The organism is Parapedobacter sp., assembly GCF_035556095.1.
In the GTDB taxonomy this organism is placed as follows: domain Bacteria; phylum Bacteroidota; class Bacteroidia; order Sphingobacteriales; family Sphingobacteriaceae; genus Parapedobacter.
Genome location: NZ_DATMFT010000016.1, coordinates 1 through 57,671, shown reverse-complemented (window position 1 = coordinate 57,671; position 57,671 = coordinate 1). Strand labels below are relative to the sequence as shown.

Here is a 57,671-nt window from a genome sequence, read left to right as displayed (position 1 = left end):
CATACCTTTGTTTCACCAAAGAGGACCAAATTATACAAGATCGTGAAAAAGCAACCAGACTACACATCAAGAACGCACCGTCACTTCCGGAGCCTGTTGGCCACCGTAAAGTGCTCGCCCGAATAGCATCCGCCCACGCCAACATCCCACGTTCTCCCAGAGACAGCGGATAGCCTAAGTCCCTAAATAGCGACTCATTGTTGTTAGGGAGATATCTATTTCAAAATTTTTAAACCAAGAACCGGATTATGTTGAAAACCAATCGCCAAACACGAAAAAATGCGACCGAGGCATTCCATCGGTTCAAGACGGGCGACGAAACCGGACTGAATTATTTCTATCGCGCCCATTACGACCACTACGCATGGCGGGCCGAGCGGTTCGTTAAGGACGATATGGTGGGCAATACCATTGCGCAGGAGGGATTTCTCCGCCTGTGGCTCATGCGCGACGTCATACGCGATGTAGCCCACCTGCACGAGTTCCTCGGCCAGCAACTCCGCGAAGCGGGCATGGCCTACTACCGGAAGAGCCTCAACCGTTTCCACCGTAGCATGCTGCGGCTGGATGGCATCGAAGATTTCCAGGAATTTATGCTGGGTAACGAACTGGAGGACGAAGCCGAGGAGGACGCCGTATATCTCGAACAACTGGAAGCAGAAAAACAACGGCAGCTGGCGCAGGTCAACCGACTGTTGCCCAACCTGACCGACCAGCAGCAGCTATTTCTTCGGCTGTGCCTGCGGTACAGCTTTAACTACGAACGGATAGCCTACCACCTCGGCGGCATCTCGGATTACGAGGTTGCCCAACGCGTGGAGCAATGCATTGCCAACCTGAAAGCTGCCCTCGCGGACACGACCAAGTTGGATAGCGCCACCCGCACCAAACCACTCATCGCCGAAGGCATGCTCACCGAAGAGCAGGCGCAGGTGCTGGCCATGCGGTACGACCTGCAGTATTCCTTTGAGGAAATCGCCGCGGCGCTGCAACTGGACGACACACGGGTGAAGTCGCTCTTCGTGCAGGCCTATGCGGTCATCAATAAAGCGAAACAATCGGCCTAAACCATGGAAAAGAAAACCATCATCCTGACGCGGAAAATACAGGTGTATGTGGATTGCGAAGACAAAGCGCAAAAAGATGCCCACTACAAGCAGCTGTATGAATGGCAGTTCCTGGCTTTCCAGGCGGCCAACCTCATTTTCACGAACCTGTATGTGCAGGATCGGGTGAAAGATCTGATTTACTTTACCGACGAGGTGAAGGTGAAGCTGGCCGACCGCGCCAAGGATGAGGAGGGCATCCTGAACACCTCGCGGATGAATACCACCTACCGCGTACTGTCCAGTAAGCTGCTTGGTAAGATGCCTTCTGAAATTTTTTCCAACCTGAATAATTCATTGACCAGCGTGTACAATACCGAGCGTACCGCCTACTGGAAGGGGGAGAAATCGCTGCGCAACTACAAGCGCAATATTCCGCTACCCTTTTCGGGCAAGTCGCTGAAATTCGTGGCCGACGAGAAGCACCGCGAATTCCGGTTTACGTTGTTCAAAATCCCGTTCAAGACCTACCTCGGCAAGGACAAAACGGACAAGCGCGTGCTGATACAGCGCAACATCGCGGGTACGTTGAAACTCTGCGCCAGTTCGCTGAAAATCGACAAGGGTAAGCTGTACTTACTGGCGGCCTTTGAGATGGAGCGCGATGCGCATCAGCTGAACGATTCGGTCATCGCCGAGGCATCGCTCTCCATCGAACACCCCATCGTGATGAAGGTGGGCAAGGCACAGTTCCAGATCGGCAACAAGGAGGAGTTCCTGCACCGGCGGCTGGCCATACAGGCCGCACGGCACCGCCTGCAGCGGGGGTCTACGTACAACCGGTCTGGCAAGGGCCGCCAGCGCAAACTGAAAAGCCTGGACGACTGGGATGCGAAGGAAAAGAAATATGTGGACAGCCGGCTGCACCTGTACAGCAGGCGGCTGATCGACCTGTGCCTGAAGTCCGAAGCGGGAACGCTGCTATTGGTGAACCAGCAGCAAAAGGAAGAAGTGGCGAAGGAGGAGGAGTTCCTGCTCCGCAATTGGAGCTACTACGGGTTGAAAGAAAAGATTGCCTACAAGGCGAAGAAGGCGGGGATTAATGTGATTGAGGAGTAAGTGGCGAGTTGACTGTTGACTTACGACTGATGACTTACGACTTACGACTAAAATAGTTCTTTGAAATTTTTGAGGCTGCTTGTACAGCCGTAGGGTGAGACTTAAGAAAGTACTCACTGAATACTTTTTTATTTTAAGATTTATACACAACACGATGTCTCTCGGCTGGAGTATCTACAACCTTTCGGGTATCAAATTGACATTAATCCTGGAAGATATACAGTTGAAAGCGAGTTTTTTATTAAGTCAACGATTGTTCCAAAGCCCTTTTTGAAAGGTATATACAACAGCGATGTTTGTGATATGAATAGCCAAAAGGGTGTCACAGATTTCAATTTGAAGGTATATACAGCTAATCCGACCGCAACATCGTCACGAGCGGAGGTGTTACGGATTCAAATTTGAAAGGTATATACAACATATAAAGTATTTTGGATTTAGTGCATTGTGGTATTACAGACCCCAATTTGAAAGGCATACGCAATTTCTAAAGTAAAAAGATATATACAACCCCGCCAGATTAATTATAAAGCCGTAAGACGGTATCATTGAGCACAAAGGTTATTTAATAATTGAGGCTGCTTGTACAGCCATAGGGTGAGGCCGGGTTGGCACTCACTGAATACTTTTTTATTTGTTACGAGCTTATTGGAATGCGGATGACGTGGATTTTGTTGATGGGCGCGGATTTTTTTGTTGGCTACCGAATTTGAAAGGTATATTGTTTGGAGACATTAGACGTCAGACACTAGACATCAGAAGAAGAGCGGTGTGGACACCCAATTTTGGAAAGGTACATGCAACAAAAACGTCAAGCGTCGCTCTATTTAGGTATTACAGACCCCAATTTGAAAGGTATATAGAACACTAAGAGTCTTGCGGCTACAATTTCTGAGGGTGTTAACTACCCCAATTTGAAAGGTATAGTGTTTTGAGACATCAGACGCCAGACACTAGACATCAGACGCGGCTCGGATCGAGTTATGCCATTTGAAAGGTATATACAACTGGCTACTGGGTAGTGTTCCTATCAGCTGGGTATATACAACTACCTGGAGCGGGATTCTAATTGCCTCGGCGGTGTTACAGACCACATTCTGAAAGGTATATACAACTGATACTTTTGTAGCCTATAAAAAGCTTGGTGTTACAGACCCCATTCTGAAAGGTATAATGTTTTTTAGACATCAGACGCCAGACATCAGACGGGGTACCGTCTTTAACCTTGTTCAGGGTAGGGAAGAGTTGTTCATTAAATGATAGTGAGGTCTTTTAACCGGCTGAAATGTTTGCGATTAAGCGAAGCGCATGGTACTCCCAAAGAAAGCGCTGTTGAGGCTATGAATAGGTCTGCAATGGCAATTTGGTTTTTGGATGCTTTCAATTGATTGTTGAGGCCTACCGCAATTTCGGCAATTGACGAATCAAGGGGAATCACGGGAATCTCTTTTAAAAGACGTGTCCAAAACGGCAATTGGTCATCTTTTGCACCAACGTAAATCTCAAATTCAGTGATAACTGAAATAACAAACCCTTCGTAATGATCGGTTAATTCATATAGACGGATTCTGGTTTTGTCTTTCTTCCGGAAATAATCAATAAGAATAGATGTATCCAAAAGGATTAGGGATTCCGCCTTTGATTGATGGATTTTCGGGCTTCTGCAATAGAGGCAAGTTGTTCCTTTTCAAAAACAGGCCCGCTTAGCAACAGTTCTTTAAGAGCCTTATTTGGCTGAACCGCTAAGGTTACTGGTTTATCCAGTTCCTTTTTCAGTAAAGCCAATTGACTATCCGGCAAACTTCTAATTGCAGACAGTAGTTCATTGAAACCTAATTTTACATTTAATTCCATAGAAACAAATTTATGAATATTGATTCCGATTCACAAATTTTTCAAACCTATTTGGGAGCATTATTTGAGGCTGCTTGTACAGCCATAGGGTGAGGCCGGATTGGCACTCACTGAATACTTTTATACAATCGAGCCTCGCAGTCGAAATCGATTTGGAGGTTTATTGGCCCCATTTTGAAACGTAAATGCAACGGTATTCTTCAAACATTGAAAAAAACCGGATGTTACTAATCCCATTTTGAAAGGTGTATACAACGGTTGGTCACCCTCGGGTCTAAAGTGTGCGGGGAGGTGCTACTAACCCCAATTTGAAAGGTATATGCAACCCAAAACATCATTCGTCTCAGCTCTCGCAACAATTCGATATCATTAGCCCTATTTTGAAAGGTATATACAACTCTTTAACTTATCGGTCAATCCGAACGACAGGGTTTCACTTATCCCAATTTGAAAAGTATATCCAAAGGCTGGGTGTCTATTAACCATCACGTTTCTTTGTTATCCGCCCATTCGAAAGGTGGCCGCAATTCCTTAATCTTTGCTCCTTTCATCATTATTCGGGGCAGAGGGGGGATAGTTTGAAAGGTATATGCAACTCTTTAATCTTCCGGGTTCTTTGCAATATTGGTGTCACTAACCCCAATTGAAAGGTATATACAACTCGCACCGTGTTGTTGTGTCAGGTCAGATCGGTGTTATCAACCCCAATTTGAAAGACATTAAACCACAAAAATAACTGTTTTAATTAGCGCAGTTAATGGCTACAGACCTCAAATTAATAGACGCAGGTACTCGGATGTTCCTATCATAAGTGTGTTGGTAACCACGATTTGAAAAGCGGATGCAACTAAAAATAATACTATTAATATTTGCTCAGCGAAGGCTATTTATCGATTGCTAATTACTAAACCAGCAAAATAGACAAAAATATTTGGCTATATTTGAATACCATTAAGGAGGTTTTAATGAAAACGATAGCCATTAACGTGCCGCCAAACTTAGCCGAAGCATTTGAAAAGGCTGATGCGGAAAGGAAGAGGACTGCTGAACTTTATATCAATGCTTGGCTTGTTGATTTCTTTGGTAATCAATCAGCTAATGAGCGGTTGTTTGACATCATGAAAACAGCAACTGCTGAAGCTAATGCTAAGGGTTTCAATGAGACGGAGCTGCAGGAACTCTTGAAATCGGATGAATAAGTTTTTTGTATTCGACACCAATACGCTAATCAGTGCAGTGTTTAATGAACATTCTCCGCCTGCCTTAGCTTTGAAGAAAGCGAGGACAATTGGAACACTTTTGGTGTCGGATGAAATCATTGCCGAATATTTAATAGTTTTCGCCCGTGACAAATTCAACCGATGGTTGTCTTTGGAGACCCGTATCGCGTTTATTGAAAATATTATAGCCAATGCGTTGCCTATTCAAATAGCCGAAAAGATACAAGCATGTAGAGACCCGAAAGATGATAAATATTTATCTTTGGCTGTTTCAGCGCAGGCTGATGCAATTATAACTGGTGATAGTGATTTGTTGGTTATGAATCCATTTCAACAGATTCCAATTTTAAATGCCTCTGATTTTCTATTACTTTGAGGCTGCTTGTACAGCCGTAGGGTGAGGCCGAGTTGGCACTCACTGAATACTTTTTTATACGGTTTGTTGAAACACGGACGACACAGATTTAGCGGATTGACACGGTTTTTTTGTTGTTGACCGAATGAAAGGGCATATACAACTAAAACGCCGCCCTATTTAGGCTTGCCGAAGGTATTACAGACCCCCTACCCGCCCTTTGCTATTACATATCCCAATTTGAAGGATGGTCGCAATCCTTAATCTTTATTCCTTTCACCCTTGTTCGGGGCAGAAGGGAGTTGGCTTGAAAGGTATATTTTTTTGAGATATGAGACATTACGCTTTACTGTTCAGGCAAATGAAACCATATTTTGAAAAGATGTATTTCATTGGTATCTTTGTTTTAAACGTGGTTCGTATGATACAGGCGACTTTGCATATTGATAGTGAAAAAAAATGGGCAGCAATAAGAGCGGTATTAGAAGCTATGGATGTTGCGTACGACACACAGGAACCCATAAAGGAATTCAGTGACAAAGAACGGGTGCTGTTGGAGCGGGCGGAGGCTGATGTTGCAGCAGGCCGATTGCACAAGTTTAAGTCCCATCGTGAAATATTGGGGCACTAGGACCTATCCGTGATTAGAGAAGTTGAATATACCGAGACCTACAAAGAAACCCTGTTAGCTATTGTTTCGATGGTTGAGCGCGATTGGGATGATCGGCACGTGAATCGCTTTCTAGACCAATTGGATGATGTAATTGATAAAATCCAAGCCCATCCTTATCTGTTTCAGGCCTTACCGGTGAACCCGAGATATCGGAGGTGCGTGATTTCCAAACAAACCTCGTTGGTCTACGAAGTTGCCGATTCGAAGATTGCGCTCCTTTATCTGTTTGACAATCGTCAGGAACCATTTTTTTGAGGCTAGGCATTACTTAGGCTTTCGTATAAATCTAATGCTGGGATGCAATCTTCAACCGGAACGTCGTTTTGCCTTAAAAGGAAGACCTTTTGTTCTTCGGTCAGTTGAAACTCATCTTCTCTAGTTTCATACGTGGCACCTATAAGTTCTAATACCTCAAGAAAAAAGGAGGTTTTATCTTCGGGAACCGATACATTGAACATTGTCATACCCAATGATAATGAAATTCACTTGAATTAGGCAAATGCTCAATAACGTTCTTTGAAAGATTTGAGGCTGCTTGTACAGCCGTAGGGTGGGGCCGGATTGACACTCAATGCACCTCCAAACTTAGCCGAAGCATTTGAACAGCGGCGCATCACGTAAGGGTCAGCTGGCGGTTAGGGTGCGGTCACCTTGCAGTCAAGGTGTGAAAAACAGCAAGTAAACTGCCAACGCACAGCAGGCAGAGCGCCAAGCCACCCGCAGCAGTCTGGGAGCAGGTAGGCAAACATCCAGTAGCCATCACACCTTAATATAAATCTTCTTCTTATCCAACACGTAGCAAATGCCCCAGCAAAGAGCTAAAAACGCCAGCGCGTAACAGAATGATCCCACTTCGGGCGGTCCGGGTACGTGCGCACACACTTCGGTATAGAACCACCGGAGTGGTGTGGTATAACGCGTTCCGCCCGAATCGTCGACACCCATCGGGATACGAATCAATCCCAACAACCGCGGCAACACGCCGCTGAGCACGAAAATGAACAGTGGGTTCTTGCCGAAAACATCGAAAAAGCGGGTCAGCCAGTTCCGCTTGCCAAGCACTTCGATAAACCAGATCATCACCCCGATGGTGAACAGTGCAAGGCCACTGGTGTAAAGCACGTATGAGCTCGTCCATATTTTCTTATTGATGGGGAACTCCAACCCCCAGAATAAGCCCAGCAACGAAAGCAGTGCTGCAACCACAAATAGGCCGGCCAACATTTTATAACGTGGTTCAGCCGAAGCCTGTAATCGCGGCCACAGCCAGCCCACCTGCCCCTGCGCCCGTATGTACCGACCGGTGAGGTACCCCACTACCACCTGCACGATGGCCGGCAGTGTGCTCATCAACCCTTCGGGATCAAACGGGACGCCCTCACCCCGGTACAGATGGGCAACACCCAACACGTCTTTATCAACCGCCGTACCGAACCAGCCTGCCAAACTGTATGGGTCACTGCCACCGAAAACCACACACAGCAACCAATATCCGAGCAACAAAATAGCCGAAACGATGATGACCCACTTTTCCTTGAGGTAATACACCACAATGGAAGCAAAACAGTAGGCTAGCGCAATACGCTGCAACACACCGAAAATGCGGATGCCACGCTCGGGGTCCTCGGGGTCTACCCAATGTTTGAACGCCAGCACATCCCCTTCCCAGCGCACAAATGGCCACCAGTTGAGCAACAGTCCAATACCGAAAATCAATACGGTCCGCTTCAACACTTTCTTCCAAAATACGGCATCACCCGCTTCCCGCAGGCGTGGCATCACAAAGGCCATCGCGTTGCCCACGGCAAACAGGAAAAACGAAAACACCAAATCCGTAGGTGTAAGCCCGTGCCATTCGGCGTGGCCCAGTGGCGAAAAAAGATGGGCCCAGCTACCGGGATTATTCACCAGGATCATCAGTGCCACCGTAGCACCTCGAAACACATCTAAAGAGTAGTATCGCTTGTTCATTTTTAGTTAAATTGATAATGGATGGTTTATCGTCACGTCAGCAAATCATCACATCAACCAGTCGTCACATCAAATCCGCCCCACAAATAACCTCGTCTTATACGACAGCCGCACTTTGCCAGCTCGCTGGTGCGCCTGAAACAGTGCTGCTAAAGTCGCCATCATTTGGGGTAGTGCCGGCGAGGTCTCATCCGGCAGAAACGAATAAGACAACGTGCGGCCCAGCAGTTGTTCATAGGTCAGCGTATCCACATGTCCGAAGATGCGATATTTCGGCCGTGATGGCGTAAAAAAAGAATGGACCTCTACGGTATCCATCTTTCGTTGGCTCACTTGGAGGTAATCTGTTGCATACGTACGGATAAACGCCTCGTAATCCGCTTCGAAAGCACTGCGTGTATTCCGCAGGTTCCACACAATGGCCACATGCGCAGCGTTACGGCCCACCCGTTCAAACTCCGCCCGTGTCCTAACCAAATCGAACCAATGAAAGGCTTGGGCAGAGACGAACAGGTCCACCGAACGATCGGGTAATCCGGTTGCTTCGGCAGTTCCATCCAAAAAGACACATCGCGCGCATCCGGCCAACCGCCGGCGGGCCATGCTACGCATCTGCACGTTGGGCTCTACCGCATATACCTGATTACCCCACATGGCAATCTGCTCTGTAAAGATCCCTGTCCCCGCTGCAATATCAGCAATAACAAGATTAGGAGTAATGGGTACTGATTCGTGGAGGAACTGAAACAGCGTACGGGGATAGCCCGGCCGAAACTTATCGTAGTTCTCGGCTCGATGGGAAAACCGCTGTATACTATCCTGCTGCATAGACATCCGACCTCTAACTGAATGAGTTTTTGATTGGTTATGAGTAATCTAAGGAAAGTAAAAGTAGGTAAATCAGTTGACAAATACCGTGGCTCCCCTATTAATACCGTTACATTTTCCTAGATTAATTCAAATAGCAAAAAATAAAATAACTGATTATCAATAACTAACATTATCTTAATACTTTTTTTTAATAAGTTGTTAAAACTAGACACTTATTTTATTAAGTTTGCATTAATTATTACACGATAGCCAGTTATAGCAGTGAAACTTCATCACGATCATCTGAAGAAAACAATATTCAAATTGCTCTACTACAATGGGGCACTTTCAGTCGCGGAGTTGAGTTTACATACAAATAAAAGCATACCAAACATTACCAGCATCATGAGTGGCCTGCTGAAAGATGGCTACGCCGTCGAACACGGCTTGGCCCCATCAACGGGCGGTCGGCGCGCGGTAACCTACCGGCTCAACAAAAAAGTGAAATCATATATCGTTGCGGTTGCGATGGACCAGTTCATCACGCGGGTGGTCATTTATAACTTAGCGAATGAAGCGGCGTACCCCGAAACGGCTTTCCCTTTACCTCTGCAGGATAATCCAGAAGCATTCCAACAATTATGTTTGGCAATTGAACGTTACATCACGTCAGCCAATATAAAACGTGAAAATATCGTAGGGATTGGTATCGCCATGCCTGGGTTTATCGACGTGGAAAAAGGGGTAAATGCTTCCTTTCTGATCGATGACGACCAAATGGGGTTACGCGACCGCCTGATTCAACGATTGGGGTTACCGATATATATCGAAAATGACTCGAGTGCCATCGCCATCGCCGAACTGCATTTCGGGGCGGCGAAAGGCTTACGGGACGTCATGGTAGTCAACATGGGCTGGGGAATCGGACTGGGGATGATTGTCAATGGAAGTTTATTTCGGGGGCATAATGGCTATGCTGGCGAATTCAGCCACATCCCCCTATCACATAGCAACAAACTCTGTTCGTGTGGCAAACGTGGATGCATGGAAGTGGATGCTTCGCTGCTCGTTGCTGTAGAGAATGCGAAGCGGGCAATAGCCGAGGGCACGACCTCGAGCCTTCAGCAGCTTTTCGCAGTCCCTACCAAGCCCGAAGGGGACCATTTGATCGATGCAGCCCGTAAGGGCGATCAACTGGCTATTACAGCCCTGTCAGACGCGGCATTCATGATGGGCAAGGGCATTGCCACGCTGATTCATATCATGAATCCCGAACGTATCGTGCTGAGCGGTAGGGGCGCGGCAACGGGCAAATTGCTCCTACCACCGGTACAGCGGGCCATCAACGAGTTCTGCATCCCCAAACTTGTAGAGCATACATCTGTGGTCGTATCTGTTCTCGGATACGAAGCCGAATTATTAGGGGCGGCTAGTTTAATCATCGAGAACAGTAAACCGCATCAGCTTATGAAAATTTATTCACAAGGAAAATCACATATCGTACCAAGTTAAGCATCTTGTTTTTCACCGATAAAAAAAATAGAATGAAAATTAACTAAATACCATAGTCCTCTTTTTTGAACCAAATAAACAACACAGAACATGAGAATTTTGTACAGAAAATTATGCATGGCAATTGTGGTCACCCTGAGCACGCTGATCACCGCTCATGCACAGCAAACCGTCACCGGGGTGGTGACGGATGCAAACGGCCCTATACCCGGGGTAACTGTAGCAATACAGGGCAGTACACGGGGAACCCAAACCGATTCGGATGGGCGTTACGCTATCCAAGCATCACAGGGAGAGACCATGGTGTTCTCCATCATCGGGTATCAACGCCAAACAATCACCGTTGGCAATTCGGCTACCATGAATGTGACGCTACAAGAAGATGCCAGCGAGCTGGACGAGGTGGTCGTTACAGCATTGGGTATCCAGCGTGCCCCCAAGGAGCTTGGGTATGCGATGAGCACCGTCAAAGCGGAAGAGCTCACCAAAACCGGTAGTCCCAATTTTGCCGGCGCGTTGTATGGCAAAGCGCCTGGCGTACGGATTTCCGCCGCACCGGGGGGCGCCACGTCGGGAATCAACATCAACATCCGGGGCACCAACTCCATCACGGGCAATTCGCAGCCGTTGGTTATTATCGATGGTGTTCCCATGCGGCAAACCACATTTAACAACTCTGACTATTGGGGCGATCAACGCACACGTGGCAACGGCCTCGAGGACCTGAATCCGGAAGATATCGAATCAATCAGTGTGCTTAAAGGTGCATCCGCAGCGGCATTGTACGGTTCTGAGGCCATGAACGGCGTTGTTTTAGTAACAACGAAGTCCGGGAAAGGCGCTGAAGGATTCAGTATCGACTTCAACGCCACCTATACCAATGACCAAATTGCTTACCTACCCAGGTTCCAAGACGTAAGGGGCCCAGGGTACACCACAGCCTACCAGAATGATGGCCAAGCCGACGACTTATTTTATTATTATGGCAGTGACCGAGCCGTAAACGGTGTCACACGTGGACTACTCGATGCTACCGTCAATTTTGGCCCGAAGTTCGATGGCCAAGACGTCATCTCATGGGATGGGCAGGTAAGGCCATATGTGGCGCAGAAGGCGTACGATAAATTTTTCAACAACCCGAACAACACGATTTTCAACCTCGCAATCGGGAATTCCACAGCAAACTCCAACACCAGATTTTCACTGACGCGCCAGGATAACGAGATGACGTCGTTAGACTCCTACAACAAAAGGAACATCGCAAACCTTAACTCGTCACTGAAGCTGTGGGACAACCTGACGACAGATATCGTGGTCAACTACATCAACCAACACACCCACAACCGGCCATTTATGACCGATCGTTTGATCAATAACTTCACCGGGATGATATCCACGTTTGATAACCCGGAATGGTACCTCAATAAATACCTAACGAGTCTGGGATACAGATATGTAACCGGAACCAATCAAAGCTTGACCCCCGAAGAGAATATCCGCCACAATGGTTTCAAAAATGATGTTGGCGAGTTCATCTGGAACATGAAAGCCAAGCAGAACGACGAATATTCCAACCGTGTGATCGGATCGGTTACCAACACGTGGCAAGTATTCAGCGACCTTTCTGTTCGTGCGCGTTTCTCTGCCGATATCACCTCGCAAAAGACCGAGGATAAGGAGCCTAACCCCCTCCCCTTACAGTTCGGAAATAGTGGGTACTTTGGCTTGGGCACACAAAATGCCAACATTTATTATACTGACCTCTTAGCCAACTACAAGAAACAAATCAACCCCGACATGGCCATAGGCGCCATGGCTGGGTATACAGCCACGAAAAGTCTCGATACCTATGTGCAGCGGGAAACGGCTAGCGGATTAAGTGTCCGGAACTGGTACGACATCAACGCATCGGTGAATACCATCGGCGGCAACTCCCGGTACAATTACCGTAGAAACATGCTCCGGGATGCGGTGTTCGGGACATTGAATTTCAATTTGAAGGAGTTCTGGTTTTTGGAAGGTACGCTGCGCCGCGAACGTATTTCCACGATGCATCCCGACAACAATGTACTTTATTACCCATCTGTCAATTCCAGCTTAATTTTAAGCGATGCGTTCGAATTGCCCGATGCCTTCGATTATGCGAAACTCCGCGGATCATGGGGTATCGTGGGCAACTATCCCGACATTTACAAAAGCGCCCTGAGCTACACCCAGCAAACAATGGGCGTACAAACCGAAGGAGGTGCCGCAGTAATTTACAACACCGTTCCGACATCTGGCTTCGGCAATGAAAACATCCAACCCGAACGCAAGCAAGAAGTCGAGTTTGGCTTAGAAACTAGGTTATTCAGCAACCGCCTAGGTTTCGATATCACGTATTACAACGGCCGTATCGAAAATCAAATCCTCGATTACACCTTACCGATTTCCATGGGCTCACGCTCCATTCTGGCCAATGTGGGCACCCTGCGAAATAAAGGATGGGAATTCGCAATTACTGGTTCACCGATCCGAAACGACAACTTCCAATGGGATGCCGTGCTTAACGTAGGCATGAATCAAAACATTGTCGAAGAGTTGCCTGGGGGTGTCCAAGAATTACTTCACCGTGATTACGACGGGCAGGCTGCCCAGCTCGTATCTAGGGTGGGACAACCCATGGGCGACATCATGGTTCGGCCTGTTGCTACCGATGCGAATGGAAACAAAATTGTCCAAGACAATGGATTGTACCAACTGGATGGAGATAGTTGGATTAAGGCAGGCAATGCCATGCCGAAAGCAACCGGCGGGTTTATTAATACCTTCGCTTACAAAAACTTCACCCTGGATGCCCTCGTAGACTTCCGATGGGGTGGGCACGTCATGCCAACCGGCGTTTATTGGATGATCAGCCGGGGACTACTGGAAGAGAGCCTGAACTACATGGACGCGACAAGTGGTGGCCTGAGTTACTACATCAGTGGCGATCAAGGCATCGCCCATAGTGGCCAGACAGGACCGAACGGTGAAACCGTTTACCATGATGGCATGCTGATGGAAGGTGTACTGGCTGACGGAACTCCGAATGAAAATATCATTTCCCAAGCGGTATATTACAACAGCACATACAATTGGGGCGGACCGCAATACAGCAGTTCCCGTTACGAATTGTATGTTCAGAAAAACAATTACATCAAGATGCGGGAACTCTCAATCGGGTACCGACTACCGACCGACATGGCTGCCAAACTGGGGGCGAAAAACCTTCAGCTGTCCGCTTTCGGACGGAACCTGTTCTTTATCTACCGCAGTATCAAAGATTTGGATCCTGAGCAAATGACGGGCGGATCGAACTGGATCAATCAGGTCTCAAACGCCGGGACAAGCCCAGCAACCAAAACTTATGGTTTAATGCTACGTGCTAGCTTCTAAATTAACAGAAAATGAAAAGATATTTGATATTTATGGGGTTATCAGTTGCCTCAATAATCTACACCACTTCCTGTCAAAAAAGTGCGTTTGACGACTATTACCGTGACCCCTCGAAAGTAACCGAAGCAACTGTTGAACGGCAGTTTTCGGGCATGATTTATAGCTATCGCCAACTCATCGTGCCAGACTATGGAAACCTTTTTGTAACCTTAAGACCAACGATCTTCAGGTACCTCCATATTTCAGGATGGGTTAACGAAGCGAACCACCTTGTACCGGGAGGCGCAGCGATAGAAGACCGTTGGACACGCTATTATGAGGGGCTAGCACAATTTAAGGAGCTTGAAAACATCTATAGGAAGTCTGTAGCTGTGGAGCAAGAAGAGAAACGGATATTTTATCTTGCGGCGAAAGTGCTTTTTTATGACCAAACACAGCAGACCGTTGACTTACACGGTGATATTCCCTGGACGGAAGCAGGCTTACTGAACACGAATAATAGTGACTACCAGTCCTCGTATCCGGCTTATGATCGCGCGCAGGATATCTATACTGTCATGCTCGACGATCTGAAAACCATCAGCGATGAATTGCGCACGATTACGTTAACCCCTGCGATGACAGAACGCTTCAACACTCAAGATGTAATCAATAGCGGCGACATTGAATTATGGGAAAAATACTGCAATTCGCTTCGGGTCAGGATGTTGATGCGCGTGTCAGAAAGTACAGAATTTGCATCCCGGGCTTCACAGGAATTAGCGGAAATCATCAACAACCCATCTACCTATCCGATGATTACCACAAACGAGGAAAACGCACAGTTGGAAATCCATAACATCGACGACAATAGCATCCAAACGAAGGGGATCCGCGGTGCATTTGAAGCCGAAGGGTGGCTCGTCAACCTAGCGAGTAAACGGATGATTGACCATATGGTCGAAAACGAAGACCCGCGTCTGCCTTTTATCTTCGAACCGGGAGCTGAAGCCGATGGAGATTTCATTGGATTGGACCAATCGCTGACCAGTTCCGAACAATCGAACTTAGGAAGGGGTGGCACCATATCCATCTTCAACCGTTCTACCATTTCCCGCAATGAATATTTCATGGGCGTACTGTTTTCTGCAACGGAAGCGAATTTATTGCTAGCCGAGTATTACCAAAAGAACGGTAATCCCACCGCCGCAAAAACTGCATTCGTAAATGCAGTTAATGCATCGGTAGACTTATACCGTGATATCCGTGCCGCAAGTGCCGAAAACACCGTGCCGGCACCCCCCGACCCTACCCAAACCCAAAAGAACACCTACTTGGCAAATTTGGATTGGGACGGCGCGAGCAATAAAATCGAGCTGATTGCTACCCAGAAATGGATTCACTTCGGCATCATCCAAACTGTCCAAGCTTGGTCTGAAATCAGGCGGTATGATTATCCCACGTTTGATTTCCGTGTGCAAAATTCCGACATCCAAAAAACGGTGCCGGTAAAATTCAACTTACCGCCGTCTGAAAGCACATACAACGCAGAAAATTATAACGCTGTACGTGATCAAGACAATGTAAACACCAAACTCTTCTGGGACGTTAATTAACTTCCTACCGAAAAAACAACGTAAGAAAAGCCACCTCACCGTGGCTTTTCTTTTTTAAAACAACCATACCTCTCCACATCGGCCACCGCATAGCGTCAATCAACCATGGGTTCAGCAACCAGCATGATGCAGAGCAACCGGCATGGTAGCTAAACAGAATTAGCAATACAACAACATTAAAAAAGCAGTTTAGAGGTAAATAATTTTGTTTAAGTGAGCACCCGTAACCCAAAAAAAAATAATAATTTAACACTTTTTAACTAGGAGAAATTGGATTTTAATTTTATGTTTGTACCAGTAATCAACCGCTAGCGGGGTATTTTTTGGAAGATAATAATGCAACGTTGGGGTTGATAAAAAACATATAGCTGAAAAAGCTACCATTTATAGGAAAGAATAAAATCGGCCGCAAGGCCCATAAAGATTTTGGTTTGTTTTAATAGGTAGGAAGAAGCTGGTTGCCGCCCGGTAACCGGCTCTTCCATTTTTTAGACCCAACGGAACTAAATCGCTACCGTTCTTTTTGCCAGCCATTGCCGCTCCTGCTCGTCCAAATGGGGGGCCAACCGATCATATACCATCGCGTGGTAGTTATTCAACCAGACGATATGCTTTGATTCGAGGAGTGACCGATCAACCAATTGGGTATCGATGTAACAAAGGGTCAACGTTTCGAATGCCATAAAGGAACCAAACAACGTATCCGCATGGTCCACACTCAATACCAGGTTTTCGATACGGATACCGTAAGCACCTTCGCGGTACAAGCCCGGCTCGATGGATGTTACCATCCCCCGTTCAATAGGCACATCGACCGCTGCGCCGTTAAGGGTATGTGGCCCTTCATGGACGTTAAGGAAGAACCCGACGCCATGCCCCGTGCCGTGACCGTAATTGCGCAACTCATCCCAAAGGGGTTTCCGTGTGATGGCATCGATCTGGTAGCCCTTGGTTCCCTGGGGGAAGACCACGCTACTTCCCTCGATCATCCCTTTAAGCACGAGTGTATAGTCGACCCGCTCTTCCCCGGTAACGTTGCCCAATGACACCACACGGGTAATGTCTGTGGTACCTGTACGGTATTGGCCGCCCGAATCAATTAAGAGAAGCCCCTCGGGTCGTAATTCGGTGTTGCTAGACGCTGTAGCTTTATAGTGAGGTAACGCTCCGTGGGCGCGGTAACCAGCTATCGTATCGAAACTTTCGCCGACGAACCCATCTTGCTCGGAACGGAATTGGCGGAGACGGTCGGCCAGTGATAACTCCGAAATGGTTTCCTTACCAACTGTCTCTTCCAACCACTTGAAAAACCGCGTGAGTGCAACCCCATCCTTCACCATCGTATCGCGGATATGCAGGATCTCCACATCATTTTTCACTGCTTTGAAATGCGTGGTTGGGTTAATATCTTCTTGCACATCAGGCAGCAACATGTTGTATATATGGCCGCAGGTACGCCGGGGATCGAGCAGGAACGTTTTACCCGACAGCTCGGCCAAGCGCGCCCCCACCTGTGCATAGTCTGCTGTTTCCACTCCCCACTTACGCAGCGATAACCGGTCCTGCTGGGATAATTTGGCTTGGTTGATAAACAGCGTGGTCACCTCTTCGGTAACCAGCACGAACGCCAGCACCACCGGGTTGCAAACGACGTCGCTGCCCCGCATGTTCAGTAACCAGGCGACATCATCCAACGATGAGATAACATGTGCATCCGCGTGATGCTTCCGCAAGTTGGCGCGCAAGCGCACGAGCTTGGCTGAGGTAGACTCGCCGGTAAACGCCTCATCAAGGAGGTACGCAGGATTTTCGGGCAATGGAGGCCTATCCCGCCACAATGGCGTCAGCAGATCCACGTTCTCCAGTACGTCCACGCCAGCGGCGAGTAACGGCTTCCGGACAGCGGCTGCCGACGCTGCCGGCATCAACCAACCATCAAACGCCACGGTAGCTTCTGCCGGCAAATTCGCTGCCAACCAATCGGCGTATTCCTCTGCATGCTGTACCTTCAACTTGACCAATTCATAGCCGCTTTCGGCCAACTGTTCGCGGGCTTGTACGAAATACCGCGAATCGGTCCACAGACCAGCAAACTTAGGGGTAATGACCAGCGTGCCGGCCGACCCCGTGAAACCCGATGCCCAGGCAATGCATTTATAGCGGTCGGGCAGGTACTCGCCGATGTGTGGGTCTGACGAAGGGATGATGTAGGCATCGATATGGTTCTGTTCCATTAAGCTGCGGATGGCAACTAGCTTTTCAGTATGGGTCATGTTGCTTCATTTTAATGGCGGGCAAGTTACGAAATCTCGGAAAACATGGGGTATACTGCCGAACGATACGAGCAGTGGCGGTATAAGCAACCCGGGCGTTGAAGATATAAGTGGCATGATAGGCAGATTTTTTGGCAAGAAATAACAGCCTCTTCGAATGAAGTGATGCCATAGTGACACCCGTACAGCTTGCTGCACGCCTTTTGCTAGCTATCCGTAAAAACGATTCACTGGCATATGACGACGCATATCACACAAGACAATAAGCTTAAAAAGCTGATTGTTGTCGGCGACCGCATACTGATTAAACCTGCGGTGCCGAACGAACGGACGGCCACAGGATTGTACCTCCCCCCCGGCGTGCACGAAAAGGAGAAAGTACAATGGGGCTATGTGATGAAAACCGGGCCAGGCTATGTATTGCCTGTACCAGCAGAAGAGGATGACGCCTGGAAGCCACAAGAGGAAAAGGTTAAATACATCCCCTTGCAAGCAAAGGAAGGTGATTTAGCCATTTTCCACGTCGCCGCAGCCACCGAGATCCAATATCAGGGAGAAAAATATTTCATTGTGCCGCAAAGTGCCATCCTGATGCTGGAGCGCGAGGAAGAGTTATAGTGCTTCTAGCCGGCTCCTGTCAGAACTTAGCCCACACGGTAAACCTTCCTCCTGGAGCAGCGTCGCCATTGATATACCAGTCAATCGGGTCTGCTTGTTGCATGTTATCAGACCATTTGAATTCGATATCACCGGCCGATCGCAGGCCCAGCGACTTAAGCGGAATTTCCAACATCAACCGGTTGCCCGCGACACGATAAGTCACTTCTCCTACGCGTTTCCAGCTCCCGTCGGTGTATTGTTCCAGCCGGTTGCCCTGCACCACACGGAAATCGAAGCCATTCCATCCTGATTGGTACGATTGGTCGATATTGAGCCACAACGTCATCCAATCGTCTCCGGAAACTTCCGTGATATCATTTACCGTGCTCACATAAAAATGCAACGACGACGTACTAGCTGCCACTTTCAGGGTGTCGAAGTCATTACGTCCGGTTTGGTTATCATAGATGACCTTCGGTTCGGACTGGGCGCCTGGATGATTGCGATGCAATATGTCGCCAACATAATCGACGTAGCACGCGTTGATTTTGTCCCAGTCGGACCAACTGGCTATTTTGCGTTTACTCACCTTGTTTGCGCGCACCTTTTCCGTGCCCTTATAACGGCGGATGTTGCTTACCATCTGCATATAATAGGTGTCTCTGAGGCCGCTCGTCCAAGCCGGCTCGATGTCGCGGCTATATTCCGAGTTGGCCTGGTCTACAAACAACGCGTGGTTTTGGTTTCCACTGGTACGCCGCCATTTACCCGCTATCCACTCGTTCCAACCTGTAATAAAAACGAAGGGAACGTTTTGCTTCAATGCAAAATCCCATTGCTCTTGAATATTGTAACCGTATAATATATCGGTTTCAGGGTTTCCCGGCGAGCCGTTCCGATAGCTTCGGCCCCAGTTGCCGTCGGCACCGTAAAATGCCGACCCGCCCATCGAAGCGTCCAAATTGGGGTGCTGAGCCGCCGAAACATTTACGATCTCCTTTTTCCCTTTGTGATTGGTATACACTTTCTGCGGGCGCTGGAACTCAATCCAGGGCCATCCATCTACTTTTTCCGGTTCGTTGGGCCACTGCGATTCCCTGATGGTAAAAAAGTGTTCATAGTCCTTTCCAGCGGCTTGTTCAGATATGCCAATGATCAGCGGCTTGCCCTCCAAGTAATACCAACACTCGGGATTACGATAAGGGGCGCCGTCTTTGTAGTGGTTATCGTATATCTCCTGCATGCCTTCGCCAGACTTCGTATTCGTATAGAAGACAATTTTTGGTGGCTGCTTACCCTGTTTCCTTACGGCCTCCGTTGCCTGCATCAACACATCAACCTCGTGCGTGTAGGTAATCCGGTTAGTGGCGTCGAGGACCAGAAAGTCTACACCCGCATCCGTGAGTAATTGAATGTTTTTCAGGTGTACCCAATAGTCATCGCCACGATAGTAGCCGTAGATAGACTCGCCCCAGAAGTAATACTTTCCCGGCCGCCCCGCACCACCGCCCCATCCGGGATGGTCAAAATCTTCGAACACGGCTGGTGCTTCCATCTGCAACTTGGTCAGATCCCAAACCCGTTCGGACGTCGGTGAGCCTTGGTGGCCTTGCCACAGGAAGTAAAACAAGCCTACCTGCCGATTTGCTTTCGGACTGCCGGTTTCTTTGTTTTGTGGCAACACCCTACCGAGGTCGTCGATACCCGCAAAGGGCTGCGCAAATGCTCCTAAGCCGCACGCCAAAAAAATCGATAAACCGAAATACCTCTTCGTAATAAATCTCATTTTACTCATATCCAATATTTTAGTATCTGTCTAATTGATCTTTTAAGTATCCTTTTTCTTTCCAAATGGCCTCAATGGGTTGAAGATGCTTGCGAAACACATCATAAGGAAGTTTTCTTTCGGGGCTCACCCAACCGATCGTAGCAAACGCAGCCAGTCTCGGAAAGATCTGGAAGTTCAACCGTTCTACCGTCGGTGTAAACTCACCCCACATCTGGCAACCCAACCCCAAAATTTTATGTCGGTCCTGTGGCGCTATACCTTCGGGTATCGGATCAAATGAATACGCCTTCTCAAACGGCGTCACCTCATAAGGATAATCCAAATAGGTGAAAAACCGGTTTGAATTGACCACATCGTATCCTTTGGCAATCGCCTTATTCACGAGACTCACATCCCCATCCCAAAACTGGACAATCGTGCCCGGCGCCAGCTGCTCGGATTTACCAGCTTCGACATGGGCTTCCTCGCGTATGTTATCGCCTGTAATCTCATTCCACCCAATCATACGATACCCTTTAGAAGAGATATAGTTGGACATCCGATTAATGGCCCAAACCTGTAAATCTGCATATGTAGGAAGCGCGTTATCTTTCATGAATTCATTGATCGCCGCCGACTTCCGCCAATGGTCATAATTTGCCTCATCACCGCCGATATGAATGATACCGCTCGGGAAAAGACGGACAACCTCATCCAGCACGTTGTGCAGAAACTGTTCTACACGGGGGTCGGTCACGTCATATAAGTCGCTGTGTACCGGTTTGCCAGCCGCCTTGCTAGACGCGCCAAGCCACGGGTAAGCATAAATAGCAGCGGAAGCATGCCCTGGCACTTCTATTTCTGGGATAACGCGTATCCCTCGTACTCCAGCATATTCAACAATTTCGCGGATATCATCCTGCGTGTAGAACGATCCCGGCTTTCCGTTGTATAGACTATCCCACTTTGCCGGGTTGACTCCTTGCGTCATGTGCGTGTGGTCGCCCTTAGAAGAAACTTCCGTCAACAACGGGTATTTCTTGATTTCAATACGCCACGCCGGGTCATCTACCAAATGCCAATGAAACGTGTTTAACTTCAGGCGCACCATCTCATCCAACAGCCGCTTTACAGTCTTCTTGCCATGAAAGTGCCGGCTTTCGTCAAGCATAAACGCTCGCCAACTGAAATAGGGCGCGTCTTCTATCTCGAATATGGGTAGTTCGACGACATTTCCATCAGGTTGTTTTCCGCCCAGTTGGCGTAGGCTTTGGAGGGCGTAAATCAAACCATTAGCCGTACTCGCAAGTCCTTGAATCGTATGGCCACTATCCGTATCTTCCATACGTAAGCTGTATGCCTCACCCTGCTTCGAGGCATCGTATTGCAGCACGATGTCTGCCTGTTGTTTCCGTCTTTCAAAAACGGGGGTAAAACCAATTTCTGCCAGTAATTCCTGTACGTACGCCTTATCTGCTTTGATTTTCTTATCTAGATAAACACGGACAGTAGAAGGGAATTGGATTCGATTATCGTGTACTGCTAGATGCTGCGGGGTCGGTAAAACGTACTGGGCGCGAACTGGCGAGTGCGCTAACGCCATCACAGCGAAAAGAAGCGTAAACAAATACCTGATATTACCCGGGTTGTACATCCGTTATTTATTTACCGATTATATACCTCAAGTGTCACCGGGCCTAGCAACCCTGAGCGATGCAGCGGACTTTCGGCCGAATAGGGATTCACGATGGTCCACGTAGACCGTTGGTCCGCCGGTAATCGCCAGTCCCCAATGAGGCGGTTAGCCCAGGTGTTGACCACCTTGATTTCAACCGTATTATTTCCCTCCTGCCAAGCGTCCGTGATATCCAAACGATAAGGGGGTGTCCACACACCACCAACGTCCTGGCCATTCACTTTCACCTTGGCCACGGCCACGACATTACCCAAATCGAGGTGAATCCGGCCGCCATCCGCCAACTGCACAGCTGGCAGATCTTTCGTATAGTAAGCACTTCCCGAGAAATAAGCCACTGCGGTATCCGGCTGTGTGGCCCAATCTACCAATGTATCAAACTGGCGCTTAAACGTGGTGGAGTCGGGCTTCACAAAGGTGACCTGCCAGGGGCCCGCTACCGATACCTCTTCTTCTGCGTCGGGGAAATTCTGTCCACTTGCAGTTGTCGCAGCCTTTCGGAAGATAATGAATGCACTCTCGTAGGCGTCCAATTCCAAGGGGACTGCGGTACCGCCATCACGCTCGATAAACTCTGGCAGCTCCCGCAATGTTCCGTGCACGGCATCCCACAACTCAGGCTGTTTACCTTGGACGCGGAACGTCGGGTTTAATTGGATTTCCGTAGCTGCTTGGTTGGAGACAAAATAGATGTCGCCGTCAGGCAGTGTGCGGTGTATGAATAGCACCGGATCGCCTTCTTCCAATGCCACGTCCGGGGCCACACCGGCCTTATCGAGGGCCTCCTGCATAGAAAAGCCGTTAAGAACCAATCCATTTCCGTAGACCTGCTCTGTGCGTTGCGCGCCGTCAGTGTTTCCCCACATTTTATCCGCGATTTCGCGGATAGCTTGGTCTGCGTTGCCGTAATCAGCCAAGCTTGGTGATCGCGCCGGCTTCGGTCCCAGCACGATGCCCCCATCCTCAACCAGTTCCGCTATTTTACGCAATAGTTCCGGGCGCATGGTTTCCAACTTAGGCAGTACCAATACGCGGTAAGACAGGCCGTCAGGCAGGGTGAATCGGCCATCCTCCATGGTAATCCGGTTAAGGATTACTTCGGCATTGATATAGTCGAACGAATATCCTTTTGGCAAGGCGGGGTCTTGCACACCCGTCATTTTCGGTGCGTCTTCGCCGATAAAATATGCCACGTCAGCCACGTACCGCCCTTGCTGGAGCATGTAATTGCTACGCTTCAAGTAATCGATGAAGCCATCCATATCGTCGTACCACGTATTGAGGCGGTTGAATTCGTTGCCAAACCACGCATTCACACCCGGCAACCTATCTTCATACGGTTGATGGATATACACGTGCAGTAGCGTATTGTTGATACCCTCCGCGAAAAAGCGGTCGCCTCGTTGTTTGAACATGGCCGGATAGCGGCCAAATGTATTGCCGCCCGCTGTAAACGACTCCGCCGACACCTTATTTTTCCCGTAGATATGGGCGGCAGACGAAGCTGCACGGTTTTCAATATCGCCCAATTCACCCTCACTCCAAAACTCCCCACTTACCTCATCCGACTGGCCACCGTACTGAAGGAACTCACCGGGGAAGCCCCAGTGTCCATAGTTTTCAAGCCATATCGTCAGCCCATGCTTATGGCTCACATCACGTAAACCACCTACGTATTCATAGGCAATTTTATCAGCAACGAAACGTCGTACATCCCATAGGAAGCGGTCAGACTGGTCCTGGCTACCCACCACATGGCCATAAAAAACCGGGATATAAGGGGTAGGGTCATAGCCGAAAGCATCCTTGAATTTATTAGCAAACCCATCTGTCCAGTTCTGGCCACCGGTTTCGTAGCTATCCTGCACGGCCACTTTGAATGTTTTCCGGTCTCCAGCCGGCACCCGTTTGAGTATCTCCCCCAAAAAGGCATCAAAATGTTTAAGCACATGCTCGTGGTTCATTTTATCCACTTCCAATCCACGACCTTCGGGACTGGCCGGAGCGTTGGTCACCCCGGTTGGCACCATACCCGTCTGCAACACCAGCCATTCACCCTCCGGAATATCCCACGATAACACACCATTACTGTCTACATTGGCCGTGATATCGACCACACCATCGGGCGATACGGTATATTTCTCGTCTTCCGGCTCCACCTGCCGTTCCCATTGATAGTCATGCCAATAAGGTAATGGCGTGGGGTGCATACGGGCCAGCGATTTTTCTTTGAAACGCTCTACCCTGGATGAGGCGGCGAGTTGTACCTCCGCTATACCGGCATCACCCCGTATGTTATCGATAACCAACCGGAATACACGGCCCGAGGTTGCCTCAAACGACACCGACACCGGAGCGTATTGTTCAAAACCGACGCTTAACATATTGTTGGTACGGTCAAGGTCAAACGATCGCACACGACGGAAAGCACCACCGTCCTCAACTTCCAGCGTTACACTGAATCCCATGTTCCGTTGAGCGGGAATTACCGTTAAGCTACGAGCAGTAAACGGCTCATCCACCGAAAAGGTAAAGGTCGAGGACTGCCCCCCAGCAACCTTCACTTCCGTCGCACGGTTGTTATCCATCAGGTTTGCAGGCGATTGTCCATTTCCAGCCTGTATTTTCGGACTGAGATCTGCCAATGTACTACCATAACCTTCAGGCACACGAAATGCGAGTACATTTACGCGCTGAAAATCCCCCTGCGGCGCCGGGAGCACGCCGTTGAAAGCCAACGGTCCGCTTACCAAGGTATCTGCCGCAGCCAGGTAACGCATCGCCTGGTTGGGTTTTACCCACGGGCCACCCGACTGGCTCCATCCCGGGCTATTGAAAATACCGATTTCGATATCGAGCTCCGTAGCTGTTTTCAGTGCGGTATGCAAGATATCCCACCATTCGTCGGTAAATAGTTTCACCTTGCCGTAAGCGCCTTCGGGCAGATCATCCAGCCCGATGTTACCGATAAATGCGCGGTTTATCCCTGCGCGCTTCATGGCATGTAGGTCTTTGACCACCCCTTCTTTCGACAAATTGTCGGAAATCCAATACCAGTAGACGGAGGTCTGAATGGAATCTGGAGCTTCCGCAAACACGCTCGCCATCGTGTCCCAATCGGCTTGTTTCGTATCGGGCACACACGAAAGTGCCAGCCATGCACTTATAGAAATACCCAAAAGCGGTCGGAAAAGAGTTTTCATCAGCTTACTGTTAAGTTTACAGTTGCTAAAAAAAGCTTTTATTTCCAAACGGACATCCTGTACCTTCATGGTGATCACTTTGTAAGTACCAAAATCACATCAGTATCGCTTTTCGACATGGCTTCAATAATGTTGTTGCTACGATCTACGTCCGCTGACTCGTACGTACCTGTAGCTGGATAATACCAAACGGCATCTTTAATTTGCTCAGCATTTTCGTACGTCAATTCAAACGTTTGTGCTACCGGCACATACACCAACATCACTCCAGCATCTTCATCAGTTAATACACTGATTGTATTCAACACCTGGTCGCCCTCACGCTGCGATGTAACGACGTCGCGTGCGGGCTTTAGACGCCACCATTCGAATTGATTAAAAAACGCCGGGAGCCGACCGATTTGGATACTCGCCTTGCTGTTGATACCGTCTTCCCAGTCATATTTCGATGGTTCTTTCATGCCGTGGTTGTATGAAGTCTCTCCTACCCGTAGCCACGGCCACGTGCTCCAAGCACCGTAGCCAACCCCAGCAACCGGTGCACTGAACAAACTCCATAAACTACTTTTCCTCACTTCGTAATCGTTCTCGCGCTCCCCCTGTCCCTCATACGCCGGCTCCGTATCGATGATGGGGCGTGGCGTGAGATCTTTCCAATCACTGACAACAGGGCCACGGGTTTTCCAACGCACGGCATTCGCAGAGTTGGTGTGACCGGTTTGATATGAAATCATATCCAGCCAAGACGCTCCATCATATGCACGGCCATACCATTGGAAACCCGCTGTATGAAGGGTAACCATACTTTGGTTGGCTCGCCTGTCGCCAAATACTTCGTGACCGATTTGTTTCCATCGGACCTCATTATCGCCCGTGAACACACCATCGCCTCCCAAATTCCATATCACGTGATAGGCATCATACCGAGCTTTGATATATTTTGCCAACTTTACCGCGCTCGGAACCGGCAAGTCTTTGCCGGGATTACCCTTTCCAGACCATGCCCAAAGCATAATCGGTGCAGCAACCAAGCCCGCTGCATTGATTTGTTCGACTTTCTTATCGAGCTGCTGAAAAAAAACCGGATTGACATTTATCGGCTCAACACCGGTAAAAGCGATCTCTTCCAATGCCTCTGGTGGGAGCCCCCGCCATTGCGTGGTTACAAACTGGATGACCGAATAGTTATTCGCTCTCCGATGCTTAAGGTAGGTTGCCCATTCCCCATCAGTGGAACGCATTGCTCCATTCCAAGCCGTACAGCCCAGGTAGAAAAAAGGGGTGCCATCAGCATGAGTGATGTGGTAATTGCCAGCCTCGTGGGTTACCTTACCGTGCTCATAGATTTCCAGTCGCGATTTATTCTTTCGACACCTGAATGTGCCCGATTGATTGTGTAATGTGTGGTTCGCTGTATCCGTACAGTGCGTTCTGTAATGCCACACGCCTTTTTCATTCGGCATAAACCGAATTTTCCAGTTATTTCCACCATCCCAAAAACCCTCCACATGGTGTTGCTCGCCCGATGGTGATACAAACGTGGATTCTAATACCGCATCGTATACTGGATTGTCATATGCCACTACGCTGCTGAATGTAATTTCTATCGGCTCCCATTGGTCCACGTATACCCTTTTTTGGCCCATTGATACGGAAGACAAAAAACAGAACACCAATATTACCATTATCCGTCGGACGTTCGGTTGCCTGAAGTTGATTGCGTTCGTTCTACTCATATTATTTAGCAAATACATAAACCTTGGTTAGCTACCTAATCATTTCTTTCGCTTCACCCGAAGCGCCATATATGGCCGCTGTGGCATCCGGATTAAACTATAACCGGAATATTCCTTTTCAGATTTGGAAATGGTCATATTCCATGTATCGATAACATCGATATCATATATGCCTTCAGTAAACTCAAGGAGATGGAGGGCTGGCTGGTGTGTGCCCAGATAAATCAGATAATCATCCGGGCTGTCTTCTTTTGATCCTGCACCCGATTCCAGCAAATGCCGAAGGAATAAGATTCGATCGGGGCTTTTACCCTTCAACACCCCACCCTTCGACCACCACAGTACGTCGTCATTCTCTTGAACTGGAACATCTGTGCGGATGGTCGTCAGATAGGTCTCCCCATGGCCAACATACACCCCATTTACGGCGCCTTCCCAGAATTTCTGCACCATCTCTTCGGGCGTAAGCTGCCCCCAAAACCACGGGACATTACCTTCATAAAGACACTCATCGAAAATAACTGGTTTTTTATAGGTGTTCCTGAATTCTTTACCCCTTTCCACCTCCTTCATTTGGATACTGGCGTGGGTAAGTAATGGATTGGTGTGGTCGTACATGGCTACTCCATTATGGATACCACGTAAACGTTGGTGAGGATCCTGCTTCGCAAACATACGGATATAGCGATCCCAATCCTCCATAGTCTTATCCTCCAAAAAGTCAAACTCATTCGCCATACTCCACCAAACGTTCTTATACGCAGAAAATCGGGCGATGATGTATCGGATGTAACGGTCATCCGTTAAGCTATCCATCTTCGAAAACCCCCACCTGTCGTAGGGATGAAACACGATCAAATCCGCTTGGATACCAAGCGAGTCCAACTGCTGAATTCGTTGTTCAATATTTTGAAAATAGGTTGGGTTAAAGCGAGAATAATCCCAGTTTTCAAGCGGGTCCCCCTCGAACGGGTACATTTCAGGTTCATTTTGGTTCCACCAGTATGCTTTGGGAAAGATACACATCCGCACTTTATTGAAATAACCACGGGACAAGGTGTTCAACGTGACTTCCGCAAGGCTATCGCCCTGGTGAACCCACGCATACAATGTGGTCCCTACGCAAACATATGGCGTACCATCCCGGTAGCTAAACCGGAATGTGCCTCTCACATCGACCGGACCATGGTTATGGGTGCGGGCTGGAATACAGCGAAAGTCACCTGTGCGGCGATCCAGTTTTTTTACATTACTGGAGGTCCGGTACTTCCATACCCCTTCGTTATCGGGAGAGAACCGAAACATGTAACGCCCGTCGCCATCGTAAAAACCCTGTACCTCCACGGTATCGTTTCCATTCACAAACCAAGCTGTCAGCTCGATATCCGTGAACGGATTGCCAGATTCCGGGCCTTTAAGCGTCTTTTCAAACACCCCCCATTTTTCGATTTCGACCTGTGCACGCACTTCAGTGGTCACCAAGATCACGCAGAGTACCCATAAAAATTTCAAAATGCTCATACAACAATGTCTTTGTGTTAAAAAAAGGGCTATTCGCTGTTTTTTCCAAACCGATATCGGAACCGTGCGTTCGGAGCCGTATCACCTTTATCGAGCCAATGCATAGCATCTCCGTCAAGCGGTACATTGTCCATCCACTTGAAATCGATTTCAAAGCAATCACCAACAATATTCAATACCTCTTTTGCAACCTTTACCTCCATCTCGTTGCCTTTTAAACGAAAATCCGCCGTACCAACAGGTAAAAAATCAAAAGGGTTGTTGGTGATACGGTCTATCCTAACCAAGGTATCGTTAATCGGTTCCCGGTTCACCAAAAAATGAAAACCTTGCCATCCGCTATCTGTACGCTCTGCACGAACGCCAATAAACAATCGCATCCAATCTTTTGACGACGGTGGAGTGATGGGAGCCGCGGTCTTTACATAAAAATAAACATAAGACGAATCACTTGCGGTTTTGCACAGTACAAAATCATTTCGGCCAGTTTCATCCCTGTATTCTGCAATTCTTCCCCATCCAGCGTGGCGGCGGTGGTAAACATCGCCGCGGTCGTCGTAATAAGTTGCTTCTACCGCTTTCCAATCATCGAAACGCCCATCAACGGTAATACGATCTATACCACGATAATTGCCGCGTTTCCTTGTGCCTTTAAACTTCCTTATATTGGAGACCATCTGATAATAATAGTTGTCACCGAAGAGCCCCTTTACCGGCTCGGCATCACGGCTATATTCATCATTGTAGCAATCGATGAAGAACACGTCGCCCATGGTTAACTGTTTATTGAGAAATCTCAACGGCTTTCCATCGAATGTGAGCGGTGAATCCATGATGAAGGGGAAGGAAATCCATTCATTCCAGCCGGTTATAAAAACAAACTCCGGATCGACAGCCAACGCACGCTCCCATTGCTCTTCAAAATATAGCCCCGCACCGGAATCCTCATATTCAGGAGCCGGCTGTTGTCCGTTATGATGGCTCCGTCCAACATTATAATAGGTGGCATGCTGGGCGATGGATACACTGATCTGCTCAGCCGAACTGTCGTTTTCGTTCCAGCCGTATGCCTGCGGTATTTGATCAACCCACGTCCATTTATTCCGGCCATTCCCAAACCAGTCATCCCACCCCTTTGGGGCATCGCTGAAGGCCCACGACTGCCGTCGGGTAAAGAATTCCCGTGTTTCATCATCAAACCCTTCCTCAGGAGCGAGCATCAGTGGTTTGCCTTTCCAGTAGAACCATAAATCCTTAAACAGCTCCTTTTCGTAAATATGATCGTACAAACGCCTCACCTGCTCCTGGGGAGATGAGTTAACCATAAAAGCAAACCTGGGGGTGGATTGCCCTTCTTTTCGCATTTTCCGAAACACTTCCACGATCTTGCTGACCTGATCCAGATAGATAAAGGCGTTTGTGACATCAAAAATCATCACATCAACACCCGCATCGGCCAATAATTGTCCATGCTTCCTGATTACCCACTCATCATCTGATAGGTAATAACCAAAATACGGTTCTGCCCAGTGGTGCCACGCAGACAATGGCCCGTATTTCGGAGCACTTGGATTAGCAGCAAGGATTTCAGTTATGTTGTATGGGCTTACGGTGTCAGCAGGCAATTTCTCGAGAATTTCACCCAATTTGGAATTTTCACTGCTTCTATTCGTATCGTAACCATGTGCACCATGCCACAGAAAATAGAATATCCCAACGAAGCGCCCCTCCCGAATCCCTTCATGCACCTCGGCAGGCAACGGTCTGCCGATATCATCGATAGCCACCCACGTGTCGGCCTCTGAACTGGAAACCAATTGCGGTCCCGAAAACACCTGTCCATAAACCCATACAATGTTGAAGAGGAAAATACAAGCGGACAAAAGCCCGAACCTGATTGTCATATATTCCTTCATCATATTCATATATACGTTAAAAGATGCAGCGAGCGCCCAATCAAAACAGGAATAAAAACCTTCTAGGTCTATAAATAATCTACGGTCAGTCGCGATCCGATTACCGGCACTACGGTTACACTTGCTAAAGATGGTTGATTTTTGGCAAATGGACATCCTGTACCTTCATGGCTGTGGTATCAAGACGGCTACTCACTTTCTCGATCCGAGGACAGGATATACATCACCATGGTCCTAGCATCTTCTTCAGAAATGGTGGGATGCGGGGGCATCACCACGTTGCCCCATGCACCCTTGGTACCCAGCACGATACGCTTAGCCAGTATGTCGATATAGGTACTATTCATCGGGTATCGGGCGGCGATGTCTTGAAATGCCGGACCGCGCTTCCGATCGGCGGCTTTGTGGCACGCTGCACAATCGGAATACGATATCAATACTTTCCCTTTGTCCAACACGCTGACCGATGGCGTAACGTTAACGTCGCCAGCCAATCGCGCAATAGCAGGTTTGCGCTGGTTTCCCGCCCCGTGTCTTTCCTGTCGATCAGGAACGGACGAACAAGCGACGAGAACAGCCGGTATGGTAAGGGCAATAAGCAACGTGCGCATCGTCATCCGATTTTGATAAAGCTACTTCGAGAAAAATAATCTCACTGAGTTATTTAATATTGATTTCCAAATTTAATATAATTTCCCGGTACCACGTACTTACTTACGGTGACTCATTATTTCAAAATTCATTAGCTTTATAGCTATGGAACTCATTTTGAAAAAATACAGAAAAAGCACCTGCCGCTCATTCACGAACTGGCAAAGATGCTCAGGGTATAGGTGGATGGCTTCGTCGCCGAAATTCTGCAAGCTGAGCAGGATATTAAGGACGGTAAGGGGGTGAAATTTGCGGAAAAGCTATCAAACTAAAAAGCCCCGAAACAAGGAGAATCGGGGCTAAATCATGAACCCGACATGATTCGATATTGTTAAATCACGCAGGGATAAAAAACAGTTAAATTATCACAAGTGCCTACACTTGCCTCCAGCCTTCGCGATACTTCCGTTTCACAAACTGGTTTGCGGGCTCGTAGTTGGTTATCTTTTGCATCTCCCCATCCCATATCAAGCGCTTACGGCCGGTGAAGCTGAATCCCTTACCGTCTGCATTCGGTTCCCGATGCATATAGCTACGGATGGCTAGGTTACCCATAATGACCGTCTCACTCAATGGGCCCGCGTAATCAAAAGACGAAGTCAATGCTTTATGCGCCTTGCTATCAAAACCAGCTTTGCAGGCATCTGTCCAAGCCACCTGATGTCCGAACTCAGGCATATCTGAGTAGCTGTTCTTAAATGCACCCTCAGCCATGGCTCTTGTTTCACCACCTTTCAAATATAGCTTGGCATGGTGTCCATACGTGCCACACATAATTACACCTTTCGAGCCGATCAGCATCACACCGTTGCTGCTATCGGGGTCTCCCAACGGATCGTCCGCCGGAATTAGGTCTGGATGGAACGGGCGGATACCACCATCATACCAGTTCAGTTTCATTTCCGACTTGTTATGGCTTGTTTCCGGAAATTTAAGTTGGATGACCGATGATGGCGGGCAGCCTTCGGGGATATATTCCGCTTCCCAATCTTTAATAAACACCTGGCCTACGCTCGCTTCAACCTCTGTTGGATAGCCCAACCGGAGCGTGCGGAAAGCAGAATCAATCAAATGGCAACCCATATCACCCAAGGCACCGGTACCGGTGTTCCACCAGCCATGCCATTTGAACGGATGCCAGGCCGGACTATAATCCACCCATTCTGCCGGGCCAACCCACAAATCCCAATCTAAATAATCAGGAACGGGGTCCTTCTGTGTGGGGAATGGGATACCTTGCGGCCATACGGGGCGGTTTGTCCAAACGTGCGCTTCATGTACAGGGCCGATTAACCCTTGGTCAAACCATTCCAATAACTGCAGTTGGCCCGGATTGGATGCACCCTGGTTACCCATCTGGCTCACTACCTTGTATTTCCTAGCCGCTTCTGTTAGCACCCGCGTTTCATGCAGACTATGGGCGAGCGGTTTTTGGACATACACGTGTTTACCCATCTCCATGGCAGTCAGTGCGACAATCGCATGGGTGTGGTCGGGCGTAGATACGATTACTGCGTCGATGTCTTTGCCCATTTCATCCAACATCTTGCGATAATCCTGGTATCTCTTGGCTTTAGGGAATTCATCGAAGCATGACTTGCCCTTATTCAAATCGACATCTACCAGCGCCACGATATTTTCCTTACCCTTATTCCAGGCGTTCCTTACGTCCGAATGGCCCTTACCACCCACGCCGACGCCGGCAATATTTAACTTATCACTGGGGGCAATAAATCCTGCCCCGCCCAATACATGCCGCGGTACGATCATGAAACCGGCAGCTGCCATTGCTCCCGTCTTAATAAAATCCCTACGGGTTGCACTCGGTTTGTGTGAGTTACGTTTTTTCATCTGTCTAAATTTGTTTTTTTGGTGATGAAGCTATCATGATTTTTCATTTGTGTTTGACTTCAACGGCATTCAAGATGGCTGAAGCCGTTTAATCATTCCGCTGTTTGATTTTGAAAATCATGATGGTTTCATTAATCAATAACTTTGGTTAACAATCTGCTACTTAAACAATCTGCTAATGCCAATTGCATGACACTTGACTACGCAAAGCTAATATAAAAGTGCAAACGGAAGGCTATAAACCGAAAATTGTCCTCGCTGGCGGTACGCCTTGTACGCCTACGCCTTTGGCCACGAACAATGCGCCGGCATGGGGCTCTAAGACTAACTCGCTTGTTGTGAGCCCTTTCCTTGCGGAAGTAATGTATAAATCCTGAAGATTCCTTCCACCAAAAGTGCAAGAAGTTACTTGTGACACGGGCAGTCTAATCTCCTGCAGTTTTTTCCCCGTATGCGGATTCCATCGCACCACCTTCCATCCACCCCACAGCGCCACCCACAACATGCCCTCCCCATCGATTGTCATTCCATCCGGCCAGCCGTCTGAAGACAGCACGTTGATTACCACACGGCGGTTTGCTATCTTTGCGGTTGCCACGTTGAAATCATATGCCACCACTTGCTGGGTCGGTGTATCGATATAATAAAATGTACGATCGTCCGCCGACCAGGCCAAGCCATTGGAGCACGATACGCCCTCGATTTTCTTTGAAATCGTGCCCGAGCGATCCAACATATATAACGCCGCATCGTTACGTCCTTCTTCGTTCAGCGAGCCCGCCCAGAAGCGACCACGCGAGTCACATTTTCCATCGTTGAAACGGTTGTCGTGCAAGTCGGCTTCCGGGTCTCCAATATCTTTTCTCTCGCCGGTTTCTAAGTCGAGCAACGCAAATCCAGTATCTGTCGCAGCCACCACATGGTTCGATTGGGGAGTGAGTGCAAGTGCGCCGATTTGACCGGTAAAGGAATACGTTTCCGTCTGACTGGTTTCGGGATACCAAGCGAGGACTTTGCCATTGACAATATCTACCCAAAGCAACCTATTAAGCTGATCGTCCCAAACGGGACCTTCCCCCAAATCGGCTAATTCCACAGGTAGAACTTGATATTCCGTTACCAATTTCATAGTTTTTATATGTCAATGACCCGTGCCACCTTCATTGCGAGGTATACCCCCCATCAATCACGACCGCCTGCCCGGTTATTCCTTTCGCCCGTTCACCTGCTAAATACAACACATAGTCTGCGATCTCCTGAACTTCCAATAACCGACGTTGGGGTACCAATGGATAAATCACTTCCGCTAATACGTCTTCAACGGCAACATTTCGTGTCCGCGCCAAATCCGCAAGCTGCCCCCGCACCAGTGGGGTGTCCACATAGCCAGGGCAAACGGCATTTACGGTAATACCCTGTGAGGCGACCTCTAATGCAGCGACTTTTGTAAGGCCGATGAGACCATGCTTCGCACTATTGTATGCGGCCTTTCCGGCAAATCCAACGAGTCCATTTATTGAAGCCATATTGATGATACGGCCATAACGCTGGTTCCTCATCACCGGAAGAACACGCTTGATAGCATAAAAGGGGGCCGTTAGCATCAATTTTACCATAAGCTCGAATTGGTCAGAAGGGAATTCGTCGATCGATGACACATATTGCTTGCCTGCATTGTTAACCAGGATGTCTAGCCGTCCAGCCGTTTCAATCACTTCATCAATTATCGCTCCCAGCTGCTGCTCATCCGTCACGTCGCAGCCAACTCCAGCAACCTCGAAACCTTGCAACTTAAGCAATTGGGCTTGAGAGACCACTTCTGCTTCATTCAGATCCAACATCCATATGCGCCCCCCAGCCTGTGCCATTGTTTTGGCAATTTCCAAACCGATGCCGTTTGCCGCACCGGTAATTAATACAACCCTACCTTCCATTGCTTTACATATTTCTTACTTCGTTGCCATTCTTTGTCAACTCGCGGCCATGAGAAACCCCATCGCACCGAGGATGCTCAGATCCATTTCTCTCGATTGAATCATAAACTTTCAAATGTAGGAACGGAAAGCTGCTCACCATTTTTTAACGCGGACTCATGAGCAACGATGCCAGGAAGGGTATATGCGATGCTCGCCGCTATATCTACCTCGGGCGCCCGACCCGAAATGAGCGAATCTACAAATTCATGGGTGATAAATGTATGGGCTCCATAATGCCCACTGTCTACGCGGAGTGGCTCCGGCAACATATCCGTGTGCCACCACAACACCTGTTCGTAACGTTCCGCAGTAGGTTGATGAATTAGAAATCCCGCATCATCTGTTCCTATGGCTTCTGCCTTCTTTACGATGACTGCATCAAGACCCCGTGGATCTTTGCTATAAAAGCTCATTTTATCGCCGTGCCACTCACACCTCTCGGTCGGCAGGAGTGCGCCGCGCCAACTGATATTTACTTTGAATGCGGTACCGAGTTCACTTTTAAAAAGTGCAGTTTGGTTCCAAAAGGAATTCCCGTAGGGATTTCCTTTCAGCAACTCACTGTCGTCACCCCAGCCAATGCAGCTAACCGAGGCTAACTGTTCGCCGGTTACACCACTCAAAAAGGCTGTGCAATGGGTAGCGTATAACATGGGTGGCAACCCGTGTCGCCACGTCGGTTTGCCCGCTGCATCAAAGAAATAATCTTCTAGCCCTGGGTGGTGGTACTCGGCTTCGGCGGCAATGAGGTTACCGAATTGGCCACCACGATAAAATTCCTTTACAGAAATTGTATCCTGCCGGTATGCACTCGTTTCGGCCATCATATAAGTGAGCCCGGTTTGCTGAACAGCTTTCTTCACCATCGCACATTCTCGAATGGATAACCCTACCGGTACGGCACACAGCACGTGTTTCCCTGCTTGAAGGGCTTCCACGGAGTGTTGCGCGTGTAATGGCGCCGGAGTAAATAATGCAACTGCATCAACACATGGGTCCTTGAGCAGTTCTGTTAATGATCGGTAGGCTTTCTCACACCCATAAGTAGTTTGCAGCCTTGCACGTTCTTGTGGTAAGGTTGCCGCTACGGCTTCAACCCTGCTGTTGGGGTGGAGATGAAAATAAAAACTGGCGCCAAATCCCGCGCCCACCACTCCAACCCGAATCCGGCCGTTAACATCCATATTTTCTTGTTAAGTTACGCAAATTTGATGTAAAAGAATAAAACCACAATAGTAATTAGCGCCCACCAAATAAACGGATTCCTTAGCCCACGTTGTTGAGCACGTTCTTCCGGACGCAGCGACAAACTGCTTCTGTTCCAGATGAGGCCCGTCAATTCGGTAGCTGTTTTCGGCTTGGTCACTAAACTAACCAGTGCGCATATTACCATACAGCTCCAAAACACGATACCCGTACGATTGAAAAACGACATTTCGGGAAAGACAAATTCAAGTGCCAGCGAAAGGGGAACGGTAAGCAGTCCCGCTGCAACAGCACCGGAATGGGTGGTCCGCTTCCATAAGATCCCCAATAAGAACATCGTGGCAATACCCGGCGTAAAATAACCGTACGCATTCATCAGATAAATAAATATCGGTTTCTCAGAATACAGCGCCAATAAGCCCGTACAGACGATACCCAACACAATCACAACCATGCCGGATAACCGACCGAATCTGACTGATTCTTTCTCTGTGGATTGTGGCCGAATATAAGGCCGATAGATATCCATCGTCAGGATGGTGGTACATGAATTTATAGCCCCTGAAAGGTGCGACATTACGGCCGCAATCAGACCCGCCATAACCAATCCGACCAATCCCGTGGGCAACAGGTTTTCTACCAGTACGGCAAATAATAGATCAGGTTTCTCCAAATCGGGAAACAACGTAGGAGCTACCAATGCTGGGAAGATAATTAAAAATGGCAATAAAAACTTCAGATAATCGCCGAAAATAACGCCCATCCGTGCGTGCCACTCATTTTTCGCGGCAAGGGTACGCTGTACGATAAATTGATTAGTGGCATTGTAAAAAACGCTGATACACAGCATTCCACCCAAATACATTGTCCATGGAAAATCTGGATCGTCTGCCGGCATCATCAGCTTCCAGTCCTTGGTCGTTTCCAGCACAGCAGAAAATCCGCCGGCGGCATCAATGGTTGTAAAAGAGAGCGCTACCATACCTAAGATCAACACAGCCAGTTGAACCATTTCCGTCCATATAACAGCTCTTAATCCTCCTATTATCGTGTAAAGGCCTGTTGCCAATGCAAGAACAATTACACTGGTAGACATCGGAATACCCAACAATTCGTGGAGAGAAAGTGCACCGAGATAAAGTACCGCGCTGATTTCAACGAAAACATAGGTGAGCAGAACGAGTAGTGCATATATGGTCTTCGATGTCGCACCAAATCGCCGTTGCAAAAATTCCGGCATCGTGTAGAAACCATTCCGCAAATAAAACGGAAGGAAAATCCATAACAAGGCATTGAAACCAACCAAAATGGCGCCCCACTCTACCACCATCGCTACAAAACCGCGATCGTACGCTACCCCCATTACACCTACGAGTTGATGGCTACTGATGTTTGCTGCAATGATGCTTCCACCCACCATCCACCACGGAAGTTTATCGCCTGCCAAAAAATAATCCCGATTGGTATCTTTGCCTTTGCGAGAGGCGAACATCCCAAGGCCTACGACACCAAGTATGTAGACCGCAAATATTAAAACATCAAGTGTTGTGAAATTGGAAACCATGTAAATGTTGTCTACTTCAGTAGTTGATTCAGTGCAGTAATTGTCTGGTTCTCGAGGGCCTCTAGGGACCCCGCGGCAAATGGCGACTGCCAAACAGCATACATGTCATCCGCATACTGCTCTTCCGGTGGCAAATAGCCTGCATAGCCATTGACGATATTGATTACGGATACAGGTAAGGGTGCACACGCCGCACGTATCCGTTGTTGGTACCGGGAATACGTTTCATTCGGCTGTCCCACCAAACAAGAGTTTCCAATCTGCCATACCCATAGTGGCATAGCCACAGTATCCCCTTCGCCAACCGTTTTCCGAATCCCTATCTTGCGCCATAATCGTTCTTTTTGCACCGGATCTTCACAGACCGCCCAGGTCGCTTCGATGTCGGCTAGGGAGGGCAGCGCTTTCAATTGAAAAGGTACATGTAAAAGTGTCGCTTCGAGATGTGCTGAAGCGACTATCCGCTTTTTAGACCAAACGGCAAGTGGGGCTCCCGATTCTACGATATGGCTGTAATTTAATATTTCTTTTGGTCTGCCCATGGCTTCAAGCGTGGCCAAGACGGCGTATCCTAGCCGACGGCCATGCGCATCTGCTATCTCCGTATCGCCCACATATTGTTCGGCAGGTGCAAGCTCACCCGATGCCCCCTGTAGAAAGAGCACACGACCTCCTACTTGATTTTCTACTAACTCGCGCATGGCGCCGATGTAATCGGGCGAAAGAAGCTGATTGTCCCAAGCTAACGTTGTCGGGTGACAGGCATAATTTACGATTGTTGCCTTAACATTCCCCTCCGTATCAACAATCCGGCCTACAAGAAGGGTATGATCGGCTTCACTTTGCGGATTGAAGCCGACGACGACTCGGTTTTCGTGCGGCATTCGCAAATCCCGATTTGTCGCTAAATCGCAGGTGCCATACCGCCAATCCAAAACCGACGTTGTCGCATTTTTAAGTGCCTCACGGATAGCGCCTACTGCCTTTTTCTTTAACTGAAGTAAGTAAGGCGCAATCCAGTTACCCCCAGGTTTGGAGGCATCAGCCTTAGACAAACTGGGGCCGGCATGGGTATGTGAAAGGCAGAACATTAAATGCGTTTCGGGGAGACCAACGGCCTCAAGGATACCGTGCCGTAATTCCAATTCGTCATCGGCGTTCTTCCACCATCCCAAGTCAGCTCCGATGAGTACCAGCGGTTGTTCATTACGGCTGGCCTGAAAGGTAATGCAAGTAAGCGTTAGTGGCCTATGGAAACCCACTGCGTTATCGGTTTCACCCGCGCCCCAACTTCGGGCATATATGCCCAGCGGCGGATTGATTTCGATTTGGGATACCCCGATAAACCCTGAAAATGCTGTGTTATTTGATTCTTGATTGTCTGCAATATCCATACATGTGATTTAAATCAGTGATAAGCCGCCGTCCATTAGTAACGTGCTCCCAGTCATTTGCTTATTTTCCGGATGACATAAAAAGACAATCTGCTTGGCAACCTCTTCAGCACTCATGAGTCGCTTAGCAGGAACCCGTTCTGTAAGTTCACTAACCTTATCTGGATTTGCCTCCAAATACCGGCCACTTAGGCCGGCATCCACATAACCGGGAGCAATTTCATTGACCAAGATATCGTGGGGGGCGAGGGCCAATGCCATGCACTTGCACAACATGGTCATACCGGCTTTGGAAACCGAGTATGCCGGCATATGTGTATGTACATGTGTACCTGCCCAGCTACCAACGAATACGACACGTCCCGGAAGCTGCTTTTCCAGCAGCTGCGCGGTTGCCGCTTGCGTCATATAAAATGCACCATTTAGATTGACATTCATATCCGCCAACCATTCATCGGCGGTTATTTCATGTATTCCGGCAAACCGCGTAACCGCTGCATTAGCGATAACCAAGGTCGCTGTTCCCAACGCATCATTGACCTCTTCAATCCATCGCTTCACAGCCACTGCATCCGCAATATCCACCTGCCGGTAGTCCACTTGCACACCATGGACTGCAATCCGTGCAAGTTTCTCCTGCACAGCATCAGGCGAACGCCGACCGCACAACGCTACATGAGCACCCAGCTTGGCCATTTCAATGGCGGTTGCAAATCCGATATCACCGATACCACCACTTATAATGGCCGTTTGATCTTTGAAAATTTTCTCCATTCAGATTATATATTAGCCGGTCTACCAATCGCCAACACTACCGTCCGGGTAGAAGGTACGTTGCAGCACTTCCTGTTGAAAAGGATGCTTTTTCACTTCCTCTTCGTTGATCTCAATACCTAGCCCCGGTCGATTATTTGGTTTTACGATCTGTCCTTTGGATTCTATCACAAAACCTTCGCTCACGACGTCCTGCCGCCATGGCACATCACTGTGCACGCTTTCGCAAATGATATATGAAGGTGTCGCAAAGCCGAACTCGATGGATGCCGCGGTACTTACCGGGCCTTGCGGATTGTGAGGGGCCACCGAAATCCGGTATGCCTCGGCCATGGCCGCAATTCGCCGCACTTCACTTAACCCTCCGCAATGCGTGATATCCGGCTGGATCACGCTGACCGCTCTCTTCTCAAACAGTTCGCGAAACGCATGGATGGTAACCAAGCGCTCTCCACTCGCAATCGGTGTAGAAACCGCACGTTGAATCAACGCGATATCATCCATCGTTTCGGGCCAACAGGGTTCCTCGAAAAAATAAAGCCCATAAGGTTCCAATGCTTTGGCAAACTGCATTCCCATCCTCGGGCTCGGCCGAGCATGGCAATCCACCATAATATCAATTCCATCTCCAACCGCTTCACGCATTGCTTTCACACATGCCTCGGCATAGCGAACGGGCGTAAGCCCCTCCAACGGCATGGTCTCGGGAACAGCCATAGACTTGAATGCCGTAAACCCGTCTTCCACGGCTTGCTGGGCGAGTTCAGCGAAACGGTTGGCATCGTCGGGTTTTGTTTGGTAGAAGTCTTCCATTTTACCACCGCCGAGATGGCAATAAAGCCGGATGCAATCCCGTACCCGACCACCCCAAAGCTCATGACACGGTACGCCATGTGCCTTACCGAGAATGTCCCACAACGCAATGTCGATACCACTAATAGCCGTGCCCCGAACAATTCCATTCCCATGCCAGAAATGCTGCCGATACATCATTTGCCAGAGGTGCTCGATCCGGCGCGGATCTTCCCCGATAAGCAGTTGGGAAATATCTTCTATTGCACCAACCACGGCACGCGTATGCCATTCGAGCGTCGCTTCTCCCCACCCCCACAATCCGGGCTGGTCCGTAACCACCTTTACAAAAATCCAATTCCGCATGCGTGCATGGCATACATACGTTTCAATCGCCGTAATTTTCATTAGCTCAATGGAAATTAAATAGCTGCCGTTGCCTTTTGTCGAGCCATCAACTGGCCAATCACTTTTTTGGTCTTCGCTAATGTCTCTTCGATATCCGAAACGGCGTGTGCAAAAGAAATACTACCTTGTTTAATCGGAAGTGGGAAATTAAATATACCCTCTTCAATAAGTTTATGACGATACGCTTTATCAAAGGCAAAATCATGGTTCACAGCCAAGTCATGGTAATCCACAGGTGCGTGGTCCATAAAATAAACGCAGAAAGCAGAGCCCTGTCTAGCCACATAGAACGGCTTATCGTAATCCGACAAAATATCATTCAACCCGGTTTCGAGCAAGTTACCTAACTGGTTTACATGTTCATATACACCGAATTCCGGAGACGAAAGCTTACGCAGCGTTGCAATTGCTGCGACTGTGGTTAACGGGTGCGCATTAAATGTTCCCGCAATCAGTACGCGCTTGTCTTTTTCTGGGTGCACAAAATAGTCCATATACTTCGCTTTGCCCCCGATGACGCCCATCGGATACCCATTGGCCACTGCTTTTCCAAATGTACTCAAATCCGGCATAACGCCGCAAATACTTTGGTATCCGCCTAATGCATGCCGGAAACCGGTCTTTACCTCATCGAATATCAACAGGAAGCCCTGCTCATCAGCAAGCGCCCTTAATCCTTCCAAATATCCCGGCAGTGGCTTCACAATACCAATATTCTGTAAAATAGGTTCCAACACGATGCATGCTACCGGAAAACGCTTTACAATATATTCAACCGAGCTCAAATCATTGTAATTCACGACGTGAATGAGCGAGCGGTGTTCTTCAGGAATCCCAGCCGAAAGCGCATCAATCGGATACTCACCGGGAGAAACACGCGGACCAACGACATCCAAACTACTGATTACGTTTGCGGCTACATCATTATGCCAGCCGTTGTAGCCTCCCTGCATGATGATTACATGGTTTCTGCCGGTCGCTGCACGTGCGATACGGATGGCATGGTATGTGGCTTCGGAACCTGTCGTTGTAATTTGGATCTTGTCGACATTCGGCACACTATCACAAAAGAGTCTGGCAAACTCCCCTTCCAGATTCGTCGGCCCGGCACCCATTAATACCAGATCATCCGTTATAGATTGTGCCACGGCATCATTGACATCGACATCATTATGACCCAAAAATGCAGCAGCAAAACCCGCTTGGTAATCGATATATTCCCGACCATCGATATCCCAAACACGACTACCTACCCCTTTCGCAAAACAAATATTAGGATCTGTTTTGCGATTTAACGAGACCACCCCCCCTGGAATAACCCGCTCATTTTCCGTTAAAAGGTGTAACGACTTCGGCCAGTTTTCATTTTTCATTCTTGCTATTTATTTAATTGAGTAACTCTTTTTATTTATCAAAATTAGGGTTGGCCATGGGTTTTCCATTTTTCGAGACGATTCGTGCATTCACCTCTTTAGGCTTCTTGTAAAGCATCTTTCCAATTGACCTCTGCGCAAAACGGCATATTCCTATCTGTCTTAAAAACGCGATTTGGTTCCAAACCCAAGCTAACTTACTCCGACCGTACGCCTTCTCATAAGACAAATTAAAACAAGTCCGTTCCCACCTGCTATATATCGTATTGCGGTATCTTCATCCATTCTCCGCCTTTCAAAGCAGAGTGGTGCGCTACAATACCCGCTACGGATAGGTTAAGCGCCAGTGGCATATCAACCAAGGGCGCCCGATCCTGAATTATCGCTGTAACAAACTCGTTCGTCAATTGGCCGTGGGATCCGCCATGACCACCGGCGTCTACACCCGGAGGCAATGGCGGCCGTTTAATGGTGGGAACCTCGTTTACCAATCCCTGGAATTGATTGTTGTAATATGATCCCTTCTCACCTCTTATCCGACCGGCTTCAGCACCAAAACCTGGTGTATCCCAACTTACCACCATTCTCGCCGATCCGTTCTCACTCGTCCGGAAATTAGCCACCTCTGTACCGAACGGATTCTTATACACGTTGTTTTGCGCCTGGAACTGATCTAAAATACTGGGAATACCCAAACAAGAAACTTCGGTAAACCGTTGCCCGGTTACACATCCATAATATCCATTGGAATGGGTTGGATAATATTGCGGTGGCAAACCTTCCCGCCAGTTGTTGTATCCATCTAGTGGCGTGCCGAAATAGTGGTAGTATTCACCTTCCGCATAAATAATCTTCCCGAAGTAGTCGCGTTTATACAATTCACGCATCGTATGCACATCGTCGTGGAAGGCTGATGTCTCGAACAGCATGTATTTTTTTCCGCTCGTCTTCCAAGCTTCCCATAGCTTGTCGGCATCTTCCAATGACCCGAACACCGCAGGTACAGCACTCGCAACGTGCACGCCACGGTTTAAAGCCATGATTGCATGTTTGGCATGACTTGGTGCATCGGTTGCTAGGAATACAGCTTCGATTTCCTTATCTTTTTTAAGCATTTCCTCCAGCGAAGGGTAAGTCCGGTCACAGCGAGCAATTTTTGCCATTTCCGCAAGCCGGTCCGGGAACAAGTCACTCACAGCAACCACCTCCACATTGGGGTGGTCCTGGAATCCGAATTGCACTGCGAATTTACAGACGCCATGTCCTACCAAACCTACTTTGATCTTCCGATTGGAAATCGATTGCCAACCCTCCGAAGCACGTGGGTCCGCAGTTGTCTTTTCAAACCCCGGAATAGATGCTAGATCTACCATATTCTTTCCGGAACTAGCTTGGGCGACCTGTTTTGCACCCGAGCAGCTGATCTGTTGCAGCCCTATTGCTGCTGCGCCAACCCCAAGGGCCTGTAAAAAACGTCTCCTTGATTGTGACGGGTCCACCGGTAAATTTGACAACTGGTTTAAGGCATCCATTTTGCTACTCGTTTTCATATACTTATTTTTTTATTAAAGATTCATTTCATTTGATTATTTCGCCCCAAAAAGTAAGCTCGGTGATGTGCATTGATATAGAACCCGACCACGTATCTTGTACCACAAAGCGAATATATCGCACGGGAGGCAGGTTATCTGCCAGCTTAAAATTTTCACCTGCTTGTGCATACGCTAAGTCCTCAGCTGTCTCCTGCCCCAACGGCAACCCCGACGGCTTTACGGATTCCAATGTACCTAAATAGGTCCACGTCGAAAAGTCTGTCGACACATCGGGCGTCGCTGAGCCCCATATTTCTGCCTTCTTAATGTTACCGTTTTTATAAAGCTGCGAACTCCAGTTGGGACTCAGCCGGATACGTTCGATGCTTGCAAGCTGTCCCAGATCGAAAGTGAAGCTACGCGGCAATGGGTCTGTTTCCAAATAAATATATCCGTATTCGGTATATACCTCATCCCACAACCGCTCGATATTGTATATGCTGCCCATGTTATATTCTGTATAGGGGAAATCGGCCGTATTCCATCGCTTAAATTTTGCTTTGTTCAACAAGTATTCGAGCTGAACAACCATATATTCCGAATAAAATGTATCAATCGATGTGGTGTCGGGCATAAATAACGTTCGATATTTGATGGGCGTTTTAGGCTTAAAATCGGTAAGTATCGTTCGTGCCTCTCCACGTGGCGTGGCGATCACAATTTCGTCGCCATGGATATCTTCATATACGACCTCTGTAGAAATTGCGTCGCTTGCGGGCCTGAACCAATCAATTTGAACGTGCTCACCCTGATAAACCGCTTTTTCAACTCTCCTGGTCTGTAACGACTCCTGATACCGCTCACCATAAGACGTACCGGGAACAGTAACCTTAACCGACGTGTTGCCTTTATCGTCAAATGTGAAAACATCTAGGGAATATACGCCTTCTGGCATACTATTTAACAAAATTTCACCCGATTTACCCGGTACGACCTCTTCGATTAGCTGTTCTGCCAACAGTTCTCCGTCGCTATCAAATACCCGGATGCCGGCAACTTTGGGGTTCGCTCCCTGAACCCACGTTAAAAGCATGCGATTATTTCCCGAATGCGCAGTGACGGAGTCGGCCTTGCTTACATAGACAATCTCGCCTTCCCCCACATAATCTCGGTAAGTATCATCCATTTTTTTACAGGATGAAAGCCCAAATACAACAGTAATTATTGTGAGTGGGATCAAGCTCCACTTAGCTTCAACGCGGATACCTGTAATTTTTCGATTAATCATTATTACCTCCCATTTCATTATTACCACCAAAAAACGCAAGTTCAGAAATTTGTACAGCCGGTAATCCGCCAAAAACTTTTTTTGTTCTCCATCGGATATAACGATATTCTGGCGTTCCGGGTGGAAACGAATAATCTAGACCTTTGGCAGCCACTTCTCGGTCTTCTGCAGTTAAAGTTGCCCCTGGGCCTGAGGGTTTCACTGCTTTACAGTCCATAATCTTCGTCCATCCAGCCCAGTCATCGGTCAGTTCATTAGTTCCCCATATCTCCCAATCTTCCGGAGAACAGTAATTATAAATGTGTCCATCTCCTTGGCGCATCCAGTACACAAAACGACTAAATTTGGTCGGCGTACCGAAATCTAAGGTGAAGGATAACGGAAAAATCGCGGCTTCTGCCGCTAAAGTCCCCATATAATTATTATCTGATACGATGCCATCAAACATATAACCATAATGTAAATTCGAAAAATGAAGATTATAGTCACTTGGTAAAATCGTAATCGGTGTGGGGGCTGGCAATTCAATTTCGTACAATGGTGTTAAGCCAACCAAAACGGTGTCTGACTTATTCTTCCATTTGTCCCTGACGAAAAAACCGAATTGTGATGGTTCGGCATCTTGCCCTCTTACGGTGAAAACACCATGCTTACTTTTTGTATAGTACGCATCGAGGCTTGTCCAATCCCCACCCGTATTTTTCATTACCTCGATGACGATTTCCGCTCCGCTTTGATTCATAAAATCAACCACGAAGCCACCAAAATCTGCGCTTACATTTAAAGAGGAGCTTACTAACTGCACAGGTGGTGTCATCGGCTGAATCGATACCTTTACGGCGCTCGACGCTTTCTCCGAACGGCTTATCGCATAAAGCGACACCTCCAACTCATCTGTGTCCCCTATACCCTCAATAACTAAACTATCTACGTATGCAGAGGCTTTCACTTCCCTAACGTTGCCAGATGGATACTCATATACGGCTTTAACGTATAATAAGTTATCCGCGACAGGGAGTAAGTAGGATAATTTCGCACCACCGTTTCTATTCTCTACCACCACATCACTTACTACCCCCGGTGCATCGCCACCTTCATTTAACACAGTCGGTGTTTCTTCTTTACAAGCTAGTAATAAAATACAAGCTGCACTGAAGTATATATACTTAATCAAATGTCTCATAACTGCTTATTTTAATTCTTTACCAGCCCGGATTCTGAACTAGATTTTTGTTTGTGATGAGATCAAGTTCTTTAATAGGCCAAAAATAATCCCTCAATTGATATTTTCTTGAGTGTAACAATGTGGGCACATAATATCCACCAGCACTTTCTTCCATAAGATTCCACCCTTGTACAGGCCCGTTCAATTCATTGATGGCTTCTTTCCAACGTCGTAAATCCCAAAGCCGCGTGCCTTCCAGCGCTAACTCAATTCCCCGTTCCTGATGGATAATAGCTCTTAAACCTTCTTTTGTTGTGGGTTTCTCAGGCAATACAGAATGCGCTTGCCAAGCCTCTTTTACAGATGCCAAGCCCGCGCGTGCTCTCACTAGATCGATATATTTGTAGGCTTCGTCGGTCGGACCGTTGTATTCATTAAGTACCTCCGCATACATCAAATACAAATCTGCAAGACGGATAATCGGTTGTGCATAGGAAACAATGGTGTAACTATTTGTCGCGGAGTATACGTTGTCTGCGTTCACTAATTTCTTTGCCCAGTATCCCGTAGGGGAGTACCCGTTTGTGGGCTTACCCCCCGAATACTGCCCGAATTTAGCCTGCACATACCAATTGTTTGTTTCAGCTTTGCGCCCCTGTCCATACCAGATGGCCCCATCGAATGCTAAGTTTCCGTAAAAACGGGGCTCACGCTCAAAATGCAGTTCAACGGTTTCATACCCTTCTTTAATATAATGGACGTCCTCAGCTGTTGCAGTACGCAGATCATACCGATTATTATAATTCCAATCTTTGTCCTCTTCAATGGGTACTCCATTTTTAGTGTAGAAATATTCAGCCATCTTCAACGTCGGACCGAGCGATGTGCCCACACCATAACCGGGTGTATTTCCATCCAAACGCGCTTGGGCCTGCAATTGGTTATCTCTTGCTTGATCATTGGAGTTCCCCCAAACGATTTCAGGATTCCATTTGTCGGTCACGGCGCCCCGAATGTTCATTTTCAAATTGGTACGTTCGGAAACCAGTGCTCCATTTGGATCATTCTCCCGATAATAATACAACTTATTCCCAGCCTCATGTGCTAAATCAATAGCTTCTTTCAACGCATCGGCAGCGAGTAACCATTTTTCATGGTCGTATGTAGCTGTAAAAAGTTGTGCGCCGCGACTGTCCGTAAAGGACGCATAATCCGGATTTCCGTTAAATAGCGGGCTAGCGTTCAACGTAAGCACCTGCCCTTTTACCGCCATACAAATCACTTTAGTGATTCGGCCAAGCTCCGTCTCTTCGGCTTCGATACGATCAGGTAAATCAACAAAAGCTTCATCCAGCAGTTGCAGAATGTAGGTGATGCACTCTTCAACAGGTTCCCGATAGACTTTCACCTCTTCAACGCTTGTCGAAATGGATAGATTATCTTTAATCAAAGGAATCGGCCCATACATCCTTAGCGTATAGAAGTGATAATAAGCTTTTAAAAATTTGGCTTCCGCTACCCACCGTCTTTGCTCCAATTCCTCCAATTCCGCCACCTTATCTATGTTATCGAGAAATATATTACAATCACGGATACCTTTGAACAATAGCGGTTCTCCGCCTACCCCACTCCACAGGTTAAAGAAAGGGTTTACAACATTCTGGAAACCACGAACAATGGATAACGCTCCCCATTCGGTTCTGAGTGACCACATTTCATTCGCCCCTAATACTGCCGGGTCATAAATGTAATTCCCTGTTTTGGGGAGATAGGAATAACACGTAAACAAGTACTTTTCTGCTGTATTCCGCATGGTAAATGCGTTATCTATCGTTGCCACATTATCTGGCACAACGTCCAGGTAGCTACAGGACGAGCTAAAAAACAGCGAGATGAGTATTAAAATTCTAATATTTTTCATGATTCGAATTCTTAAAATCCAATTTGCACGCCTAGGTTATATACTTGCTGTATTGGATAGCCCAGCCCCTCACTTCCCATCTCCACATCCCAAAGCTTAAACTTACTCCAATTGGCTAAATTGGTACCCGAGAAGTATACCCTAAGATTGTTCAAATACATTTTTCTCGAAAGGACTTCGGGTATTGTATAACCCATTTCCACCGATTTGAGCCTAAGAAAGCTTCCATCACGCATGAACCATGTACTTAATTGGTTATTGTTGTTGTTTAATATTTTCGAAAGCCGGGGCAATACCGCATAGTTATTTCGGTTTTCTTCCGACCAATAACTTTCTGCATATGCCTTTAGTACTTGATTTCCGTTAACAAATGGCGACGTCGATCCATTATTGTTGATCCAGAAAGAAGAATAAGCCGACCCTTGAAAAAAGCACGAGAAATCCAATCCTTTAAACCCGGCAGAAAATCCAAAGCCGTATATTATCTCAGGATCGGTGGGAAAACCAATAGGTACCTGATCCAGTGAAGAAATGATCCCATCGCCATTCACATCCCGATATTTGATATCGCCCGCTTCATAGATGCCGAAATTTTGCGTAGGTGAATTCGCGACATCCGCCGCATCGATAAACAGCCGCTCAGCTATATAACCCCATTGTTGAGAAAGCGAGTATCCAAGCTTTGATAAGTTGCGCTCGTTGTATTCGGGTTCTTCTACGACCTCAAAATTACTAGTTGCATACGTAAAGTTTCCTCGCCCAATAAGCCATAGACCGCTTGAAAAGGTATGGTTAAAATCTACCGAGAAATCAATGCCCTTTCCGGAAGCTTCTCCTACATTCGCACGCACGGGAGCAGAAAGACCCATAGTCACAGGGATAGACGCTCTATCCATCAGGATATTTTTCCGGTATTCCATAAAGTAATCCGCTTGTACGTCAAACTTGTTCCAAAATGAAAATTCCAACCCAAAATTGGTTTTGGTTGCGGTTTCCCATGTGATCAACCGATTGTCGTATCGAGACACCAACACTCCGCTTTGTCCATAGTTGAAATTCGTTCCAAATACCGCCCCCATCGCTCCATTGTTCATATCAACAGTAGAGAGGTAGAAGAAACGGTCCTCTGCCGCTCCGATGGCATCGTTCCCAACTAACCCGTAGGTGGCACGTAGCTTCAAACGAGGAACAACTTTTGCCACTCCTTCCCAAAACTTCTCGTTGGATACTGACCAAGCCACACCTGCAGAAGGAAAAAAACCAAAACGATTATCCACATAAAAGCGTTCCGAACCGTTATAGCCAAAGTTGAACTCAGCAAAATAGCGATCGTCATAGGCATACGTTGCCCGGCCGGAAATTCCCAAATTCCGATAGGGCAACGACTTAAGTAAGGAAGACGCATTGCCCTCCAGGAAATTGCGCATATTGTAAACGAGCAGCCCACTTATTCCATGTTTATCATTAAATGTCCGGCTATAATTCAGAGCAAGTTCAGCGTATAAGTTTGTTCGGACGATTTTCGGCCCTTCTGCATAACCCAGATATTCTGTCCCTGAATTGGGATTTATAGCATCTAACGTATACGTATTGGATTGGCGGTCAAAACGTGCCAAGTCATAATAAAAAGGTTCGTATGCCCTGGTCACGTCAAAATAAGATTCCCGATTCGTATTCAGCATTCCACGGAGGGTCAATCCCTCCGTAACGAATGCCAAATTCTGCTTCATTTCTAGCTGGGCGAGCATCAACGACTTGGAATAGTCTTTATAACCCTTAACCATTTCGGCATACGGATTCACCGAATTTCCTTCAAGGGAGCCGCCAAACATGATGTGTTGTACGTATTTATAATCTTCGGTGACGGGATAATAGGCGGGGAACAGCACAGGATTCGCTCGCATGACCATCCGATACATTTCCGCACCACCGTAAATTGGCCCTGTATAGTCATCAAATGTTCCATACAACCTTACGCCAACTTCTGTTGTCTTTGTCACATTGATACTCACATTGGAACGCAAAGCATAACTATTTAGCTTAATGTTGTTATTGAAATTATTCTTTCCGTTCACTCTTAAGACCCCATTATCCTGATTATAAGTGCCTGCCAGATAGTATTGCGCAACCGCACCACCTCCCGTCAGGTTGAAGTTCACACGTTGATTATGCGCATACCGCTTGAACAGTTCTTTTCGCCAGTCCGTAGTAGGAAAAGCCAGCGGATCAATACCTGATTCGGTATTGTCGATCTTGCTCTCCAAATATGGTGTGATCTCCAAGGGGTTTCTTGTGGTTACTGCCTCATTTTCCATCCGCATGTAGGTGATGGGGTCTGTCAGCTCGACATTTTTCGTTGGCGCCGAAAAGGAGTTTTCGTATCGGAAACTGAACTTGGCACTTTCCACCTTTCCCTCTTTCGTGGTAACCAATATTACCCCATTGGCTCCTCTCGCGCCATACAAAGCCGTTGCTGTCGCATCTTTCATAATCGAGAAGCTGGCAATATCGTCTGGTTGCATACGCGCGAGTTCCGTCGTCGACAGCTCCACGCCGTCAATCAGGATCAGCGGGTCTTTTTTATAACCGAAGGTGGTGACACCCCGGATGAAGAAATCGGCATTATCCAGACCCGGCTCGCCGCTGCGCTGATAAGCAATGACTCCTGCAAGCCGCCCCGCCAATGCAGTAGTTAAGTTACTCGATGGAACTTTCAATTCAGAAGGGTTGATGCTGGTAACCGAGCCGACTACCTCCTTTTTCTTTTGGGTACCATAAGCGACAACTACTACGTCTTCCAACATGGAGACATCAGGACTCATAATAATCGATATCGGCCCACCATTCCCCGTATTCCTCTCCTCAGTACGATAACCAATTAACGAAAAAATTAATGTGGCACCATTCGGAACAGAGAGAATGAATCGACCGTTTACATCCGAGCCCGTAGCAATGGATGATCGGTCTTTGACACTAATGGTGACCCCCTGTATCGGAGCCCCCAACGAATCGGTAATCAAACCAGTTACCTCTACCGACTGTTGCGCAGACACCATCCAGGGGACAAGCAAACAACACACAAGCACCAATCGGGAAAAAAGAATCACAGCAGGTCTTTTTCTTTCCATAATTAAGTTTATTTAGTTATAATGTCTACAAACATAAATATATTTTGTAAACAAAAAAAATAAATTACATTATTTTTCTTGACCTGACAAGCAATTGCAGTCCCTCCAATTCGCCTAATTCAAGTTTTAAATTCTCGTATTAGGCTACTTCTTGTATACCAACTCAGGCACAGCCGTCAAACGTCCGAGAGCTTATTTGCCGCCGCTAAACGGATTTCATATACGAATTAGGCTATAGAATCACATACCTAAGCGCGATTAAGAATTGATTGGAAAGATGCAGGAGTTGGTTTTTAAAAAAAGGAAAAGTATTAACACCAATACAACGCTAACCCTCATCCAGCGACTCAAGTTCGCCGCGGTGGAGATGGTTTATTAAGACCTTTTGAGCAGCCTTAAAATCCTTAGACTTCAATGCCTCAAGAATAGCACGGTGTTCTTTGTCAGTTTGTTCGTAATCATCCATATGGCTGCTCGAACGCCCCAACTTGAAATGGAATAATGGAATATTACTGGATATATAGATATTTTTAAGCTTTTGATTCCTAGCGGTATTGATTAACGTTTCGTGAAACTTGACATCCGCTTCACACGCCCCTCCAAAGTACCCGCTGTTCACCATGTTACTAAAATCGTCACAAATTTTTTCGAGTTCCTGAAGATCACTGTCTTCCAGCTTATCGCAGGCCAATTGCAGCGCACCAAGCTCCAGCACTTCACGTAATTCGCGGATTTCGCGGATGTCGTCCGTATTGAGTGATTTAACGAAATATCCGCCACGTTCACCTTTTTTGACTAAATTCTCCCCAAACAGCCGATTCAACGCCTCGCGGACCGCCACTCGGCTCACTTCCATTTTCTTCGCCCACGCATCTTCTTTTAGGCGGGTTCCGGGAACCAGTTGATTAGAAATAATTTTCCCCCTTATTTCCGCATAGACTTTATTTGACAACGACTCTTCTTTCATGTTATATACAAGTTCTACTTTAAAATGTAAACATAATGTGAAAGTCCAAATATAAGTAATTAATTATTGGAAGTAGCGCTTTTAATATATGGAGATATACTCAGTTAGAGAAAGCTCCTCTAAACTGATGTGGTGTCAACCCTTTGGATCGTTTGAATACCCGGATAAAATGAGCCACGGAATGGAAGCCGCTGTCGCGGCACACCTGCTGCACGGGTAGCGGCGTCGCCCTAAGTAGGTCGCAGGCGTGCGCAATCCTAATTTCCTGCACAAACTCGACAAAGGTCCGGCCGGTACATTGTTTGAAATAGCGACAAAACGTTGCTACACTCATATGGAGTAGCGCCGCGGCGTCTTCGAGATAGATACGCTCTCGGAGGCGTTCGCGGACGAAATGTTGTATACGATCCATGGATTCCTTGCCACCTAATTCGATATCCGTGGCGATCGCTTGTTGTAGCGACGTGCTATCGGGTTTATTCCCAAGCGTGGCCAATATCCAGAGCACAACCATCAACCGTCGATACCCGATGGCTTGCGGCATGGAAAGGAGCCATTCCGCTAGTGTGTCTTTGGTCAACCCATTAAAAGAAAGCGCCAATCCCGCCGTACTGAACAACCGCTTTAGTCGCCCATGTTCGGGCAGGTCGAAATATTGTTCACCAAGAAACGATTTATAGAACTGAAGCACAATGAACTCATACCCGTACAGGGAATCGGCCGATTGCCGCTCGCACCTAAACCAATGTGGCACACCAGGTGCAAGCAGAAACACATCGCCTGCCTGGAATCGCCGGATGGCATTTCCCACATAAAAACTACCTGAGCCCGACCGAATGAGAATCAGCTCGTGCGCATCGTGTACATGATAAGGGATATCGCAATCTTCTCCTTTCAGGTGCTTCACCGCAAAAGATTGGGTAGGCAAAATCGGTATGGGGCGCGCTACTGGATCCATCGTTAGCAAAATTAGTGTATAATTATGTTAAAAGAAAAGAACGAGCGGTGTTTACAACAGGAATAGTTGATGAACTTCGCCGAAATTAGTCGTATCTTTGTCCCAGGAATTCTATGTTTCGAGGATAACGCTAATGATCCATTTCTTTGTGAACCCCAAAAACACCGTTTACGGTGTTCAAACCGAATCAGCACTGACAGCTGAAGATATTGTCAAACTCAATTGGCTTTTTGGAAACGCCACGAAAATCGACGGGGATACCGTTGTGGGCGACTTTGTGGGACCACGTGCGGCCATGGTTTCACCCTGGAGCACCAACGCTGTCGAAATCACACAAAATATGGGCGTCCGCGGCATTATCCGCATCGAGGAGTACACACCGGTCATCCGTGATTTCACTGATTTCGATCCGATGATTTCACAGAAGTTCGCCGGACTGACACAGGAGCTATACACCATCCATATATCGCCCGAACCCGTTACGGAAATCGACGATATCGATGCGTACAATAAACAGGAAGGCCTGGCGCTGAGCCCCGAAGAAGTGGAATACCTCCACCAACTGTCCAGTAAGATTGGTCGCAAACTGACGGACTCCGAAGTATTCGCGTTCTCCCAAGCCAACTCCGAACACTGCCGGCACAAGATTTTCAATGGCACTTTCGTCATCGACGGCGAAGAACAGCCTTCATCGCTGTTCAAATTGATCAAGAAGACTTCCGAAACCCACCCCAACGAAATCGTATCGGCATATAAAGACAACGTGGCGTTCATCAAGGGGCCCCGCGTTACGCAGTTTGCACCCAAATCGGCAGACAAGCCCGACTTCTATACCGAGCAGGAATTTGATTCCGTACTTTCACTGAAGGCCGAAACCCATAATTTCCCCACTACCGTGGAACCCTTCTCGGGCGCCGCCACGGGATCGGGTGGTGAAATCCGCGATCGCCTAGCGGGGGGCCAAGGGGCATTACCACTCGCCGGTACGGCCGTCTACATGACGGCCTACGCTCGATTGCTAGCGGAACGCCCCTGGGAACACGCGATGGATGAGCGCAGCTGGCTGTATCAAACACCCGTGGATATCCTCATCAAAGCATCGAATGGAGCTTCAGACTTCGGCAACAAATTCGGACAACCCCTGATTACAGGCTCAGTGCTGACCTTCGAGCACGAAGAGGCCAACCGCAAACTGGGCTATGATAAGGTCATCATGATGGCCGGTGGCGTAGGTTATGGCAAAGCCGAGCAGGCCAAGAAGCATACGCCTAAAGAAGGTGACCAAATCGTTGTGCTCGGCGGCGAAAATTACCGTATCGGCATGGGTGGCGCCGCGGTATCGTCGGCTGACACAGGTGCATACGGCTCGGGCATCGAACTGAATGCGATCCAGCGCGCAAACCCGGAAATGCAGAAGCGCGCTGCCAACGCCATCCGTGCGTTTGTGGAGTCGGACCATAACCCTATTGTCTCCATCCACGACCATGGAGCGGGTGGCCACCTCAACTGCCTCTCCGAACTGGTAGAGGAAACAGGGGGACATATCGACCTGGATAAACTGCCCGTGGGCGATCCTACGCTATCAGCCAAAGAAATCATTGGCAATGAATCGCAGGAGCGCATGGGCCTCATTATCGGGGAAGACGACCTCGAAACACTCCAAACCGTTGCTGATCGCGAGCGGGCCCCAATGTACACCGTGGGCGAAGTGACCGGCGATCATCGATTTGTATTCCAATCGGGCTCAAGTGGCGAGAAACCACTCGACTATGCGCTATCCGACTTTTTCGGCTCTTCTCCGAAAACGGTGATGACCGATCAGCGGGTATCACATGACTACGCCGAGGTAGACTACCGTGTCGACGACATCCCCACCTACCTTACCCAATTGTTGCAACTAGAAGCCGTAGCCTGCAAAGACTGGCTTACCAATAAAGTGGACCGATGTGTCGGTGGCCGCGTAGCCAAACAGCAGTGTGTGGGACCATTACAGCTGCCGCTCAACAACGTGGGCGTCATGGCGCTCGACTATCGCGCTACCGAAGGGGTGGCTACCTCGGTGGGCCATGCGCCGCTTTCAGCACTGATAGACCCCGTGGCGGGATCGCGTAACGCCATTGGCGAAGCCCTGTCAAATCTCATCTTTGCGCCGATAAAAAACGGATTGGCCGGAGTATCCCTCTCAGCCAACTGGATGTGGGCATGCAATAACGAGGGCGAAGACGCCCGCCTATACGATGCAGTAAAAGGTTGCTCGGACTTCGCTATTGCCTTGGGAATCAATATTCCTACGGGAAAGGATTCCCTCTCCATGAAACAGAAATACCCTGATGGGGATGTTATTGCACCCGGCACGGTTATCATTTCTGCTGGAGGCAACTGCACGGATATTACGAACGTGGTGGAACCCGTACTCCGTAAAGAAGCCGGTTCCATATATTACATCAATCTATCGAACGACACCTTTAAACTGGGTGGTTCTTCATTTGCACAGATACGCAACAAAATCGGAAATGAAGCGCCCACGATACAGGATGCAGATTACTTCAAAACGGCCTTCAATACCGTCCAGGAACTTATCAATAACGGGTTGATTGCCGCGGGGCACGACGTGGGATCGGGTGGTTTGGTAACCACTTTGCTTGAAATGTGTTTCGCGGATGTAAATCTTACAGCTCAATACGACGTAACTGTGCTCGGCGAAACCGATACGGTGAAAACACTATTCAACGAAAACATCGCGGTGGTATTGCAGGCAACGGACGACCAAGCTTTTGAAGCACACTTTGCAAATGCCGGTATTATCGCTACCCGCATAGGGGTACCATACGAGGGTGATGAAATCGTATTCGTTAACGGTAACGACCGTTTCTCGTTTAGTGTAAACGAGCTTCGGGATACGTGGTACAAAACCTCGTTTTTGCTCGACCAAAAACAGACAAAAGGCAGCTTAGCGCGGGTTCGTTATACAAACTACAAAAATCAGCCACTCTCTTATCAATTCCCGGATCACTTCAACGGCCGGAAGCCTGTGATCGATCCGGGCAAGCCGCGGCCAAAAGCGGCCATTATCCGCGAAAAAGGTTCCAACTCGGAGCGTGAAATGGCTAATGCCATGTATCTTGCCGGATTCGACGTGAAAGACGTGCACATGACCGACCTCATCTCCGGCCGGGAAACGCTCGAAGACATCCAGTTTATCGGCACTGTAGGTGGCTTCTCCAACTCAGACGTATTAGGCTCCGCCAAAGGTTGGGCCGGGGCATTCCTATACAACGAAAAAGCCAAGGAAGCGTTGGAGCGCTTCTTTGCGCGGGAAGACACCCTGTCCATCGGTATCTGCAACGGATGCCAACTTTTCATGGAATTGGGACTCATCAATCCCGATCACGAGGTGCACGGCAAGATGCTCCACAACGATTCGGGTAAACACGAGTGTAATTTTGTGTCGGTTACCTTACAAGAAAACCATTCCGTGATGCTGTCATCCTTGGCCGGAAGCACGTTGGGTGTCTGGATGTCGCACGGCGAAGGGAAGTTTGACCTGCCTTATGGGGAAGACCGTTACCATATTGTAGCCAAATACGCGTATGACGCTTACCCGCACCACCCTAACGGATCGGCATTCGCCACAGCAATGCTTTGCGACGCCAGTGGCCGCCATTTGGTAACCATGCCGCATATCGAACGCTCGATTTTCCAATGGAATTGGGCGCACTATCCAACCGGCCGTCGCGACGAAGTATCGCCATGGCTGGAAGCATTTGTCAACGCACGCAAATGGTGCGAAACAACCAGTCTTCATGGCTGAAGAACTTAATATTGCCCAAGGCACCAAAGCGGAGCAGTACGAGGCATTGCTCCCCCAACTCGGCGCTATGGTAGCCGGAGAGTCGGATATGATTGCCAACATGGCAAATATATCGGCCGCGTTAAAAGCGCAGTTCGATTTCTTTTGGGTAGGTTTTTACCTCGTAAAGGCCGATGAATTGGTGCTGGGCCCGTTTCAGGGGCCGGTGGCGTGTACACGCATCGTCAGAGGCAAAGGAGTGTGTGGCGCCGCATGGGAACGGGCGGAGACACTCGTCGTACCCAACGTAGACACCTTCCCCGGCCATATTGCCTGCAACGCTCAATCCAAATCGGAGATTGTAATCCCTGTCATGGAACACGGTAACGTGATTGCCGTACTCGACGTGGACAGCGAATACTTAAACCACTTCGATGAGGCGGATGCGGAACACCTGACTAAAGTCGTCGCTTTGCTTTCTCAATAGCCTACCATACACGGCGCATCGTATCCGCCCTACCAAGTACATCTTTTATGCTTAACTAATCGGCTGTAGTTTTACGCCCACAAATAATATGATTATGAAAGAGCGTAGAGATTACATGTTTACCGTTGTGCGCCAATGGCGCGAGAGCGGTTTGACACGGA

41 protein-coding genes are annotated in these 57,671 nt (G+C 48.1%); 12 read left to right on the top strand and 29 right to left on the bottom strand.

The features are described from left to right. The first annotated feature begins 248 nt into the window (after window positions 1-248). Both VNQ80_RS07395 and VNQ80_RS07390 read left to right on the top strand, forming a co-directional pair. On the top strand, window positions 249-1,067 hold the full coding sequence (locus VNQ80_RS07395; protein ID WP_325637026.1) for a sigma factor-like helix-turn-helix DNA-binding protein: 819 nt from the start codon (window positions 249-251) through the stop codon (window positions 1,065-1,067). A 3-nt stretch (window positions 1,068-1,070) separates the two neighbouring features. Then, window positions 1,071-2,165, top strand: a complete 1,095-nt coding sequence (locus VNQ80_RS07390) for a hypothetical protein (RefSeq protein WP_325637024.1) — start codon at window positions 1,071-1,073, stop codon at window positions 2,163-2,165. Window positions 2,166-3,417: 1,252 nt separating this feature from the next. Here VNQ80_RS07390 and VNQ80_RS07385 read toward each other — a convergent pair. Continuing rightward, window positions 3,418-3,783, bottom strand: coding sequence for a type II toxin-antitoxin system VapC family toxin (locus tag VNQ80_RS07385; RefSeq protein WP_325637022.1), 366 nt, complete (start codon window positions 3,781-3,783; stop codon window positions 3,418-3,420). Window positions 3,784-3,788: 5 nt separating this feature from the next. Then, the gene (locus tag VNQ80_RS07380) at window positions 3,789-4,019 is read right to left on the bottom strand and encodes a hypothetical protein (protein ID WP_325637020.1); all 231 of its coding nucleotides are present in this window, start codon (window positions 4,017-4,019) and stop codon (window positions 3,789-3,791) included. Window positions 4,020-4,984: 965 nt separating this feature from the next. On the opposite strand from VNQ80_RS07380, the gene VNQ80_RS07375 reads away from it, so the two are divergent. The 4 genes from VNQ80_RS07375 to VNQ80_RS07360 all read left to right on the top strand — a co-directional run bounded on the left by VNQ80_RS07375 (window position 4,985) and on the right by VNQ80_RS07360 (window position 6,522). After that, on the top strand, window positions 4,985-5,218 hold the full coding sequence (locus VNQ80_RS07375; protein WP_325637018.1) for a hypothetical protein: 234 nt from the start codon (window positions 4,985-4,987) through the stop codon (window positions 5,216-5,218). Next, entirely contained in the window at window positions 5,211-5,615 is a 405-nt protein-coding gene (locus tag VNQ80_RS07370) for a putative toxin-antitoxin system toxin component, PIN family (RefSeq protein WP_325637016.1), read from the top strand. The genes VNQ80_RS07375 and VNQ80_RS07370 overlap by 8 nt, the downstream gene beginning before the upstream one ends. A gap of 400 nt (window positions 5,616-6,015) precedes the next feature. Continuing rightward, window positions 6,016-6,225 (top strand): hypothetical protein, encoded by a 210-nt coding sequence (locus tag VNQ80_RS07365; protein WP_325637014.1) that lies wholly within the window; start codon window positions 6,016-6,018, stop codon window positions 6,223-6,225. Window positions 6,226-6,234: 9 nt separating this feature from the next. Then, complete coding sequence (locus VNQ80_RS07360) at window positions 6,235-6,522, top strand: type II toxin-antitoxin system RelE/ParE family toxin (RefSeq protein ID WP_325637012.1); 288 nt, start codon at window positions 6,235-6,237, stop codon at window positions 6,520-6,522. Between the two features lie 2 nt (window positions 6,523-6,524). Here VNQ80_RS07360 and VNQ80_RS07355 read toward each other — a convergent pair whose 3' ends face one another. From VNQ80_RS07355 to VNQ80_RS07345, 3 genes are all read right to left on the bottom strand, one after another. Then, the gene (locus VNQ80_RS07355; protein ID WP_325637010.1) at window positions 6,525-6,731 is read right to left on the bottom strand and encodes a hypothetical protein; all 207 of its coding nucleotides are present in this window, start codon (window positions 6,729-6,731) and stop codon (window positions 6,525-6,527) included. 295 nt (window positions 6,732-7,026) lie between these two features. Further along, window positions 7,027-8,238 (bottom strand): acyltransferase family protein, encoded by a 1,212-nt coding sequence (locus tag VNQ80_RS07350; RefSeq protein ID WP_325637008.1) that lies wholly within the window; start codon window positions 8,236-8,238, stop codon window positions 7,027-7,029. Window positions 8,239-8,307: 69 nt separating this feature from the next. Next, on the bottom strand, window positions 8,308-9,072 hold the full coding sequence (locus VNQ80_RS07345) for a class I SAM-dependent methyltransferase (protein ID WP_325637006.1): 765 nt from the start codon (window positions 9,070-9,072) through the stop codon (window positions 8,308-8,310). A gap of 381 nt (window positions 9,073-9,453) precedes the next feature. Here VNQ80_RS07345 and VNQ80_RS07340 point away from each other — a divergent pair, with 381 nt between their 5' ends. The 3 genes from VNQ80_RS07340 to VNQ80_RS07330 all read left to right on the top strand — a co-directional run bounded on the left by VNQ80_RS07340 (window position 9,454) and on the right by VNQ80_RS07330 (window position 15,572). Next, window positions 9,454-10,560, top strand: a complete 1,107-nt coding sequence (locus tag VNQ80_RS07340; protein WP_325637004.1) for an ROK family protein — start codon at window positions 9,454-9,456, stop codon at window positions 10,558-10,560. Window positions 10,561-10,650: 90 nt separating this feature from the next. Continuing rightward, complete coding sequence (locus VNQ80_RS07335; RefSeq protein WP_325637002.1) at window positions 10,651-13,977, top strand: SusC/RagA family TonB-linked outer membrane protein; 3,327 nt, start codon at window positions 10,651-10,653, stop codon at window positions 13,975-13,977. Window positions 13,978-13,988: 11 nt separating this feature from the next. Then, a complete protein-coding gene (locus VNQ80_RS07330) occupies window positions 13,989-15,572 on the top strand; it encodes a SusD/RagB family nutrient-binding outer membrane lipoprotein (RefSeq protein ID WP_325637000.1) in 1,584 nt (527 codons plus the stop codon). A gap of 503 nt (window positions 15,573-16,075) precedes the next feature. Here VNQ80_RS07330 and VNQ80_RS07325 read toward each other — a convergent pair. After that, a complete protein-coding gene (locus VNQ80_RS07325) occupies window positions 16,076-17,845 on the bottom strand; it encodes an aminopeptidase P family protein (RefSeq protein ID WP_325636998.1) in 1,770 nt (589 codons plus the stop codon). A gap of 237 nt (window positions 17,846-18,082) precedes the next feature. Here VNQ80_RS07325 and VNQ80_RS07320 point away from each other — a divergent pair, with 237 nt between their 5' ends. Next, entirely contained in the window at window positions 18,083-18,463 is a 381-nt protein-coding gene (locus VNQ80_RS07320; protein ID WP_325636996.1) for a co-chaperone GroES family protein, read from the top strand. A 19-nt stretch (window positions 18,464-18,482) separates the two neighbouring features. Here the strand turns inward: VNQ80_RS07320 and VNQ80_RS07315 are convergent, their stop codons facing one another. The 23 genes from VNQ80_RS07315 to VNQ80_RS07205 form a co-directional block, all read right to left on the bottom strand. Then, window positions 18,483-20,240 carry a hypothetical protein gene (locus VNQ80_RS07315; protein ID WP_325636994.1) on the bottom strand — a complete coding sequence of 586 codons (1,758 nt, stop codon included), beginning with the start codon at window positions 20,238-20,240 and terminating at the stop codon, window positions 18,483-18,485. 10 nt (window positions 20,241-20,250) lie between these two features. Then, window positions 20,251-21,867 (bottom strand): beta-N-acetylhexosaminidase, encoded by a 1,617-nt coding sequence (locus VNQ80_RS07310; protein ID WP_325636993.1) that lies wholly within the window; start codon window positions 21,865-21,867, stop codon window positions 20,251-20,253. Between the two features lie 11 nt (window positions 21,868-21,878). Next, window positions 21,879-25,112: a glycosyl hydrolase gene (locus VNQ80_RS07305; RefSeq protein ID WP_325636992.1), complete on the bottom strand. Its 3,234-nt coding sequence runs from the start codon at window positions 25,110-25,112 to the stop codon at window positions 21,879-21,881. Between the two features lie 74 nt (window positions 25,113-25,186). Next, window positions 25,187-26,848 carry a DUF4038 domain-containing protein gene (locus tag VNQ80_RS07300; RefSeq protein WP_325636990.1) on the bottom strand — a complete coding sequence of 554 codons (1,662 nt, stop codon included), beginning with the start codon at window positions 26,846-26,848 and terminating at the stop codon, window positions 25,187-25,189. 39 nt (window positions 26,849-26,887) lie between these two features. Beyond that, window positions 26,888-28,369, bottom strand: a complete 1,482-nt coding sequence (locus tag VNQ80_RS07295; RefSeq protein WP_325636988.1) for a DUF5060 domain-containing protein — start codon at window positions 28,367-28,369, stop codon at window positions 26,888-26,890. Window positions 28,370-28,398: 29 nt separating this feature from the next. Further along, window positions 28,399-30,288 (bottom strand): hypothetical protein, encoded by a 1,890-nt coding sequence (locus VNQ80_RS07290; protein WP_325636986.1) that lies wholly within the window; start codon window positions 30,286-30,288, stop codon window positions 28,399-28,401. A gap of 185 nt (window positions 30,289-30,473) precedes the next feature. Then, a complete protein-coding gene (locus VNQ80_RS07285; RefSeq protein WP_325636984.1) occupies window positions 30,474-30,896 on the bottom strand; it encodes a c-type cytochrome in 423 nt (140 codons plus the stop codon). A 415-nt stretch (window positions 30,897-31,311) separates the two neighbouring features. Then, complete coding sequence (locus VNQ80_RS07280; protein ID WP_325636982.1) at window positions 31,312-32,787, bottom strand: Gfo/Idh/MocA family oxidoreductase; 1,476 nt, start codon at window positions 32,785-32,787, stop codon at window positions 31,312-31,314. Between the two features lie 235 nt (window positions 32,788-33,022). Continuing rightward, window positions 33,023-33,916: an SMP-30/gluconolactonase/LRE family protein gene (locus VNQ80_RS07275; RefSeq protein ID WP_325636980.1), complete on the bottom strand. Its 894-nt coding sequence runs from the start codon at window positions 33,914-33,916 to the stop codon at window positions 33,023-33,025. 31 nt (window positions 33,917-33,947) lie between these two features. Continuing rightward, the gene (locus tag VNQ80_RS07270; protein ID WP_325636978.1) at window positions 33,948-34,721 is read right to left on the bottom strand and encodes a 3-hydroxybutyrate dehydrogenase; all 774 of its coding nucleotides are present in this window, start codon (window positions 34,719-34,721) and stop codon (window positions 33,948-33,950) included. 101 nt (window positions 34,722-34,822) lie between these two features. Continuing rightward, window positions 34,823-35,947, bottom strand: a complete 1,125-nt coding sequence (locus VNQ80_RS07265; RefSeq protein WP_325636976.1) for a Gfo/Idh/MocA family oxidoreductase — start codon at window positions 35,945-35,947, stop codon at window positions 34,823-34,825. Window positions 35,948-35,961: 14 nt separating this feature from the next. Continuing rightward, window positions 35,962-37,533, bottom strand: a complete 1,572-nt coding sequence (locus VNQ80_RS07260) for an SLC5 family protein (RefSeq protein WP_325636974.1) — start codon at window positions 37,531-37,533, stop codon at window positions 35,962-35,964. Between the two features lie 11 nt (window positions 37,534-37,544). After that, complete coding sequence (locus VNQ80_RS07255) at window positions 37,545-38,927, bottom strand: hypothetical protein (RefSeq protein WP_325636971.1); 1,383 nt, start codon at window positions 38,925-38,927, stop codon at window positions 37,545-37,547. 9 nt (window positions 38,928-38,936) lie between these two features. Continuing rightward, on the bottom strand, window positions 38,937-39,701 hold the full coding sequence (locus VNQ80_RS07250; RefSeq protein ID WP_325636969.1) for an SDR family oxidoreductase: 765 nt from the start codon (window positions 39,699-39,701) through the stop codon (window positions 38,937-38,939). A 21-nt stretch (window positions 39,702-39,722) separates the two neighbouring features. Continuing rightward, entirely contained in the window at window positions 39,723-40,901 is a 1,179-nt protein-coding gene (gene dgoD, locus VNQ80_RS07245) for a galactonate dehydratase (RefSeq protein ID WP_325636967.1), read from the bottom strand. Window positions 40,902-40,915: 14 nt separating this feature from the next. Then, entirely contained in the window at window positions 40,916-42,274 is a 1,359-nt protein-coding gene (locus VNQ80_RS07240; RefSeq protein ID WP_325636965.1) for an aspartate aminotransferase family protein, read from the bottom strand. A 254-nt stretch (window positions 42,275-42,528) separates the two neighbouring features. After that, entirely contained in the window at window positions 42,529-43,824 is a 1,296-nt protein-coding gene (locus VNQ80_RS07235; RefSeq protein ID WP_325636963.1) for a Gfo/Idh/MocA family oxidoreductase, read from the bottom strand. Window positions 43,825-43,852: 28 nt separating this feature from the next. Further along, a complete protein-coding gene (locus tag VNQ80_RS07230) occupies window positions 43,853-44,992 on the bottom strand; it encodes a DUF4998 domain-containing protein (protein WP_325636961.1) in 1,140 nt (379 codons plus the stop codon). Between the two features lie 94 nt (window positions 44,993-45,086). Further along, entirely contained in the window at window positions 45,087-46,277 is a 1,191-nt protein-coding gene (locus tag VNQ80_RS07225) for a DUF5000 domain-containing lipoprotein (RefSeq protein ID WP_325636959.1), read from the bottom strand. A gap of 19 nt (window positions 46,278-46,296) precedes the next feature. Further along, a complete protein-coding gene (locus VNQ80_RS07220; protein ID WP_325636957.1) occupies window positions 46,297-48,180 on the bottom strand; it encodes a RagB/SusD family nutrient uptake outer membrane protein in 1,884 nt (627 codons plus the stop codon). An 11-nt stretch (window positions 48,181-48,191) separates the two neighbouring features. After that, window positions 48,192-51,308 (bottom strand): TonB-dependent receptor, encoded by a 3,117-nt coding sequence (locus VNQ80_RS07215; RefSeq protein ID WP_325636926.1) that lies wholly within the window; start codon window positions 51,306-51,308, stop codon window positions 48,192-48,194. Window positions 51,309-51,636: 328 nt separating this feature from the next. Next, entirely contained in the window at window positions 51,637-52,275 is a 639-nt protein-coding gene (locus VNQ80_RS07210) for a GntR family transcriptional regulator (protein ID WP_325636924.1), read from the bottom strand. A 100-nt stretch (window positions 52,276-52,375) separates the two neighbouring features. Continuing rightward, entirely contained in the window at window positions 52,376-53,233 is an 858-nt protein-coding gene (locus VNQ80_RS07205) for an AraC family transcriptional regulator (RefSeq protein ID WP_325636922.1), read from the bottom strand. Between the two features lie 133 nt (window positions 53,234-53,366). On the opposite strand from VNQ80_RS07205, the gene purL reads away from it, so the two are divergent. After that, a complete protein-coding gene (purL, locus tag VNQ80_RS07200; RefSeq protein ID WP_325636920.1) occupies window positions 53,367-57,044 on the top strand; it encodes a phosphoribosylformylglycinamidine synthase in 3,678 nt (1,225 codons plus the stop codon). Beyond that, window positions 57,037-57,510 (top strand): GAF domain-containing protein, encoded by a 474-nt coding sequence (locus tag VNQ80_RS07195; RefSeq protein WP_325636918.1) that lies wholly within the window; start codon window positions 57,037-57,039, stop codon window positions 57,508-57,510. The genes purL and VNQ80_RS07195 overlap by 8 nt, the downstream gene beginning before the upstream one ends. The last annotated feature ends 161 nt before the right edge of the window (window positions 57,511-57,671 follow it).

Excerpts from the sequence above, each read along its gene's own strand:
- VNQ80_RS07395 (WP_325637026.1), top strand. The coding sequence starts at position 249 with ATGTTGAAAACCAATCGCCAAACACGAAAAAATGCGACCGAGGCATTC.
- VNQ80_RS07390 (WP_325637024.1), top strand. The coding sequence starts at position 1,071 with ATGGAAAAGAAAACCATCATCCTGACGCGGAAAATACAGGTGTATGTG.
- VNQ80_RS07380 (WP_325637020.1), bottom strand. The coding sequence starts at position 4,019 with ATGGAATTAAATGTAAAATTAGGTTTCAATGAACTACTGTCTGCAATT.
- VNQ80_RS07375 (WP_325637018.1), top strand. The coding sequence starts at position 4,985 with ATGAAAACGATAGCCATTAACGTGCCGCCAAACTTAGCCGAAGCATTT.
- VNQ80_RS07370 (WP_325637016.1), top strand. The coding sequence starts at position 5,211 with ATGAATAAGTTTTTTGTATTCGACACCAATACGCTAATCAGTGCAGTG.
- VNQ80_RS07365 (WP_325637014.1), top strand. The coding sequence starts at position 6,016 with ATGATACAGGCGACTTTGCATATTGATAGTGAAAAAAAATGGGCAGCA.
- VNQ80_RS07355 (WP_325637010.1), bottom strand. The coding sequence starts at position 6,731 with ATGACAATGTTCAATGTATCGGTTCCCGAAGATAAAACCTCCTTTTTT.
- VNQ80_RS07350 (WP_325637008.1), bottom strand. The coding sequence starts at position 8,238 with ATGAACAAGCGATACTACTCTTTAGATGTGTTTCGAGGTGCTACGGTG.
- VNQ80_RS07345 (WP_325637006.1), bottom strand. The coding sequence starts at position 9,072 with ATGTCTATGCAGCAGGATAGTATACAGCGGTTTTCCCATCGAGCCGAG.
- VNQ80_RS07340 (WP_325637004.1), top strand. The coding sequence starts at position 9,454 with ATGAGTGGCCTGCTGAAAGATGGCTACGCCGTCGAACACGGCTTGGCC.
- VNQ80_RS07335 (WP_325637002.1), top strand. The coding sequence starts at position 10,651 with ATGAGAATTTTGTACAGAAAATTATGCATGGCAATTGTGGTCACCCTG.
- VNQ80_RS07330 (WP_325637000.1), top strand. The coding sequence starts at position 13,989 with ATGAAAAGATATTTGATATTTATGGGGTTATCAGTTGCCTCAATAATC.
- VNQ80_RS07325 (WP_325636998.1), bottom strand. The coding sequence starts at position 17,845 with ATGACCCATACTGAAAAGCTAGTTGCCATCCGCAGCTTAATGGAACAG.
- VNQ80_RS07320 (WP_325636996.1), top strand. The coding sequence starts at position 18,083 with ATGACGACGCATATCACACAAGACAATAAGCTTAAAAAGCTGATTGTT.
- VNQ80_RS07315 (WP_325636994.1), bottom strand. The coding sequence starts at position 20,240 with ATGAGTAAAATGAGATTTATTACGAAGAGGTATTTCGGTTTATCGATT.
- VNQ80_RS07310 (WP_325636993.1), bottom strand. The coding sequence starts at position 21,867 with ATGTACAACCCGGGTAATATCAGGTATTTGTTTACGCTTCTTTTCGCT.
- VNQ80_RS07305 (WP_325636992.1), bottom strand. The coding sequence starts at position 25,112 with ATGAAAACTCTTTTCCGACCGCTTTTGGGTATTTCTATAAGTGCATGG.
- VNQ80_RS07300 (WP_325636990.1), bottom strand. The coding sequence starts at position 26,848 with ATGAGTAGAACGAACGCAATCAACTTCAGGCAACCGAACGTCCGACGG.
- VNQ80_RS07295 (WP_325636988.1), bottom strand. The coding sequence starts at position 28,369 with ATGAGCATTTTGAAATTTTTATGGGTACTCTGCGTGATCTTGGTGACC.
- VNQ80_RS07290 (WP_325636986.1), bottom strand. The coding sequence starts at position 30,288 with ATGATGAAGGAATATATGACAATCAGGTTCGGGCTTTTGTCCGCTTGT.
- VNQ80_RS07285 (WP_325636984.1), bottom strand. The coding sequence starts at position 30,896 with ATGCGCACGTTGCTTATTGCCCTTACCATACCGGCTGTTCTCGTCGCT.
- VNQ80_RS07280 (WP_325636982.1), bottom strand. The coding sequence starts at position 32,787 with ATGAAAAAACGTAACTCACACAAACCGAGTGCAACCCGTAGGGATTTT.
- VNQ80_RS07275 (WP_325636980.1), bottom strand. The coding sequence starts at position 33,916 with ATGAAATTGGTAACGGAATATCAAGTTCTACCTGTGGAATTAGCCGAT.
- VNQ80_RS07270 (WP_325636978.1), bottom strand. The coding sequence starts at position 34,721 with ATGGAAGGTAGGGTTGTATTAATTACCGGTGCGGCAAACGGCATCGGT.
- VNQ80_RS07265 (WP_325636976.1), bottom strand. The coding sequence starts at position 35,947 with ATGGATGTTAACGGCCGGATTCGGGTTGGAGTGGTGGGCGCGGGATTT.
- VNQ80_RS07260 (WP_325636974.1), bottom strand. The coding sequence starts at position 37,533 with ATGGTTTCCAATTTCACAACACTTGATGTTTTAATATTTGCGGTCTAC.
- VNQ80_RS07255 (WP_325636971.1), bottom strand. The coding sequence starts at position 38,927 with ATGGATATTGCAGACAATCAAGAATCAAATAACACAGCATTTTCAGGG.
- VNQ80_RS07250 (WP_325636969.1), bottom strand. The coding sequence starts at position 39,701 with ATGGAGAAAATTTTCAAAGATCAAACGGCCATTATAAGTGGTGGTATC.
- dgoD (WP_325636967.1), bottom strand. The coding sequence starts at position 40,901 with ATGAAAATTACGGCGATTGAAACGTATGTATGCCATGCACGCATGCGG.
- VNQ80_RS07240 (WP_325636965.1), bottom strand. The coding sequence starts at position 42,274 with ATGAAAAATGAAAACTGGCCGAAGTCGTTACACCTTTTAACGGAAAAT.
- VNQ80_RS07235 (WP_325636963.1), bottom strand. The coding sequence starts at position 43,824 with ATGAAAACGAGTAGCAAAATGGATGCCTTAAACCAGTTGTCAAATTTA.
- VNQ80_RS07230 (WP_325636961.1), bottom strand. The coding sequence starts at position 44,992 with ATGGATGATACTTACCGAGATTATGTGGGGGAAGGCGAGATTGTCTAT.
- VNQ80_RS07225 (WP_325636959.1), bottom strand. The coding sequence starts at position 46,277 with ATGAGACATTTGATTAAGTATATATACTTCAGTGCAGCTTGTATTTTA.
- VNQ80_RS07220 (WP_325636957.1), bottom strand. The coding sequence starts at position 48,180 with ATGAAAAATATTAGAATTTTAATACTCATCTCGCTGTTTTTTAGCTCG.
- VNQ80_RS07215 (WP_325636926.1), bottom strand. The coding sequence starts at position 51,308 with ATGGAAAGAAAAAGACCTGCTGTGATTCTTTTTTCCCGATTGGTGCTT.
- VNQ80_RS07210 (WP_325636924.1), bottom strand. The coding sequence starts at position 52,275 with ATGAAAGAAGAGTCGTTGTCAAATAAAGTCTATGCGGAAATAAGGGGG.
- VNQ80_RS07205 (WP_325636922.1), bottom strand. The coding sequence starts at position 53,233 with ATGGATCCAGTAGCGCGCCCCATACCGATTTTGCCTACCCAATCTTTT.
- purL (WP_325636920.1), top strand. The coding sequence starts at position 53,367 with ATGATCCATTTCTTTGTGAACCCCAAAAACACCGTTTACGGTGTTCAA.
- VNQ80_RS07195 (WP_325636918.1), top strand. The coding sequence starts at position 57,037 with ATGGCTGAAGAACTTAATATTGCCCAAGGCACCAAAGCGGAGCAGTAC.